Source organism: Massilia varians (genome assembly GCF_027923905.1).
Classification (GTDB): Bacteria; Pseudomonadota; Gammaproteobacteria; order Burkholderiales; family Burkholderiaceae_D; genus Telluria; species Telluria varians_B.
Genome location: NZ_AP026966.1, coordinates 734,719 through 791,771 on the forward strand (window position 1 = coordinate 734,719; position 57,053 = coordinate 791,771).

Here is a 57,053-nt window from a genome sequence, read left to right on the forward strand (position 1 = left end):
GACATCCTGGTGCTCAAGCAAGCAGGCATCCTGCCGGTGGTGGCACGCGACGTGCGCGTCATCCTGTCGGGCGAGATCACCAAAGCGGTGACCCTCAAGGGCCTGAAGGCAACGGCCGGCGCGAAAGCGGCGATCGAAGCAGCTGGCGGTTCGGTCGCTTAATTGCGGCCCTGCCTGATCGGAGCAAAAATTGGCGACTAATTCACAACTTGGTAAAAGCGCCGCTTCCGGCTTCCCCTGGGGTCGGCTGTGGTTTTTGCTTGGCGCATTGGTCGTGTACCGCATCGGTGCTCATATCCCGGTCCCCGGGATTGACCCGGTGCAGCTGGCAGCGCTGTTCAAGCAGAACGAAGGCGGCATCCTGGGCATGTTCAACATGTTCTCGGGTGGCGCCCTGTCCCGCTTTACCGTGTTCGCCCTCGGCATCATGCCTTACATTTCGGCTTCGATCATCATGCAGCTTGCATCGATCGTCTCGCCGCAACTCGAGGCGCTGAAGAAAGAGGGCGAAGCCGGCCGCCGCAAGATCACCCAGTACACCCGTTACTTCACGGTGGCACTGGCACTGTTCCAGGCGTTCGGTATCGCGGTCGCGCTCGAAGCGCAGCCTGGTCTCGTGCTCGATCCGGGCATGGGCTTCCGCTTCGTCACGGTGGTGACGCTCCTGACCGGCACCATGTTCCTCATGTGGCTGGGCGAGCAGATCACCGAGCGTGGTCTTGGCAACGGTATTTCGATCATCATTTTTGCCGGTATCGCAGCAGGTCTGCCGTCGGCCCTGGGTGGCTTGTTCACTCTGGTCTCGAACGGTTCGATCAGCAGCATCGCCGCGATCATCATCGTGATTCTGGTGGTGGCCGTGACGTATGCCGTCGTGTTCGTGGAACGCGGGCAGCGCAAGATTCTGGTCAATTACGCTAAACGCCAGGTCGGCAACAAGATCTACGGTGGCCAAACCAGCCATCTGCCCTTGAAGCTGAACATGGCAGGCGTGATCCCGCCGATCTTCGCCTCCTCGATCATCCTGTTCCCGGCGACGATCGTCGACTGGTACACGCGAGGCAAGGACGCCAGTGGCCCGTTCATCGGGTTCCTGAAAGACCTGGCCGCCTCGCTGACGACTGGTGAGCCGATCCACGCGTTGCTGTATGCGGTGGCGATTGTGTTCTTCTGCTTCTTCTATACGGCGCTGGTATTTAACAGCAAGGAAACGGCGGACAACTTGAAGAAGAGCGGCGCGTTTGTTCCGGGCATCCGTCCGGGCGAGCAGACTGCACGCTACATCGACAAGATCCTGATGCGCCTGACCCTGGCCGGTGCGGTCTATATCACCCTGGTGTGCCTGGTGCCGGAGTTCATGACCTCGCAGTGGAAAGTTCCTTTCTACTTCGGTGGCACGTCGCTCCTCATCGTTGTTGTGGTGACGATGGACTTCATGGCACAAGTGCAGAACTACGTCATGTCGCAGCAATATGATTCGCTGCTGCGCAAGGCGAATTTCAAGGGCGGAATTCCGTCGCGATAAGCGGGGAAGGCATAGAGCGTATGGCAAAAGACGACGTCATCCAAATGCAAGGGGAGATTCTGGAGAATCTCCCGAACGCAACATTTCGCGTGAAGCTGGAAAACGGGCACGTGGTACTGGGACATATCTCGGGTAAAATGCGCATGAATTACATCCGCATTCTCCCGGGTGACAAGGTAACGGTGGAGTTGACTCCGTATGACCTGTCCCGGGCCCGCATTGTGTTCCGCACCAAGTAAAAATCATTAAAGTAAACGAACCGAAGAGAGTGCAAAATGAAAGTTAACGCTTCAGTCAAGCGGATCTGCCGCAACTGCAAGATCATCAAGCGCAAGGGCGTGGTCCGTGTGATCTGCGTCGAGCCGCGTCACAAGCAGCGTCAAGGTTAATTTCGAGGAATAACGAATGGCACGTATTGCAGGGGTTAACATCCCAAATCATCAGCACACCGTGATCGGCCTGACGGCTATCTACGGTATTGGCCGCCCACGTTCGCAGAAGATCTGCGATTCGACCGGCATCGCTACCAACAAGAAGGTCAAGGACCTCGACGATAACGAACTCGAGAAGCTGCGCGACGAAGTTGCGAAGTTTGTCGTGGAAGGCGACCTGCGCCGCGAACTGTCCATGAACATCAAGCGTCTGATGGACCTGGGCTGCTACCGCGGCATGCGTCACCGCAAGGGCCTGCCAGTGCGCGGTCAGCGTACCCGCACCAATGCTCGTACCCGCAAGGGCCCGCGCAAGGCAGCTCAATCGCTCAAGAAATAATCTAGGAACCGACCATGGCCAAGCAACAGAGCAGCGCAGCCGCAGCAGCAGCCCGCGCACGCAAGAAAGTCAAGAAGAACGTTGCCGAGGGTATCGCCCACGTGCACGCGTCCTTCAACAACACCATCATCACGATCACCGACCGTCAGGGCAATGCTCTGTCGTGGGCAACCTCCGGCGGCGCCGGCTTCAAGGGTTCGCGCAAATCGACCCCGTTCGCAGCGCAGGTTGCTGCCGAAGCCGCAGGCAAGGTCGCTCAGGAATCGGGCGTGAAGAACCTGGAAGTGCGCATCAAGGGCCCAGGCCCTGGCCGTGAGTCGGCTGTGCGTGCACTGAACAACCTGGGTATCAAGATCACCGAAATCCAGGACGTGACCCCGGTTCCGCACAACGGCTGCCGTCCGCCGAAGCGTCGTCGTATCTAATACGACGCTGACTCGGCAGTGGGAGAGGGTGCAAACCCTCGCCTGCGTCGCGAAAAGCCAACAACGGGGCCTTGCGCCCCGTTGTGTTTTACCGAATTGACCGGTGTAGTAGCCCAAAAATGGGTTATACTGCCCGGCTCTTGTCGTCTGCCGTTTCTACGGCCGGCGTTTTTTCAAGCCACGTCCATCGAAACGCAGCGGTGGACTAGCGCCTGCCGCATCGCTCGCGATGCCTCCGGGGCGTGATTATTATTTTAAGGATTCAACGTGGCACGTTATATCGGACCAAAAGCAAAACTGTCGCGCCGTGAAGGCACCGACCTGTTCCTGAAGAGCGCACGCCGCTCGCTCGACTCGAAGTGCAAACTGGACGTCAAGCCAGGCCAGCACGGCGTCAAGTCGGGTGCTCGCACCTCGGACTACGGCAACCAGCTGCGTGAAAAGCAGAAGGTCAAGCGTATCTACGGCGTGCTCGAGCGCCAGTTCCGCCGCTACTTCGCTGAAGCATCGCGCCGCAAGGGCAACACCGGCGAGACCCTGCTGAAGCTGCTGGAATCGCGCCTGGACAACGTCTGCTACCGCATGGGCTTCGGCTCGACCCGCGCCGAAGCGCGCCAGCTGGTGAGCCACAAGGCCTTCACCGTCAACGGTCAAGTCGTGAACATCGCTTCGTACCAGGTCAAGACCGGCGACGTCATCGCCGTGCGCGAAAAGGCCAAGAAGCAAGTGCGTATCGCTGAAGCACTGTCGCTGGCCGAGCAAGTCGGTTTCCCGAGCTGGGTCTCGGTCGATGCCAAGAAGTTCGAAGGCACCTTCCGTTCGTTCCCGGAGCGTAACGAGATCGCTGCCGACGTCAACGAAGCGCTGATCGTCGAACTGTACTCGCGTTAATGTCGACTGGGGACGGCTTGCCGTCCCCTTGTCGTCGAACCCCGCTCGTGCGGGGGACGATGGCGGGGCAGTGCGGGTGCAGCAGGCACGGCCTGGCACCGCAGCGGATCCTCGATTCCTGTCCTTCCATCGCATTCGAATTCGTCTCACCGCCTGCTCGCCGAGCAGGCGCTTTCTATTAATGCCATCAGCCTTATCGGTGTAACGAGCCGAGGGTATTGAAAAGGACATTTCATGCAAAACAGTCTGTTGAAGCCACGTATCATCGATGTCGAAGCAATCGCTCCTGGTCACGCTAAAGTCGTGATGGAGCCGTTCGAGCGTGGCTATGGCCACACCCTGGGCAACGCGCTGCGCCGCGTGCTGCTGTCGTCGATGATCGGCTACGCGCCGACCGAAGTGACGATCGCCGGTGTCGTGCACGAATACTCGTCGCTGGACGGTGTGCAGGAAGACGTCGTCGACCTGCTGCTGAACCTGAAGGGCGTGGTCTTCAAGGTCCACAACCGTGACTCCGTCACCCTGACCCTGAAGAAGGAAGGCGAAGGCGCCGTGCTGGCGTCGGACATCGACCTGCCGCATGACGTGGAACTGATCAATCCGGATCACGTCATCGCCCACCTGACCGCCGGCGGCAAGCTGGACATGCAGATCAAGGTCGAGAAGGGCCGCGGCTATGTGCCGGGCAACGTGCGCCGCCTGTCGGAAGACACCAACAAGACCATCGGCCGCATTATCCTGGACGCATCGTTCTCGCCGGTCCGCCGCGTGTCGTACGCCGTGGAATCGGCCCGTGTCGAGCAGCGTACCGACCTGGACAAGCTGATCATCAACATCGAAACCAACGGCGTCATCACCCCGGAAGAAGCGATCCGCCAGTCGGCACGCGTGCTGGTCGACCAGCTGAACGTGTTCGCTGCCCTGGAAGGCACCGAAGCCGCCGCCGAAGCACCGTCGCGTGCTCCGCTGGTCGATCCGATCCTGCTGCGTCCGGTGGACGACCTGGAACTGACCGTCCGTTCGGCGAACTGCCTGAAGGCCGAGAACATCTACTACATCGGCGACCTGATCCAGCGTTCGGAAAACGAACTGCTGAAGACGCCGAACCTGGGCCGCAAGTCGCTCAACGAAATCAAGGAAGTGCTGGCATCCCGTGGCCTGACCCTGGGCATGAAGCTGGAAAACTGGCCACCGGCAGGTCTGGAGAAGTAATTGCTGTACCTGCCCGGACAATGTCTGTCCGGGCAGTCTTTAACCACCAAAACCGGTCCGCGGTCATGCCCTGGCGTGAACGATCGAAGAACTGGAATGTAAACACTCGAAAGGAAGTACCATGCGTCACCGTCACGGCCTCCGTAAGCTGAACCGTACCTCGTCCCACCGCCTGGCCATGCTGCGCAACATGACCGTTTCGCTGCTGCGTCATGAAGCCATCAAGACCACCCTGCCGAAAGCCAAGGAACTGCGCCGCGTCGTCGAGCCGATCCTGACCCTTGGCAAGACCGACACCCTGGCCAACAAGCGTCTGGCGTTCTCGCGCCTGCGCGACCGCGAAATGGTCCTGAAGCTGTTCGCTGAACTGGGCCCGCGCTACGCAAACCGCAACGGCGGCTACCTGCGTATCCTGAAGATGGGTTTCCGTGTTGGCGACAACGCTCCGATGGCCTACGTCGAGCTGGTCGATCGTCCGGAAGTCGGCACCGCTGAAGAAGCGCCGACCGCCGAGTAATCACGGTCGCTTCAAGAAAAACCAGGCTTTCATGCCTGGTTTTTTTTCGCGTTAAGCGTCGCCACAGGCAAGGATGCGCATACCGGTGTACCATTCCGGCGGGCACCAACACTCCTTGCTTACCATGATCCGATTTTCCGTCCGCCGCCTGTGGCTGGTCTGCACGGCGCTGCTGACCTTGTTCGTCTTCCTGCATGCGGGCGCCGCGCGCGCCCAACAGGACTTCCTTGATCCCGCGATCGCCTTCCGTTTCGAGGCGCGCATGGCCGAACCGCAGACACTGGAAGTGCGCTACCAGATCGCCGACGGCTACTACATGTACCGCGAGCGCTTCGCGTTCCGCGCCAACGGCGTCAAGCTCGGCACCCCCGAGATTCCGCCCGGGAAGGTGAAGTACGACGAGACCTTCCAGAAGGATGTCGAGACCTACAAGGGCGAGCTGGTGATCCGCATCCCGGTCGAGGGCAGCGGTCCGTTCACCCTGACGGCCGAGAGCCAGGGCTGCGCCGACGCCGGCCTGTGCTATCCGCCGCAGGAGCATGCTGCCCAGTTGTCCGCAGGTTCCGGCGGCGGCGGCGCGCCCGCGCTGCCGATCGGCGCCAATGCCCCCCAGATGTCGACCGCGCCGTTGGCGCCGGCGCCGGCCATGGACGCCGCGCCCGCCGCTCCGGTCCAGGCGCCCGCCGCGGCCGCGGCCCAGCCCTCGGACATGGCCGGCATCGCCGGCATCCTCGAGGGCGGCCGCCTGCTGGCGATCGTCCCGGCCTTCGTCCTGCTCGGCCTGGGCCTGGCCTTCACGCCCTGCGTGCTGCCGATGGTGCCGATCCTGTCCTCGATCATCGTCGGCGAAGGCCGCCAGGTCAGCCGTTCGCGCGGTTTCATCTTATCAAGCACCTATTCGCTCGGCATGGCCATCGTCTACACGGCGCTGGGCGTGGCCGCCGGCCTGGCAGGGGAGGGCCTGGCCGCCGCCCTGCAGAATCCCTGGGTGCTGGGCGCGTTCGCCCTCCTGATCGTGGCGATGGCGATGTCGATGTTCGGCTTCTACCAACTGCAGATGCCGGCCGCGCTGCAGACCCGGCTCGCGACTACCGCCGGCCGCCAGTCGGGCGGCAAGCTTGCCGGCGTGTTCGCCATGGGCGCCATCTCGGCCCTGATCGTCGGGCCCTGCGTGGCCGCGCCCCTGGCCGGGGCCCTGGTCTACATCAGCCAGACCCGCGACGTGGTGATCGGTGGGGCGGCCCTGTTCGCGATGGCGGTCGGGATGAGCATTCCGCTGCTGCTGGTCGGCGTCTCGGCCGGCTCGCTGCTGCCGCGCGCCGGGGCATGGATGGAGTCGGTCAAGCGCCTGTTCGGCGTGCTGATGCTGGCGATGGCCCTGTGGCTGGTGTCGCCGGTGCTGCCGCCGATGGCGCAGATGCTGGGCTGGGCCGCACTGCTGTTCGGCTATGGTTTTTATCTCCTGCGCAAGCACCGGCACTGGGCCTCGATGGCCGCCGGGGCCGCGTTTGCCGTGCTGGGAGCGGTGCAGCTGGTCGGCGCCGCCACCGGCGGGCGCGATGCGCTGGCCCCGCTGGCGCACCTGACGGGCGGCGCCCACCAGGGCCTGGCGTTCAAGCGCATCAAGACGGTGCAGGACCTCGACCGCGAGCTGGCCGATACTGGCGGCAAGACCGTGATGCTGGATTTTTATGCCGACTGGTGCGTGTCCTGTAAGGAGATGGAGAGGTTCACCTTCGTTGACCCGGCGGTGCAGGCGAAGCTGGCCAATACCATCCTGCTGCAGGTCGACGTGACCGCCAACGACGCCGAGGACAAGGCGATGCTGAAGCGTTTTAAGCTGTTCGGGCCGCCGGGGATCATCCTGTTCGGGCCGGACGGGCAGGAAATTCCGGATAGCCGGGTGATCGGCTACCAGGACGCAAAGAAGTTCCTGAATTCGCTGGCCAAGCTGCCTTGAGTTGAACAAAAAAGACGCCCCGAGGGCTAATGCCGTTCAGTTAAGCGTAGGGTGGCCGGGTTTCCCGGCCACGCGTTCAACTCCATTTTGCTCTGCCACAGTGCATTGGTGACTTGGACGCGCGGTCGGCGAAGCCGACCACCCTACATTTTTACGCTAACTGAACGGTATTAGCCCCGAGGGCGTCTTTTTTACATCGATGCGGACGATCAGCCGCGCATCATCTTGCCATGGCCGCCGTGGTGACGGCCGCCGCGGCGCTGCTGCTGCTCGTCGAACACCTTGCGCTGTTCCGGCGTAAGGGCCGCGTACAGGCTGTTCAGGGCCGACAGGCGCGCTTCCATGCGGGCGGTGCGCTCCTTCTGCAGGGCGATGCGGCGCTCCAGGCGCTGCGGTGCGCTCAAGGCGGCGCGTTGTTCCTTGTTCAGGCGCTGGCCGGCACGCTCGCCTTTTTGCGGCGGATTCATGCTGGCCACGAAGGCCTGCCACACCGGCTGCTGGGCCGGGGTCAGCTTCAGCGATTCGGCCAGCTTGGCCTGGCGCGCGGCTCGCATCTCGGCACGCTTGGCGCGGAACTCGGCCATTTTCGCCTGACGCTGCTCGGGAGTCAGCTGGCGGAATTCGGCGCGCTTGGCTTCGCGCTGTTCCTTGCTCATGGCGTGGCCGTGGCGGCCCTCGAGCGGCGCGGCGGTCTGCGCCTGCACGCCGAGCGAGGCGCCGGCGATGCCGAGCGCGGTCAGGACGATCACGATGTTTTTGCGGACGGTGTTCATTGTGTATTCCTTTGGTGAGAGTCAGTATGGTGTGCACTTTGCATCCGGACTGCTCGCTGCACGGTTCCCATCATCGATCCAAACTGTAACCATGGGATTTCCCCTGTCCGATACTTTGTATCAATATGTTTCGCGCCGATGAGCATATACATGCCGATACAAAACCGCTGTCCATGCTTGCTTTAGATGCGGATAATTGAGGCTATGGATAATCCCTCTACGATTTTGATTGTCGACGACGATCGCGACATCCGCACCCTGCTCGCCGACTACCTGGAATCGAACGGCTACCGCACCATGTCGGCCGCCGACGGCACCGGCATGTGGAAGGCGCTCGACGACGCCCGCCCCGACCTGATCGTGCTCGACCTGAACATGCCGGGCGACGACGGCCTGACCCTGTGCCGCAAGCTGCGCGCCACCTCCAGCCTGCCGGTCATCATGCTGACCGCCCGCAACGAACCGCTCGACCGCATCCTCGGCCTCGAGATGGGCGCCGACGACTACCTGCCGAAGCCCTTCGAGCCGCGCGAGTTGCTGGCCCGCATCCGCAGCGTGCTGCGCCGCTCGCACGCGATGCCTTCGAATGTGCCGTCCGAGAACGTGCAGCAGATGCGCTTCTCCGGCTGGACCCTGGACCTGACCGCGCGCCACCTGGTCAATCCGCAGGGCGTGGTCATCATGCTCTCGGGTGCCGAGTTCCGCCTGTTGCGCGTGTTCCTGGAACACCCGAACCGCGTGCTCAACCGCGACCAGCTGCTCAACCTGACCCAGGGGCGCGACGCCGACCCCTTCGACCGTTCGATCGACATCCAGATCTCGCGCCTGCGCCAGAAGCTGGGCGAGGACGCGCGCATGCCCCAGATCATCAAGACCGTGCGTAACGGCGGTTACGTGCTGGCCGGCCAGGTGACCGTGGAGCCGCCTGCGTGAAAGCCTTCTTCGGATCGATGACCGGACGCGTGTTCATCACGCTATTGCTCGGTATCCTGATCTCCGCAGCACTGACGCAGCTGGCCGCCGACCTCGAACGCCAGCGCGTCATCGAGCAGCAGCGCGACCAGCACCTGCTCGAGCGCGCCGAACAACTGGTGATGGCGACCGAAATCGTGCCGGCCTCGGCGCGTTCGGTCTACCTGTCGGTGGCGAACCGCCCGGGCCTGCGCCTGGAAGTCGGCAACCCCCAGCCGCTGGCGGCGGCGCAGAGCTGGTTCGCGCGCTCGCTGGCGGCGCGCCTGGGCGACGGCTACGGCATCAGCTCGGCGGCCAACCGTCCGGCCTCGTGCGACATGCCGCACCAGCAGGCCGTGCTCTACGGCCTGATCCGCACCCAATGGCACGGCGCCTGCGAAAGCCTGAACGTGCGCCTGCGCGACGGCGAGGAACTGCGCCTGTCGGTGCTGCCGCCGCGCTCGGCGTTTACCGGCCCCGAAACCGACTACCGCGTCACCATCGGCCTGTTCCTGCTCAGCATCGCCGCGCTCGCCTACGTGGTGGCGCGCATGACCACCCGTCCGCTGAAAGTGCTGGCGCGCGCCGCCCAGGACCTGGGCCACGACATCAATCGCGCGCCGCTCGCCTTGAGCGGCGCCAGCGAGATCCGTCAGGCCAGCGCCGCCTTCAATGCGATGCAGGCGCGGATCCGCCAGTACATCTTTCAGCGTACCCAGATGCTGGCGGCGATCACGCATGACCTGCAGACGCCGCTGACCCGCATGCGCCTGCGCCTTGAAAAGGTGCCGGACGTCGAGCTGCAGGAACGCCTGATCGGCGACCTGTCGGCCATGCAGGCCATGGTGCGCGAAGGCCTGGTGCTGGCGCGCAGCATGGACACCACCGAGAACATGCAGATGCTGGACCTCGATTCGCTGCTGGAAGCCGTGTGCGCCGACGCCGTCGACGCCGGCCAGCAGGTGACGCTCAAGGGGCAGGCCAGCATGGCCCTGCTGGGCCGGCCGCTGGACCTGCGCCGCTGCCTCGGCAACCTGATCGACAACGCGGTGAAGTACGGCCGCGACGTACGGGTCTGCGTCGACCGCATCAACGGCGCGGCCCGCATCCGTATCCGCGACAGCGGCCCCGGCATCCCCGCGGCAGAGCTGGGCCGGGTGTTCGATCCGTTCTACCGCGTCGAAACCTCGCGTTCGCGCGAGTCCGGCGGCACCGGCCTGGGCCTGACCATCGCCCGCAACATCGCCGAACAGCATGGCGGCAGCATCGCGCTGGCCAACCATCCGGAAGGCGGACTGGAAGTGACTCTGGTACTGCCGGAGTATTACCCGAACAAATAAGGGACAGACAAAGCGCAAGCTTGTGATCACACCATCGTGGATACACAATCTTGAAACATGGCCGCGCGAGAATGCAGCACCGCGTATTTTGCGCACGCGCGGATAACACAAGCACAAGAGAAAGAGCCGCAGGGACTGGCGGCAAGGGACGAACATGAAAAAGAAGAATGCGGGATGGATTGTCGGTGTCGTGGCGCTGGCCGTCGCCGGCGCCTGGTACCTGAACAAGGGTGACGGTGCCCACGCCGACAATGGACAAGGCGGCAAGGGGCCGGGCGGCAAGGGCGGCATGCCGCCGACCACCGTCAACGTGGTGGCGCCGCAGCGCCAGGACGTGGGCGTGGAACTGTCCGCCAACGGCACCGTGACCCCGGTCCGTACCGTCGACCTGCATCCGCAGACCACCGCCACCATCCGCCAGGTCCACATCCGCGAAGGCCAGTTCGTCAAGGAAGGCCAGGTCATGTTCTCGCTCGACGACCGCGCCGACCGCGCCAACGTCGCCCGCGCCGAAGCGCAGGTGGCGCAGAACCGCGCCACCCTGGCCGACCTCGAGCGCCAGTACAAGCGCAGCCAGGAGCTCGCGGCCCAGAATTTCCTGTCCCAGAGCGCGGTCGACTCCCTCAAGAGCCAGGTCGAGGCGGCGCGTGCGCTGGTGGCAAGCAATGCCGCGGCCGCGCGCGCCAGCCAGGTCAGCGCCAGCTACACCACCATCCGCGCCCCGATGTCGGGCCGCGTCGGCGCCATCGACATCCATCCGGGCGCCCTTGTGCAGCCGGCCACGTCCCTGACCACCATCACCCAGCTCGACCCGATCGACGTCTCCTTCAACATGCCGGAGTCAAGCCTCGGCGCACTGCTGACGGCCCAGCGTGCCGGCAAGGTGGCGGTGCAGGCCAGCACCGGACCCGAGGCCAAGCCGGTCACCGGCGAGCTGAAATTCGTGGACAACGCGGTCGACCCGGCCGCCGGCACCATCCGCGTGAAGGCCCAGTTCGCCAACCCGGACGCGATGCTGTGGCCGGGCCAGTACGTGACCACCCGCGTCACCACGCAGATCATCCGCGACGCCGTCGTGATCCCGCAGAACGCCATCATCACCAGCACCCAGGGCACCTTCGTGTACGTGGTGGGCGAGGGCAACGAGGCGAAACAGGTCAAGGTGGCGCGCCTGCACGGCTTCGGCGAGTATGCTGCCGTGACCGGCCTGACCGGCAACGAGAAGGTCATCACCGAAGGCAAGCAGAATCTGCGTCCGGGCGGCAAGGTGCGCCCGGCTGGCGCCAAGCCCCAGGATGCAGCCGCATCGAACGCAGCGATGCCGGCCGCACAGAAGGGTGACAAGGCATGAACCTGTCCGAACTGTGTATCCGCCGTCCCGTGATGGTGGTGCTGATGTCGATCAGCCTGGTGCTGGTCGGCGTCCTGGCCTACATGCACATCCCGGTCGCGGCGTTGCCGAGCTATAACACGCCGGTCATCAACGTCAACGCCAACCTGCCGGGCGCCAGCCCGGAGAACATGGCCTCGTCGGTCGCGCTGCCGCTGGAAAAGCAGTTCGCGACCATCGCCGGCATCAAGATGATCAGCTCGACGAACACGCAGGGCAACACCTCGCTGACGCTCGAGTTCGACGAATCGATCGACGTCAACGAAGCCGCCGTCGACGTGCAGGCCGCGCTGCTGCAGGTGCAGCGCCAGCTGCCGCAGGAGATGACCGACCTGCCGTCCTACCGCAAGATCAATCCGGCCGACTCCCCGATCCTGTTCATGCACATGACCTCGCCGTCAATGGACTTGTCGGAGCTGAACGACTACGCGGAAAACCTGGTCTCGCCGGCGATCTCGACCCTGCCGGGCATTGCCCAGGTGACGGTCAACGGCGGCAAGCGCTTCGCAGTGCGGGTGCGTGCCCAGCATGACCTGATGAACGCACGCAATATCTCGATGTCGGAACTGGCCACCGCGCTGCGTTCGGCCAACTCGATCACCCCGCTCGGCATCCTGGACGGCCCCAGCCAGACCCTGACCATCCAGGGCGGCGGCCAGCTGATGCGCGCCGCCGACTTCGCCGGCCTGATCGTCGCCACCCGCGACGGCCTGCCGGTGCGCCTGCGCGACATCGCCCAGGTCGAGGACAGCTACCAGTCGGTCAAGGCCACCGGCAGCCTGAACGGCGAACGCTCGATCGTGCTGATGGTGCAGCGCCAGCCGAACGCCAACACCGTGCAGGTGGTCGACTCGGTGCGCGCACTGATGCCGCGTTTCGAAACCCAGCTGCCGCAGTCGATCAAGATCCACCTGGTCAACGACCGCTCGGACTCGATCCGCGAGGCGATCCACGACGTCAACCTGACCCTGGCCGGCACCGTCGTGCTGGTCATCCTGGTGATCTTCCTGTTCCTGCACCGCCTGACCGCGACCTTCATCCCGGCCGTCACGGTGCCGATCTCGCTGCTGGGCGCGCTCTCGCTGCTGTACGCCTTCGGCTACAGCCTCGACAACATCTCGCTGCTCGGCATCACGCTGGCGGTCGGCCTGGTGGTCGACGACGCCATCGTGGTGCTGGAAAACATCGTGCGCCACATGGAAATGGGCAAGAAGCCGATGCAGGCGGCCCTGGTCGGCTCGCGCGAAATGGGCTTCACCATCATCTCGATCTCGATCTCGCTGGTGGCGGTGTTCATTCCGATCTTCTTCATGCCGGGCGTGATCGGCCTGCTGTTCCGCGAATTCGCCGTAATCGTCGGCCTGGCCGTGCTGGTCTCGGCCGTGGTGTCGCTGACCCTGGTGCCGATGCTGTGCTCGCGCCTGATCAAGCATGGCGGCCACGTCGATCCGAAAGAAATGTCCTGGGTCGGCCGCCGCTTCGAAGCGATGTTCACCAATGTGCGCGACGGCTACGGCCGCACCCTGGACATGGCGCTGCGCCACCGTTTCCTGGTGCTGATGCTGGCGCTCGGCACCTTCGTGCTGACCGCCGTGCTGTACATGACCATGCCGAAGGGCTTCTTCCCTGAAGAAGACATCGGCCAGCTGCGCGTGACCGTCGAGGCTTCGGAAGACACTTCCTCGGTGGCGCTGCAGAAGCTGCAGGCCCAGGTGGTGGATATCGTGCGCGCCAACCCGCACGTGAAGGACGTGACCTCGTTCACCGGCGGCGGCAATACCGGCCGCATGTTCCTGGTGCTGAAGCCGCGCAGCGAGCGCCCGCCGATGCCGGAAGTGGTCGACGCCCTGCGCAAGGCCACCCGCCAGGTGGCAGGCGTGCAGGTGTTCATGTCGCCGGTGCAGAACCTGCAGCTGGGCGGACGCCAGTCCAAGAGCCGCTACCAGTACACGCTGCAGAGCGTGTCGGGCGGCGAGATCGGCGGCTGGGCCGAGCAGTTCCTGGAGCGCATGCGCGCCGACCAGCGCTTCCGCGACGTCACCAGCGACTCGCAGAACAAGGCGCTGCAGGCCACCATCGACATCGACCGCGACAAGGCCGCGCTGCTGGGCGTCGAAATGGCCGACATCCGCACCGTGCTGTACGCGTCCTTCGGCGAGCGCCAGGTCTCGACCATCTACTCGACCGCGGCCAGCTACTACGTGATCCTGGAAGCGGCGGCTGCCGACCGCTACTACGACGAAGCGCTGTCGCGCGTCTCGGTGCGTTCCAAGAAAGGCGACCTGGTCAAGCTGTCCAGCTTCGCCACGGTCAAGCGCACGGTCGGCCCGCTGGCGGTCAACCACCAGGGCCAGCTGCAGGCGATCACGCTGTCCTTCAACCTGGCGCCGGGCGTGCCGCTCGGCGACGCCACCGCCGCCATCGAGCAGATGGGCCGCGACATGAAGCTGCCGGCCTCGATCATCACCAACTACGGCGGCGACGCGGCGGTGTTCAAGGACACCCAGTCGAGCCAGCTCATCCTGATCATCACCGCCATCGGCGTGATCTACGTGCTGCTGGGCGTGCTGTACGAGAGCTACATCCACCCGATCACCATCCTGGCCGGCCTGCCGTCCGCCGCGGTGGGGGCGCTGCTGACGCTGTGGATGTTCGACATGGACCTGACCCTGATCGCGATGATCGGTATCCTGATGCTGATCGGTATCGTCAAGAAGAACGCGATCATGATGATCGACTTCGCCCTCGACGCCCAGCGCAACGGGGGCATGAGTCCCCAGGACGCGATCCGCGAAGCCTGCATCCTGCGCTTCCGCCCGATCCTGATGACCACGCTGGCCGCGATGATGGGCGCGCTGCCGATCGCGCTGGGCATCGGCGCCGGCGCCGAGCTGCGCCAGCCGCTGGGCCTGGCCGTGGTCGGCGGCCTGATCTTCTCGCAGGTGATCACCCTGTACATCACTCCGGTCATCTACCTGTACCTGGACAAGTACAGCGGCACCGGTCCGATGACGGACCGCCAGCTGGCCAAGCTGGAAGCAGCGCACTGATGCGCCCGGCAGGCGGATGCGTCCGCCTGCCTGAAACATCTCGTAACATCCTCCCCGCGAAACCCGGGTAATCTGTGTTGCCCTTTAAGTACTTCCAAAGTGCGCAGGCGCCGCAAAACGGTTAGACTGCGGCTCTCGCAGTATTGATAGACGCCGATCAGGAACCCGTTCGACCTTGCGTGACCATTCCCACATCTACGACGAGCACAGCGACGTGTGCACGCACTGCGGGCAGCCGCTGCCGATGCAGGGCCGCCCCGTGCTCACGTACGGCCGCCAGGGACCGAACCGTCCGGCGCTGGTCGGCGCGATCCTGCTGCACGTGCTGCTGGTCGTGATCTGGCTGTTCCAGCCCGACAAGGACGCGAAGCAGGCCAAGCCGGCCTCGGGCGACGAGGGCAAGGTGGTCTACGTCGCACCGATGCAACAAAAAGAGGCGGAGGCGCCGCGCCAGCAGGCCCCCAAACCCTTGCCCATGCCGTCCATTCCGGTGCCCAAGCAGGAGCGCATCGAGATCGCACGCCTGCCGGACACGATCACGACCCCGCCGGAAGAGCCGGTCAAGGAAACCAAGCCGCCGCAGAAATTCGACGAGCAAAAACCCGTCGACATGCAGGACTTCATCAACGCCAAGCGCCGCCAGCGCGGCGCGGCGACCGGCAGCGAGCAGCCGTCGGCCGAGGAAAGCGATGCGGCCAAGGGCATGCGCAATGCGCTGGCCAACATCGCCGCCATCAACGGCCGCGGCCGCGAAGACCGCAACGAGAGCGGCGGCGTGTTCTCGGTGTCGAACAAGACCTTCCACAGCATGGACCTGAAGTTCCGCGGCTGGAACCCGAACTTCCAGCGCCGCTGGCTGACGCAGGTCACGGTGGAGCAGGGCAGCGAGCCCGACATCGAGATCGCCGTGGTCAAGAAGATGATCGAGCTGATCCGTCGCGAAAAGACCGGCGACTTCGAGTGGGATTCGCACCGTCTCGGACGCATCGTCAAGCTGAGCGCGCGCCCGCAGGATACCGACCAGCTGATGACCTTCCTGTTCAAGGAAATGTTCCCGGAATACAAGCCGCCACCGCAGTGGCGCTAAACCCTTGCTGAGCTTGTTCTTGCCCATACGGCCACACTGGTGGACCGTTTAGGCTGAGGTCATGCCCCTATTTAAACGGGGCACGATTTGCCTGGTATTTGGTCCAGGCATTGTTCTTCACATCAACGGAGAGCACTTATGACCGACAAGCACCACGAGGGTTTCAAGCAGTCGCGCCGCGCAGTCCTGAAGACGGCCGGCCTCGGCCTTTGCGCCGGCATGCTGCCGTTCGGCATGGCCCTGGCAGACGACAAGCAGCGTCGCTACCGCCGCTACAACGCGACCGGCAAGCATGGCAAGCGCATGCTCAAGAGCTATGCCAAGGCCGTGCGCGCCATGCTGGCGCTGCCGCCCGAGGACCCGCGCAACTGGTATCGCCAGGCCATCGTCCACACGATGGACTGCCCGCACGGCAACTGGTGGTTCCTGCCCTGGCACCGCGCCTACCTCGGCTGGTTCGAACAGATTTGCCGCGAGCTGAGCGGCGACCCGTACTTCGCCCTGCCGTACTGGGACTGGACCGTGGACCAGCAGGTGCCCGACGCCATGTTCGACGACGTGCTCGATCCCAACCACCCGGCCTACCTGGCCGGCCGCCAGGATTTCGAGCGCATGATCACGGGCGTGATCGCGGGCGCCGGCTACTGGTCGCTGCCCGGCAGCGGTTTCGATGGGCGCAGCCAGCTCGGCCAGCTGCTGTCGCGCCGCATCCGTTTCGAGCCGGACCTGCTGTTCGACATGGTGACGGATCCACGCGGCGGCATGTTCTTCGACCAGCCGGGCGCGCGCGGCATCCGGCGCGAGCAGCCGGGCTTCTCGCTGGCCACCGCGGATGCCGTCTCGCCCGCCACCATCCAGGCAGCGCTGGCGGCGCCCGACTTCATCGCCTTCGGCAGCGCCAAGACATCGAACCACCACACCAGCGCCGGCTTCGGCATCCTGGAAGCCCGCCCGCACAATTCGATCCACCGCTGCGTCGGTTCGCGCGACTGCAATTTCGTCGAAGCGCGCGGTTTCATGACCGACATGCTGTCCCCGGTCGACCCGATTTTCTTCCTGCACCACAGCAATATGGACCGCCTGTGGGACGTGTGGACGCGCAAGCAGATGCAGCTCGGCCTGCCTTTCCTGCCGGCCGGCTACGAGCTGCGCACCGACCTGCCGGACGAGCAGAAATCCGCAGCGGAACGGGCCAGCGACTACTACCGCTGGGCGCGCGATCCGCTGCTGTTCTTCGTCAATGCCAAGGGCCAGCCCGTGAGCCAGACCCGGGCCGGGGACTATGCCTGGATGACGCCGTTCGGCTACGACTACGAGCCCGGCTCGGGAGAGGATCTGATTCCCAGGTATGCCGTCGCGAGCCAGAACGGCAGGCGCGCCCGCGTCGTCGGCAGCGTGCAGCGGCGCGAGGTGTCCGAAGCCGCCCCGGCCAGCGCGGTGGCGCACCTGCCCGGCGCGACGATCGAGGCGGCGCGCACGGCCGGGCAGGTGCTGGTGGCGAACGTCACCCTGAACTTCCCGCAGATGTCGCACGACGCCTTCATGGTGATCCTGAACGGACCGGACGACCTGTCGCACGTGGATGCTTCCAGCCCCCACTACCTGGCCACCATCATGATGTTCGGCCACCGCGGCGCCCATGGCGCGCTGACCTACAGCCTGCCGCTGAGCGAAAAGCTGCGCCAGTTGCCGCCGGCGGACGGCAAGATCCGGCTGCGCGTCGTGCCGATGTGCGGGCCGGATTGCCACGAGCAGGGGCACGACCATCAGCATCACGACAAGGTCCATGGCGACGCGGTGGAACTGGTGGCGGTGAGCATCGAGGCCTACTGAGCGGGCAGAGCGCCAGGCAATAAAAAACCGCGCCCGGTTCACACTCGGCGCGGTTTCTTCGTGGCAGGGGCTTGCTCAGCCCTTCAGCTTGCGCGCCACGTCCAGCGCGAAATAGGTCAGCACGCCGTCGGCGCCGGCGCGCTTGAAGGCCATCATCGATTCCATCATGACCTTGTCATGGTCCAGCCAGCCGTTCTGGGCGGCCGCCTTCAGCATCGCGTACTCGCCGCTGACCTGGTAGGCAAAGGTCGGCACCTTGAACTCGTCCTTCACGCGGCGCACCACGTCGAGGTAGGGCATGCCCGGCTTGACCATCACCATGTCGGCGCCTTCGGCCAGGTCGAGCGCCACTTCGCGCAGCGCTTCGTCGCTGTTGCCCGGATCCATCTGGTAGGTGTTCTTGTCGGCCTTGCCCAGGTTGGCCGCCGAGCCCACCGCGTCGCGGAACGGGCCGTAGAAGCTTGATGCATACTTGGCCGAGTAGGCCATGATGCGGGTGTGGATGTGGCCGTTCTGTTCGAGCGCGCCGCGAATGGCTCCGATCCTGCCGTCCATCATGTCCGAGGGCGCCACCACGTCCACGCCGGCCTCGGCCTGCGCCAGCGACTGCCTGACCAGCATCTCGATGGTCTTTTCGTTGACGATGTAGCCGTTCTCGTCCGGCAGGCCGTCCTGGCCGTGGGTGGTGTAGGGGTCGAGGGCGACGTCGGTCATGATGCCCAGTTCCGGGAAACGGCGCTTCAGCTCGCGCACCGCGCGCGGCACCAGGCCGTCCGGATTGGTCGCCTCCACGCCGTCATAGGTCTTGAGCGAAGCATCGACCACCGGGAACAGCGCCAGCATCGGGATGCCCAGCGCCACGCATTCCTCGGCCACCTTCAGAAGCAGGTCCACCGATACCCGTTCCACGCCCGGCATCGAGGCCACCTGCTGGCGCTGGTTCTCGCCGTCGAGGATGAAGACCGGGTAGATCAGGTCCGAGGCGGTGACGACGTTTTCGCGCATCAGGGCGCGCGAGAACGGGTCGCGGCGCATGCGGCGCATGCGGGCAGCAGGATAGGTGGCGGGCGTGATGATGGTCATGTCAGTTCCAATGTTGTCCCGGCGAGTCTGGGATTATTCCGAATCCGAATCTTCGTCGGCGTCGTTCAGGGCCGCGTCGTCGCGGTCGAGCCCGAGCAGCTCGAGGATCTTGGCGTCCGCCTCCTCGATGCCGATGCGCTTGAGCGCCGAGAACAGCTGCACCGTGAAGGGGAAGCCTTCGCCGTCCTCGTCGACGTAGCTGTCGAGGATTTGCCGCGCCTGGCGCAGGGCGTTGGTCTTTTCGTTCTGGTTGAGCTTGTCGGCCTTGGTCAGGATGCAGTGGATCGGCTTGCCGGTCGGGGCGAACCATTCCAGCATCTGCACGTCGAGGTCGGTGAAGGGGCGGCGCGAATCCATGATGAGGACCAGCGCGGCCAGCTGCTCGCGGCGCTGGACGTAGTCGCCCAGCAGCTTCTGCCAGTGCAGCTTGGCCGTGCCCGACACTTCGGCATAGCCGTAGCCCGGCAGGTCGACCAGCAGCGCCTGGATCTCGTCAACGATGGTCGGGTCCTTGCGGTGCTGGCCCACGTGGGCGCCGCCGATCGAGAAATAGTTGATGTGCTGGGTGCGGCCAGGGGTCTTCGAGGCGAACGCCAGGCCCTTCTGGTTGGTGAGGATGTTGATCGCCGTGGATTTGCCCGCGTTCGAGCGCCCGGCGAAGGCGATTTCGGGAACCTGGGTGCCCGGGAGATCGCGCAACTGATTAACGGTCGTGAAGAACCGGGCCTGCCAAAGTTTGGACATAAGGGAAGGTGTAAATGACAACGAAATGGCGATGGGGAAACAAAGCTATTGTACAATAAGGGGTTCATTGATGCTCCGCTCAGGGGGCGCCAGTAAGGCCGCTGCACTGTTTCACTGTAAATTCCAAAATCTGTTTTTGACTTTTTCAGGGTGCTTGTATGAATCGTTTGACGTTTCCGCGTTTGAAGTCCTTGTTGGTTGCAAGCCTGGTCCTGTGCGGTAGTGCCTCCGCGGCGCCGCAAACCGCCGTCGCCAAGGCCGACCCGGCCAAGGGCGGAACCCTCTACGATGCGGGCGATACCGCGCGCGGCCTGCCGGCCTGCATGTCCTGCCACGGCGCCGCCGGCAACTCGACCATCGTCGCCAACCCCAAGCTGGCCGGCCAGATCGATTCCTATACTCACAAGCAACTGGTCGATTTCACTACCCCGAACCGCCAGAACCCGGTCATGACGACCTACGCCAAGATGCTGACCGAGGACGAGAAGCGCAACATCGCTGCCTACCTCGCCACCCAGAAGGCCAAGCCGGGCGCCGCCAAGAACAAGGACACCGTCGAGCTGGGGCGCAAGATCTACCGCGGCGGCATCGCCGAGAAGGGCGTCGCCGCCTGCGCCAGCTGCCACGGCGCCACCGGCAGCGGCATCCCGGCCCAGTACCCGCGCCTGTCGGGCCAGCACCAGGATTACACCTATGCCCAGCTGGACGCCTTCAAGACCGGCACCCGCAAGAACAGTGTCCAGATGACCACCCTGGCACAGCGCATGTCGCCCGAAGAAATGAAGGCGGTGTCCGACTATATCGCGGGCCTGAAATAAGCAGCGCTGCGTTCTCGTAGGGTGGGCGGCTCTGCCGACCGCGCGTTCAAATTACATTTGCATACCACGCGGCTGTTCATTGGCAGGTTGAACGCGCGGACGGCGAAGCCGTCCACCCTACAAAAAACAAAGGGGCGGCGGCGCTGAGCTGACTGCCCTTTTTGCTGTATGCTCGGCGGATTTGCTGGCGCTTTACGGAAGTAGTGGAACATGAGTACCACCGGAATTGAACTGAACACCCGCCGCCGCGGGTTCGCCGAAGCGGTCGAGCTGGTGTCGTCGATGCGCTTCGCCATCAGCCTGCTCACGATCGTCGCCATCGCCTCGGTCATCGGCACCGTCCTCAAGCAGAACGAGCCGATGCCGAACTACGTCAACCAGTTCGGTCCGTTCTGGTTCGAGGTCTTCGCCAGACTCGGCCTGTACAACGTGTACACGAGCTGGTGGTTCCTGCTGATCCTGGTCTTCCTGATCGTGTCCACCGCCCTGTGCGTGGTGCGCAATGCGCCGAAGATGGTGCGCGACATGCGCAGCTGGCGCGAGCACGTGCGCGAGGAATCGCTGCGCAACTTCCACCACAAGCTGGAGTGGACCGCGCCGGTGGCCGGCGCTGCGCTTGCCGCCCAGACCGCCGAACGCCTGCGCCACGCCGGCTACGCGGTCAGGCTGGTCGACAAGGACGGCGGCACGCTGGTGGCGGCGAAGAAGGGCGCCGGCAACAAGTTCGGCTACATCTTCGCGCACACGGCCATCATCGTGATCCTGCTGGGCGGGATGCTCGACTCCGAATTGCCGGTCAAGTTCCAGCAGTGGTTCTTCGGCAAGACGCCATTCGGCGGCAGCGGCGTGATCGCCGACATCCCGGCCCAGCACCGCCTCGGCATCTCGAACCCGACCTTCCGCGGCAATACCCTGATCGCCGAAGGCCAGACCAGCGATACGGCGCTGCTGCCGCAGGCCTCGGGCGTGCTGGTGCAGGAACTGCCGTTCTCGATCAAGCTCGAAAAATTCCACATCGACTTCTACTCGACCGGCATGCCCAAGCTGTTCGCCAGCGACGTCACCGTGCGCGACCATGAAACCGGCAAGACCTTCCCGGCCTCCATCCGGGTCAACCACCCGCTGATCTACAAGGGCATCGCCGTCTACCAGTCGAGCTTCGACGACGGCGGCAGCAAGCTCAAGCTCACCGGTTTCCCGATGAGCGGCACGGCCGACAAGGCCTTCCAGATTGAAGGCACGGTGGGCTCCAGCACCGAGCTCAAGCAAGGGGGCGAGACCTGGTCGGTGGAATGGTCTGGTTTCCGCCCCTTCAACGTCGAGAACATCGCGGCCGGCCAGGATGCGCGCGCGGTAGCCAAGAACACCTCCTTCAACGAGCAGCTCAGCGCCACCCTCGGCAAGGCCTCCGGCTCGGCGGCCAGGAGCGACCATGCCAAGGACCTGAAGAACGTCGGCCCGAGCGTGCAGTACAAGCTGCGCGACAAGACCGGCCAGGCGCGCGAGTTCATGAACTACATGCAGCCGCTCACGCTCGACGGCGCCCAGGTCTACCTGGCCGGCGTGCGCAGCAATCCTTCGGAAAACTTCAGCTTCCTGCGCATTCCGGCGGACGCCGAGTACAGCGTGCGCACCTGGATGCGCCTGCGCGCGGCGCTGGCCGATGCCTCGCTGCGGCAGGATGCGGCCCGGCGCTACGCGGCGCGCGCGCTGGCGCCGGAGCAGCAGGCGGGCCTGGGCGGCCAGCTGGAAGAGTCCGCTGCGCGCACCCTGGCCATCTTCGCCGGCGAGGGCGGGGGGCGTGGCGGCTTCGTCGGCGTCTCGCAGTTCCTCGAGAAGATCCCGCCGGCCGAGCAGGAAAAGGCCGCCGGCATCTTCATGAAGATGCTCAACGGCGCCCTGTGGGAGCTGTGGCAGGCCGCCAATGCGCGCGCCGGCCTGGCGCCGGTCGAAGCGAGCGAGGCCAACGGCCGCTTCCTGCAGCTGGCCACCAATGCGCTGTCGGACAGCGTGTTCTACGGCGCCCCGGTCTACCTGCAGCTGGAAGAGTTCAACGAAGTGAAGGCATCGGTGCTGCAGCTGACCCGTTCGCCGGGCAAGAACATCGTCTACCTCGGCTGCGTGCTGCTGGTAGCCGGCGTGTTCGCAATGTTTTATATTCGTGAACGGCGCATGTGGGTGTGGGTGCGCGATACCGATGGCGGCGCGCATGCGCTGATGGCCATGAGCACCCAGCGCAAGACGCTCGACTTCGAGCGCGAATTCGACGATTTGAAAGTAAAACTGCCGCAGCCGGCCTGATGCCCGCGGCAAGGAGACCAAGATGGAACTGTCGCAAGCCCAAACCGGCAAAACTGGGGCCTATGTCCAGCAACCGGGCTTCTTCCGCAGCCTGAACGCCTTCGACTGGCTGTACGGCGCCGCCCTCTTGGCGGGGGCGCTGTTCGCGCTGAACCGCTACGCCCACCACATGGACATCTACGAACAGGTGATCCTGGTGCTCAGCGCGCCGACCTTCGCGCTGCTGGGCTGGTACTGGAAGCCGATGCGCTGGCTGCTGCCGCTGGTGGCGGTGCTGTCGCTGTGGGCGATTTCCCTGTACGGCGGCGCCATCGATGCCGCGAACCAGAAATTCTTCCTGAAATACATGCTGTCGAGCCAGTCCGCCATCCTCTGGATGAGCGCGCTGTTCGTGTTCTCGACCGTGTTCTACTGGGTCGGCCTGGCCGGCCGCTCGGCATTCGGCGGTTCGGTCGGCAGCAAGCTGTGCTGGGCCGGCGTGGTGCTCGGTTCGGTCGGCATGATGGTGCGCTGGTACGAGTCCTACCTGATGGGCCCGGATGTCGGCCACATCCCGGTGTCGAACCTGTATGAAGTCTTCATCCTGTTCGCCATCATCACCGCGCTGTTCTACCTCTACTATGAACAACGCTATGCCACCCGCCAGCTGGGCCCCTTCGTGCTCCTGATCATCGCCGCCGCCGTGGCTTTCCTGCTGTGGTACACGGTGTCGCGCGACGCCGCCCAGATCCAGCCGCTGGTGCCGGCGCTGCAGAGCTGGTGGATGAAGATCCACGTGCCGGCCAACTTCATCGGCTACGGCACCTTCGCGCTGGCCGCCATGGTCGGCTGCGCCTACCTGCTGAAATCGCACGGCATCCTGGCCGACCGCCTGCCGAGCCTGGAAGTGCTGGACGACGTGATGTACAAGTCGATCTCGGTCGGCTTCGCCTTCTTCACCGTCGCCACCATCCTGGGCGCTCTGTGGGCGGCCGAAGCCTGGGGCGGCTACTGGTCCTGGGACCCGAAGGAAACCTGGGCCCTGATCGTCTGGCTCAACTACGCGGCCTGGCTGCACATGCGCCTCATGTCGGGCCTGCGCGGCCGCGTGGCGGCCTGGTGGTCGGTGGTGGGCCTCCTGGTGACGACCTTCGCCTTCCTGGGCGTGAACATGTTCCTGTCGGGGCTGCACTCCTACGGCGAGCTGTAAACCTCAGTTGCCCCGATAGGTCGAGTAGCCGAAGGGGCTCAGCAGCAGGGGCACGTGGTAGTGCTGGGCCGGCGCATCCACGGTGAACTCGACCGGAATCTGCGGGAAGAAGCTGGCCTGTCCCTTGCGCTTGTAGTGCTCGCCGGTCTTGAACACGATGCGGTAGTCGGCCGCCGGCATCGGTTTATTCTCCGGATACAGGGCAGGGATGCGGCCCTGCGCGTTGGTGACGCCGCGCGCCAGTTCGCGCCAGCCGCTGCCTGCGCGCTGTTCCAGCGTGACCTCGATGCCGGCGGTGGGCTGGCCGCTCTGCAGGTCGAGCACGTGCACGCTGAGCGGGTTCTGGGCGGCGCTTGCCGCGATGCTGGCAAAGCCCAGCAGGCTGGCCAGGGCGAGTCGGGGGATGGTTCGCATCATCTTCTCCTAAATTAAAACAAAAAAATCACGGCGTCGGTTGGTCGAGCTCGGGCACGGCGCCGATGGCGCGCTGCGCGCAGGCATGGTCGTTCAGCGGCCCGCCGCCGCCGGCCACGCCGATGGCGCCGACGACCTGCTTCTGCGCCAGCAGCGGCACGCCGCCGCCCAGCAGCAGCAGTTCGGGCAGGCTGGCCAGGTTGCGGGTGTCCGGCGCGGCCTGCGCGTCGCGCGCCAGCAGCAGGGTCGGCTTGCGGGTCGACAGCGCGGTATACGCCTTGCGCCGGCTGGCCTCGGTATTGTGCGGGCCGACGCCGTCGTCGCGCTGCAGGGCCACCAGGTTGCCGCCCTGGTCGACGACGGCCACGACGATCGCGCGGCCTTCGCTGCGGCAGGACTGGATGGCGCGCGCCGCCAGCCGGTTGGCCGCTTCCAGTCCGAGCGCCGGCTGCTGGCGCAGCTGGGCGCCGGCCGGGGCCGCGGCCAGCGCGGCGAGAAGCATGATGAGTTTCCGGGACATGGTCTTCCTTCGACATGGGATGGACGCCATCTTGTCATGCGCCCGCCCACGCCAGGATGACCGCCAGATGACAATCCTGTCATGTCGCGCGGGCGCGCTCCGGCATAGAATGAAACGTATGAGCATTCTGGTGATCGAAGACGAGCCGAAGACCGGCGACTACCTCCAGCGCGGCTTGGCCGAGTCGGGCTTTGCCGTGCGGCTCGCGCGCAACGGACGCGACGGCCTGGCCATCGCCCGCGAGGAAGAGATCGAGCTGGTCGTGCTGGACGTGATGCTGCCGCGCATGGATGGCTGGCAGGTGCTCGAAGCCCTGCGCGCCGACCCGGATACCGAACAGATCCCGGTGCTGTTCCTGACGGCGCGCGACGAGGTCGAGGACCGCGTGCGCGGGCTGGAACTGGGCGCCGACGACTACCTGGTCAAGCCTTTCGCGTTTGTCGAGCTGGTGGCGCGCATCCGCACCCTGCTGCGGCGCGGGCCGGTGCGCGAGGAAGAACTGATCCGGATCGCCGACCTCGAGATCGACGTGCTGCGCCGCCGCGTGCGGCGCGGCGCCGAGGCCATTGCGCTCACGGCCCAGGAGTTCGCGCTGCTGCACTTGCTGGCGCGGCGCCAGGGCCAGGTGCTGTCGCGCGCCCTGATCGCGTCCCAGGTCTGGGACATGAACTTCGACAGCGATACCAATGTCATCGACGCCGCCGTGCGCCGCCTGCGGCGCAAGATCGACGATCCCTATACCCACAAACTGATCCACACGCGGCGCGGCATGGGCTACGTCTGCGAGGCGCAGGCCCCGGCATGAAACCCTCCTGGCGCCATTCCCTGACCCTGCGCGTGACGCTCGCCTTCGTGCTGATCGTTTCCTTCAGCGCGGCGGGCCTGGGCATCTACCTGTACCGCGCCTTCGTGGCCGAGATCGCGCGCCGCGACGACCTGCAGCTGCTGGGCAAGCTGCGCCAGGTGCAGATCGTGCTTGGCCGGCCGGGCGCGGCCGAGCTGCTGCTTGCCCAACCCGACTTCTTCCGCGACACCATGAGCGGCCAGGAGAACTCGCTGGTGCGCATCGTCGGGCCGGGCGGCGCCGTGCTGGCCGATATCAACCCGCGCGGCGAGCGCTATCCGATGCCGCCGGAAGCCGGACCGGCGCCCGGCCGCGAGGCCATCGCCGGCTGGACCGCGCAGGACGGCACGCCCGGCCGGGTCGTGGCGGGCAGTGCGCGCCTGGGCAGGAATCCGGTGACGGTGGTGGTGGCGCGCGCCTATGCCGAGCGCACCGCCATGTTCGCGCGCTACCGCGCCCATATCCTGGCGGCCTGCGCGGTCGGCGCCGTGCTGGCCGCCGCGCTGGCCGCCCTGATGCTGCGCCGCGGCCTGCGTCCCCTGCGCAGCGTCGCCGAGCATGCGGCGCTCATCAAGCCCGGCACCCTGGCGCAGCGGCTCGACATCGGCGCCGCGCCGTCCGAGCTGTGGCCACTGATCGATGCCTTCAACGCCATGCTGCAACGCCTGCAGGACGGCTATGCGCGCCTGTCCGGCTTCTCGGCCGACCTGGCGCACGAGTTCAGGACGCCGGTGACCAACATGATCGGGCAAAGCCAGGTCGCGCTCGGGCAGGGCCGCAGCCGGGAAGAATACGAAGCGCTGCTGGCCTCGAACATCGAGGAACTCGAGCGCCTGGCGCGCATGATCGAGAGCATGCTGTTCCTTGCCCGCGCCGGCCAGGACGAAGTGGTGCTGGCGCGCCAGCCGCTGGTGGCGCTCGATGAGCTGGAACGGGTGGCGGATTTTTTCGAGGGCATGGCCGAGGAACGCGGCCTGCGCCTGGAATGCAGCGGGGAAGGCCGCTTCGCCGCCGACCCGGCGCTGGTACGGCGCGCACTGGCCAACCTGGTCTCGAACGCGGTGCGCCATGCGGATGCGGGCAGCACCATCAGGCTGCACGCCGCGCCGCGCCCCGGCATGCTAGAGCTCAGCGTGAGCAACGTGGGCGCCCCGATTCCGCGCGAGCACCTGGAGCACCTGTTCGACCGTTTCTACCGGGTCGACAGCGCCCGCGGCGATGCGGAAGGCTCGACGGGACTGGGCCTGTCCATCGTCAGCGCCATCATGAACCTGCACGGTGGCAAAGCGATGCTGCAGTCGGACGGTCCCGACACCCGTTTCATCCTCGCCTTTCCCACCGGGTAGGGCAGCGGGCGGGGCCTGACGCGCTTTTGTCCAGCGTGCCGGGCCTCATCCTTGCCGGACGGCAGGCGGCGCTAACGTGCGCCCGGGCCGGCTGGTGTAACCTGAAGTTCCTCTCTGTAGCGGAGTCAGTCATGCTTTTCAAACGCAGTCCGAACGGGATCGACCTCCCGTATCCGTCCGAGATCACGCCGCGCGAAGTCTACGAAGGCCGGCGCCAATTCATCGCCCGTATCGCCGCCACCGCGGCGGTCGGCTCCGGCATCTGGGAAATGGCCAACCGCGAGGCCTTTGCGCAAGGCGTGAAGCTCGCCGCCACCCGCAACGCGGCGCTGTCGACGCAGGAAGCGCCGACCTCCTTCAAGGACGCCAGCTCGTACAACAACTTCTACGAATTCGGCCTTGATAAGGGCGATCCGGTCCAGAACGCGCACACCCTGCGCACCCGGCCGTGGACGGTGACCATCGAGGGCGAGGTGAAGAAGCCGGTTACCCTCGACATCGACCGCATCCTCAAGCTGGCGCCGCTGGAAGAGCGTATCTACCGCCTGCGCTGCGTGGAAGGGTGGTCGATGGTGATTCCCTGGGTCGGCTATTCGCTGTCGAACCTGCTCAAGCAGGTCGAGCCGCTAGGTTCCGCCAAATTTGTCGAGTTCACCACCCTGGCCGACCGCAAGCAGATGCCGGGCCTGCGCAGCGGTGTGCTCGACTGGCCCTATGTGGAAGGCCTGCGCATGGACGAGGCCATGCATCCGCTCACGCTGCTCACCGTCGGCATGTACGGCCAGGTGCTGCCGAACCAGAACGGCGCGCCGGTGCGCCTGATCGTGCCCTGGAAGTACGGCTTCAAGTCGGCCAAGTCGATCGTCCGGATCCGCCTGGTGAGCCGCCAGCCGCGCACCGCCTGGCACGATTCGGCGCCGGACGAATACGGGTTTTATTCGAACGTGAATCCGAACGTGGACCACCCGCGCTGGTCGCAGGCCACCGAGCGCCGCATCGGCGAGGATGGCTTCTTCCAGCGCAAGCGCAAGACCCTGATGTTCAACGGCTACGACCAGGTCGCCTCGCTGTACAGCGGCATGGACCTGAAGAAGTTCTACTGATGGCGTTCACTCCGTCCACCAGGCAGCTCGGCACGATCAAGGCGGTGGTGTTCGTGCTGGCACTGCTGCCTTTCCTGCGCATGGCCTGGCTGGTGTTTCAGGGCGTGCCGGTCGAGCCGCTCGAATTCCTCACGCGCGGCACCGGCGACTGGACCCTGTACTTCCTGTGCATCACGCTGGCGGTGACGCCGCTGCGCCGTCTCACCGGCTGGAACTGGGTCGTGCGGCTGCGCCGCATGCTGGGGCTATACGCCTTCTTCTATGCGCTGCTGCACTTCACTTGCTTCTTCTGGTTCGACCATTTCTTCGACGTCGCGGCCATGCTCAAGGACGTCGTGAAACGGCCCTTCATCACGGTCGGCTTCATCGCCTTCGTCCTCCTGATTCCGCTGGCGGCGACCAGCACCAATGCGATGATCAGGCGGCTGGGCGGCAAGCGCTGGCAGTGGCTGCACCGCCTGATCTATGTGGTGGCGCCGCTGGGCATCCTGCATTTCTGGTGGATGAAGGCGGGCAAGAACGACTTCCAGGAGCCGATCATTTTCGGTGTGATCGTGGCGGCGCTGCTGGGGTTGCGCGTGTACTGGAGCGCGGCCCGGAAGGCTCAAAAGGCCGCGATATCGTAGGGTGGGCGGGTCTCCCGCCCACGCGTTCAGCTCCCGGATGCGCCGTGACGGCGCATGATTTTGTTGAACGCGCGGACGGCAAAGCCGTCCACCCTACTTCAGCATCGATTCCAGCGCAAACAGATCGGCCGGATTCTCGCGCTGGCGAATCACGTGCACCCGGTCGCCGTCCACGATCACCTCGGCCGCGCGGCCGCGGGTGTTGTAGTTCGAGGCCATCGTCATGCCATAGGCGCCGGCGGTCATGATTGCCAGCAGGTCGCCCGGCTCGACGGCAAGTTCGCGCTCGCGCGCCAGCCAGTCGCCCGATTCGCACACCGGACCCACCACGTCATAGGTCAGCTTGGCGCCTTCGCGCGGGCTGACCGGCTGCACGCCCATCCAGGCCTGGTACAGGGTCGGGCGCATCAGGTCGTTCATGGCCGCGTCGACGATGGCGAAATTCTTCTCCACGCCCGGCTTGAGGTATTCGATCTTCGTCAGCAGCACGCCGGTATCGGCCACGATCGAGCGGCCCGGCTCGAAGATCACCTTGACCGGCTTGCCCTCGTATTTCTCGGCGCGCCAGGCGTCGATGCGGGCGAACAGGCGGCCCAGGTAGTCGCCCACCGGAACCGGCGGCTTGTCGCCCTCGGCGCCGTAGTTCACGCCCAGGCCGCCGCCGATGTCGAGGTGGTGCACATGGATGCCCTCGAGCGCCAGGGTGTCGATCAGCTCGATCAGCTTGTCCAGCGCTTCCAAGAGAGGTGCGTCGTCCAGCAACTGCGAGCCGATGTGGCAGTCGATGCCGACCACGTCCAGGTTCGGCAGCGAGGCCGCGGTGCGGTAGGTGGCCAGCGCATCGTCGAAAGCGACGCCGAACTTGTTGGCCTTCAGGCCGGTGGCGATGTAGGGATGGGTCTTGGCGTCCACGTTCGGGTTCACGCGCAGCGACACCGGCGCGCGCTTGCCCATGCTGCCGGCCACGTCGTTGAGGCGGTGCAGTTCCGGGATCGACTCGACGTTGAAGCACAGGATGCCTTTTTCCAGTGCCAGCTGCATTTCCTCGACGGTCTTGCCGACGCCCGAGAAGATGGTCTTGCCCGGATCGCCGCCGGCGGCGATCACGCGCAGCAGTTCGCCGCCCGAGACGATGTCGAAGCCGGCGCCGGCGCGCGCCAGCAGGTCCAGGATGGCCAGGTTCGAGTTGGCCTTCATCGCGTAGCACACCAGTGCGTCGCGGCCGCGGCAGGCATCGGAGTAGGCGCTGAAATTCTCCAGCAGCGCCGACTTGGAATAGACATAGGTGGGCGTGCCGAATTGTTCGGCGATGGCGGGCAGGGCAACGCTGTCGGCGTGCAGGACGCCGTTCTGGTACTGGAAGTGCGACATGAAGAGGACTTTTTACTTGGTGGGTGCCGGGACGGAGGCGTTGTTGGACGGAACGGGTTGAGCGGGCTGCGGATTGGCCGCGGCCGTGGCGGCCGGGGCCGGTTTGGCGGGCGGGTTCGGCATGTAGAGCGGGCCCGTCTGGCCGCAGCCGGCCAGGGCGGCAAGTACGGCTGCGCCGGAAAGAAGTGCGATGGTGGACTTCACGATTAGAATGGGGGTTTAATTAGCAGACTTTGGAGTGTAGCATGACCGATTCCGAATTTTTGGCGCTGGCCGAAAGCACCCTGGACCGCATCGAGGCCTGCCTCGACAAGCTCAACGACGACGACGTGGTCGACGTCGAATGCAAGCGCAGCGGCAACGTGCTGGAAGTCGAATTCCTGGGCAATGCGTCGAAGATCATCATCAACAGCCAGGCGCCGCTGCAGGAAATGTGGGTGGCGGCGCGCTCGGGCGGCTACCACTACAAGCGCGTCGGCGACCAGTGGCGCAATACCCGCGACGATACCGAGCTGTTCGCCTCGCTGTCGCAGTATGTGACGGAGCAGGGCGGGGCGCCGGTCTCGATGGGCTGATCGTTCGGTGAATTGACCACGATTCCGTAGGGTGGACGGCTTCGCCGTCCGCGCGTTCAAATCGCGTATAAAAAGAGGCGGCGGCAATTCATGTGTTGGTTGGACGCGCGGACGGGAAACCCGTCCACCCTACAAAAAATTGGCAGCCCGCGGGCTGCCAATTTTTTTACCATTTGGTCAAAAATCAGAACAGTTCGTTCCTGACCGCGTCGCGCTGCTTCTGCTCGGCCGGCGCCGGCGGCGGGCCCACGTCCAGCGTCGTCACCCCGGTGCCCGGCGGCGTCTCGGCATAGTAGTACTCGCCGTTGGCCAGGATCAGGCCCGGCGGCACCTCGCGATCGATGTTTTCCTCGCCCTTCAGCGCCTTGCCCATGTAGTTGATCCAGATCGGCAGGGCCAGGCCGCCGCCGGTCTCGCGGTTGCCGAGGTTCTTCGGCTGGTCGTAGCCGATCCAGGCCACGCCCACCAGCTTCGGGTTGTAGCCGGCGAACCAGGCGTCGATCGAGTCGTTGGTGGTGCCGGTCTTGCCCGCGAGGTCGGTGCGCTTGAGCGCCATGGCCTTGTTCGCGGTACCGTAGCGCACCACGTCGCGCAGCATGCTGTCGACCAGGAAGGCGTTGCGGGCGTCGATCACGCGGTTGGCCTCGACGCCGGCGCGTTCCGGACGCGCTTCTGACAGCACCTTGCCGTCGCTGTCGGTCACCTTCGAGATGATGTAGGGGCTGATGCGGTAGCCGCCATTGGCGAACACGGCGTAGGCGCCGGCCATCTGCAGCGGCGTGGTCGAGCCGGCGCCCAGGGCCAGCGTCAGGTAGGCCGGGTTGCGCTCGGCGTCGAAGCCAAAGCGGGTCGCGAATTCCTGGCCGTAGCGCGCGCCGATCTTGTTCAGGATGCGGATCGAGACCATGTTCTTCGACTGCGTCAGGCCGCGCCGCATGGTGATCGGTCCTTCGTAGCGGTTGTCGTAGTTCTTCGGCTCCCAGGCCTGGCCGCCGGTCTGGCCGGCGTCAAACGAGATCGGGGCGTCGTTGATGACGGTCGCCGGCGACAGGCCGCGTTCGAGCGAGGCCGAGTAGATGAAGGGCTTGAACGAGGAGCCCGGCTGGCGCCAGGCCTGGGTGACGTGGTTGAACTTGTTGCGGTTGAAGTCGAAACCGCCCACCAGCGCACGGATCGCGCCGTCCTCGGTGCTGGCGGCAACGAAGGCCGATTCCACTTCCGGCATCTGGGTGATCACCCACTTCGATTCGTCGTTCTGCATCACGCGGATCACGGCGCCACGGCGCAGGCGGCGGTTTGGCGCCGCCTTTTCCGCCAGCCAGGCCTTGGCGAAGGACAGGCCCGGCCCGCTGATCTCGATGGTTTCGCCCGATGCGATGGTGGCGGAAACCTTCGACGGCGAGGCCTGCAGCACGATGGCGGCGACCAGGTTGTCGCTGTCCGGATGCTCGGCCAGCTCGGCCTCGATGGCTTCCTCGGCCTCGCCCTTGCTCCTGGGGATGTCGATATACGATTCCGGGCCGCGGTAGGCCTGGCGGCGCTCGTAGTCCATCACGCCGCGGCGCACCGCCAGGTAGGCCGCGTCCTGGTCGGCCTTGGTGATGGTGGTGAACACGTTCAGGCCGCGGGTATAGGTGTCTTCCTTGAACTGCTCGTAGACCAGCTGGCGCGCCATCTCGGCCACGTACTCGGCGTGCACGCCGAAGGCGGTGCTGTCGGTCTTGATCTTGAGCGGCTCGTCCTTCGCCTGCGCGTACTGGGCGTCGTTGATGTAGCCGAGCGAGTGCATGCGCTGCAGGATGTACTGCTGGCGGGTCTTGGCGCGGGTCGGGTTGACCACCGGGTTATACGCGGATGGCGCCTTCGGCAGGCCGGCCAGCATCGCGGCTTCGGCCACGCTGATGTCGCGCAGGTCCTTGCCGAAATAGATCTGGGCCGCCGACTGGAAACCGAAAGCGCGCTGGCCCAGGTAGATCTGGTTCATGTAGAGCTCGAGGATCTGGTCCTTGGAGAGGTTCTTCTCGATCTTCCAGGCCAGCAGCGCTTCGTAGGCCTTGCGCTTGAAGGTCTGCTCGGACGAGAGGAAGAAGTTGCGCGCCACCTGCTGGGTGATGGTCGAGGCGCCCTGGCGGGTGCTGGTGGTGGCGTTGCGGAACGCCGCGCGCAGGATGCCCCAGTAGTCGATGCCGCTGTGCTCGTAGAAGCGGTCGTCCTCGATCGACAGCACCGCCTTCTTCATGACGTCCGGGATGTCCTTGAAACGCACCAGGGTGCGGCGCTCCTCGCCGAATTCGCCGATCAGGACGTTATCGGCGGTGAAGATCCGCAGTGGCATCTTGGGCCGGTAGTCGGTGATGGTGTCGAGCGCCGGCAAATTCGGGTAGGCCATCGCGAGCGCGAACACGAGCACCAGCACGCCGATGGCGGCCAGGCCGGTCAGGGCGCCGAAGGCCATCAGGATCAGGCGCTTGGCGCTGTACTTCGAGGCGCCCGATGCGGGCGATTTTTTCTCTTTCATGCTGGTTTTTACTCCCTTGAACCGTCCCATTATAAGTCAGGGCTTTCGGACCTGACACACGGACTGCTGAGCCAGAACTTAAGCCTAAGCAAGCAGAACAATGGCAAGCTGGAAACGGTCGTGGCAGGGGTGATAACACTCTGCGCCAGAGTGTGGCGCGGACGCGCCGGATTGATGTGTTCCCTCATAGAAATATCTTGTCTGGGTGCATCCTTTTAAGTACGATCTAACGCGGTGCCTCATAAATATGCACCAACTCATTGTTTCAGCTGAGTGAATCAACAGGACATACCCCCCAGCGGGCGTTCAACACAAGATCCTGCGTAGGCGGGAGGGCAGCCGAGGAGTACGCTCGTGATCAATCTAGCTTCCTTGTTCGGGAAATCCAGTCCGCCGCTGGCCGGACTCGATATCAGCACGTCGGGCGTCCGCCTGGTCGAGCTGGAAGACGCCGGCAAGGGTGAACTGCGCCTGGAGCGCTATGCCGCCGAGCCGCTGCCGCGTGGCGCGGTCGTGGACGGCAACATCGAAAACATCGAGCAGGTGGCCGAGGCGGTGCGCCGCGTCTGGAAAAAGAGCGGCACCAAGGCCAAACACGTGGCGCTGGGCATGCCGCCCGCCGCGGTCATCACCAAGAAGATCATCCTGCCGGCCGGCCTGTCGGAAGACCAGCTGGAAGTGCAGGTCGAGTCCGAGGCCAGCCAGTACATCCCCTTCGCGCTGGACGAAGTGAGCCTGGACTTCGACGTGATCGGCCAGGCCCCGGCGTCGAACGAAGACATGGAAGTCATGCTGGCCGCCGCACGCCGCGAAAAGGTGGAGGACCGCGTGGCGATCGCCGAAGCGGCCGGCCTGACGGCCACCGTGATGGACATCGAATCCTATGCCGCGCGCGCCGCCCTGGCGCGCGCCGCGAATGCCAAGCCCGGCCAGATCGTAGCGCTGTTCCAGATCGGCGCCCAGGCCACCCACGTGTCGGTGCTGCAGGACGACGAGACCATCTACGAGCGCGAGCAGCCTTTCGGCGGCAATACGCTGACCCAGGACATCGTGCGCGCCTACGGCCTGTCGTTCGAGGACGCCGAAGCCCGCAAGCGCGCCGACGACCTGCCGGAGAACTACCGCGCCGAGCTGCTCCAGCCTTTCCTGGAGAGCGCCGCGCTGGAAGTCACGCGCGCGATCCAGTTCTTCTTCACGTCCACGCCCTATACCCGGATCGACCAGCTGTACCTGGCCGGCGGGTGCGCCGCGCTGCCTGGCCTCCTCGAACTGATCGGCAGCCGCACCCGCATCCCGAGCAGCATCGTGGCGCCCTTCCAGGGCATGAGCCACGGCCCGCTGGTGCGTGAACAGCAGCTGCGCCAGGAAGGTGCGGCCTACCTGGTCGCCTGCGGCCTGGCCCTGCGGAGGTTCGGCTGATGATCCGCATTAACCTGTTACCCCACCGCGAAGCCAAGCGCAAGCAGAAGCAGGCGGCCTTCGTGGCCATGCTGGCGGCGGGCGGCGTCGCCGGCGCCGCCGTGGTGCTGCTGGTCGGCGCCTGGAACGCCAGCCGCATCTCGGTCCAGAACGAACGCAACCTGGTGCTCAAGCAGGCCAGCGCGGAACTGGACAAGAAGATCGGCCAGATCAAGACCCTGAAGGAAGAGATCGAAGCACTGAAGGCGCGCCAGCAGGCGGTCGAAGACCTGCAGAGCGACCGCAACCAGCCGGTCTACGTGCTCGACGAACTGGTGCGCCAGACGCCGGAAGGCGTCTACCTGAAGTCCTTCCGCCAGGACGGGCAGCGGGTGACGCTGAACGGCTACGCGCAGTCGCAGGAACGGGTGGCCGAACTGCTGCGCAACGTATCCGGTTCCTCGCCCTGGCTGGAGCGCCCGAACCTGACCGAAGTGCGCGTGTCCACCGTGGGCCAGGGCAAGACGGCGGTGCGCCGGGTCGTCGAGTTCCAGATGGACGTGGCGATCAAGCGCCCGCGCGAGCAGGATGCGCAAGGCGACGGCAAGGCGGACGCCAGGTTGGCCAAGGCGGCGGGAACACCATGAATATCGATCTCAAAGACCTCGGCGCCCAGCTCGCCGCGCAGTTCCAGGACCTGCAGGGCCGCCAGCCCGGGCAGTGGCCGCTGGCCCCGCGCCTGCTGTGCGCGGCCGGCGTGATGGCCGCCGTCGTCGGTCTCGGCTACTTCTTCTACTGGAGCGAGCAGTTCCAGGAGCAGGAGGGGCTCGCCGCCCAGGAAGCCAACCTGCGCGACGAGTACAAGATCAAGATGGCCCAGGCCATCAACCTGGAGGCCCTGCAGGCCCAGAAGGCCCAGGTCGACCAGTACGTGGTCCGCCTCGAGAAGCAGTTGCCGAGCAAGTCGGAGATGGCGGACCTGCTGTCCGACATCAACCAGGCCGGCGTCGGCCGCGGCCTGCAGTTCGAGCTGTTCAAGCCGGGCCAGGAAGTGATCCGCGACTACTACGCCGAACTGCCGATCGACATCAAGGTGAGCGGCAAGTACAACGACGTCGGCGCCTTCGCCGCCGACATGGCCCACCTGCCGCGCATCGTCACGCTCAACAACATGATCCTGACGACACGCGACGGCGGGCTGCAGCTGGAGGCGGTGGCCAAGACCTTCCGCTACCTCGATGCCGACGAGATCGGCGCGCAGAAGAAGGCGCGCAATGACAAGAAGGCCAAGGGAGGGGCGGCGAAATGACGCACAAGGACAAGCTGAAGCAAGCCATGTGCGCAGTCGGCGCGGCGGCCCTGCTGGCCGGCTGCGGCGACGGCGACGTGCAGGAAGTGCGCGACTGGATGAAACAGGTCGAGCGCGAGACCGTGCCGAAGGTGAAACCGCTGCCGGAACCGAAAGAGTTCGTCCCTTACGCCTACAACCCGGGCGACGCGGTCGAGCCCTTCAGCGAGGCCAAGCTCTCGAACGGCATGGCGCGCATGGGGGCGGCCAGCACCAATCCGATGCAGCCGGACGAGAGCCGGCCGCGCGAGGTGCTCGAGCATTACCCGCTCGACGTCATGCGCATGGTCGGCACCCTGCAGAAGGGCGGCGCCAGCTACGCGCTGGTGCAGATCGACGCGTCGATCTTCCAGGTCAAGGCGGGCCAGCGCATCGGACAGAATCACGGGTTGGTCACGCGCATCAACGAAGGCGCGATCGACATCAGGGAAACAGTGCAGGACGCCACCGGCGACTGGGTCGAGCGCAAGGCGACGATCGAGCTGGCGGAAAGCAAGGAGACCGGGAAATGAGCCCAGGCATGAACACGCACACCATTCGCACCTTCCGCATCGCCGTGCCGGCCTGGCTGGCGCGCTGCGCAGGGCCAACCCTTGCCGTCCTGATGACGCTGGCCGCCGGCGCCGCCCAGGCACAGGCGCCTGCGAATGCCATCGAGTCGATCACGGCCAACCAGCAGGGCGCCAACGTGGTCCTGAACATCGCCATGCGCGAAGCGCCGGCCAAGGCGCCGATCGGCTTCTCGATCACCAATCCGGCACGCATCGCGCTGGACTTCGGCGCCACCAGCAATGCCACCGGCAAGACCTCGCAGGACATCAACCTCGGCGACGTGCGCAGCCTGAACGTGGTGCAGGCCGGCCAGCGCACCCGCCTGGTGCTGAACATGGCGCGCGCGCTGAATTACGCCACCGCCATCGACGGCAAGTCGGTGATCGTCACCGTCGAAGGCTCGGGCGGCCTGGCCCAGGCCGTGAACGCCTCCGGCATGCCGGTCGCTTCAAACGCGCCCGCCGTTTCGGCCGGAAAACAACTGCTGCGCGACCTCGACTTCCGCCGCGGCAGCAACGGCGAAGGCCGCGTCGTGGTCGACCTGCCGAACGGCCAGGTCGGCGTCGACGTGCGCCAGGCCGGCAACCAGGTGATCGTCGACTTCCTGCGCACCGGCCTGCCGGAGACGCTGCGCCGCCGCCTCGACGTGACCGACTTCGGCACGCCGGTCTCGCGCATCACCACCGCGGCCCAGGGCGAGAACGTGCGCATGACCATCGACGCCCAAGGAGCATGGGAACAGTCGGTATACCAGAGCGACACCCAGCTGATCGTGGACGTGCGTCCGGTCAAGGAAGATCCGAACCGACCGGGCGGCAACGCTAGCGGCTACCGCGGCGAGAAGCTGTCCTTCAACTTCCAGAACGTCGAAGTGCGCGCCGCGCTGCAGGCGATCGCCGACATCTCGGGCCTGAACATCATCACCAGCGACTCCGTCACCGGCAACCTGACCCTGCGCCTGCGCGACGTGCCATGGGACCAGGCCCTGGACGTGGTCCTGCAGACCAAGGGCCTGGACATGCGCAAGAACGGCAACGTGCTGTGGATCGCGCCGCGCGAGGAACTGCTGACCAAGGAAAAGCTCGAGCTCGAGCAGCGCGCCCAGATCGCCGACCTCGAGCCGCTGCGCTCCGAGATCTTCCAGCTGAACTACCAGAAGGTCGAATCCTTCCGCACCGTGTTTGGCCTGGATGCGGACGGCGCCGCTTCCGCCGACACCGGCAACAGGAACCGCGTGCTGTCCAAGCGCGGCAGCGCCATCATCGATCCGCGCACCAACCAGCTGTTCGTGACCGACATCGCCTCCAAGATCGAGGACATCCGCAAGCTGATCCAGAAGACCGACGTCGCCTCCAAGCAGGTGCTGATCGAGGCGCGCCTGGTGGAAGCGAACGACGGCTTCTCGCGCAACCTCGGCGCCAAGCTGGGCTTCGCCGACCTGCGCACCCTGCGCGGCGGCGATTCGGGCTGGCAGGTCAAGGGCAACGAGCGCGTCGCGATCGGCGGCAACCTGACCGGCGTGGGCCAGGTCACCGGACAGACCCCGGACGAAGGCGACGGCTATACCAACACCACCATGGTCAACTTGCCGGCCGCGGCGATCGGCGGCGTGCCGGCCTCGTCGCTGGCCTTCAGCCTGTTCTCCTCGGCGGCCAACCGCTTCCTGAACCTGGAGCTGTCGGCCCTGGAAGCCGACGGCAAGGGCAAGATCATCTCGAGCCCGCGCGTGGTCACCGAAGACAAGCAGGTTGCCGTGATCGAGCAGGGCGTCGAGCTGCCGTTCCAGGTCGCCACCAGCAGCGGCGCGACCTCGATCACCTTCAAGAAGGCCAACCTGCGCCTGGAAGTGACGCCGCAGATCACCCCGGACGGCAACGTCGTGCTCGACGTCGACGTCAACAAGGATTCCAAGGGCGAGGAAACCCGCGCCGGCCCGGCGATCAACACCCAGCACGTCAAGACCAAGGTCATGGTCGAAAACGGCGGCACGGTGGTGCTGGGCGGTATCTACCAGCAGACCGAACGCAACAACGAAAGCAAGGTTCCGCTGCTGGGCGACGTGCCGGTACTCGGCTACCTGTTCAAGACGACCGGCCGCGAAAGCACCAAGACCGAACTGCTGGTGTTCATCACGCCGAAGATCGTGACGGACGCGGCTGCAGGACGCTGAACCGCAAACCCCCCTCAATAATCAAAACAACGAGCGTCACATGAAAGAGAAAAACAACTATGTACGCGGCAGCCTGGCGCTGTTGCTGGCGGCAGCGCTGTCGGCCTGCGGCGGCGGTGGCGGAAATCCCGGCGTCACGAGCGGCGGTGGCAGCGGTTCCGGCGGCACCGGTGGAACACCGGGGACGCCGGCAGTACCGGCCGCGCCGACGGTGGCGGTCAGCTTCGTCAACGCGAGCGGCCAGGCCAGCAATTCGCTGAGCGGCGCCACCCCGCTGACCGTGCGCGCGCTGGTGCGCGACCAGGCCGGCAAGCCAGTGCCGAATGCGCTTGTCTCCTTCGCTACCGATCCCCAACTGGCGGTATTCTCGCCGACGGCCGGCACCAGCCTGACCGATGCCAACGGCGTCGCGACGGTGACCCTGCGTGCCGCCAGCCTGTCGGCGGGCGGCGCTGGGAAGGTAACGGCGACGACAGCCATCGCCGGCACGACGATCACCAGTGAAGGCAATTATTCGGTCGGTGCCACTGCGCTCACCTTCAGTACGCTACGTCTGTCGCAGTCGAGCATTTCCGCGTATGGTTCGACCGAAGTGTCGGTCGATGTGCTGGCGAATGGCGCGCCCTACACCGCACAGTCGGTTAACGTGCGTTTCAGCTCCGCCTGTGCTACCGCCGGCAAGGCGACGCTGGCTGCCACCACGCCGACCAATCAGGGCAAGGCCATGGTGGTCTACCGTGACCAAGGCTGCGGAAACGACGATACCATCACTGCGTCGGCCGACGGTGTCACTACTTCCGTGAGTGAAACGCTCAAGATTGCGGCCCCAGCTGCGGCTTCGGTCCAGTTCGTTTCGGCCGCGCCAATGGAAAAATCGATCGTAATTCGCGGCCAGGGCGGTATTAGCCGAACCGAGACCGCTACCTTGCGTTATCGGGTGTTTGACATCTTCGATCGGCCGCTGGTGGGGCAGCGCGTCGACTTCTCGGTAGTGCCCAACGGCGTGGTCACTCTCAACAAGACCAGCGATACGACCGACCAGAACGGCGAAGTCATCACAACGGTCAACTCGCTCGATATGGCGACCACGTTCCGCATCCAGGCCACGTTGCCCCAAACAGCCACGGCCACGCGCCCCAACATTTCCACCTTGTCGGACTCGATCGTTGTCACGACCGGCCTTCCGGTACAGCGCTCGCTATCCTTGAGCACCTCGGTATCCAACGTGGAAGGCTGGCGTGATAGCGGCACTAACACGCCGGCAAGCGTGGTGAGTATCCTTCTGGCCGACCAGTCAGGCAACCCGGTCGCTGATGGCACGCCCATCGTGTTCCAGACCAACCTGGGCGCAATCGGTTCTTCGAATAAAGGCGGTTGTACGACCGTTAACGGTGGATGCTCGGTGGATTTCCGCGTCCAGGAGCCGCGCGTCGCACAGCCAAATACGCCTGCCACCCCGTGCAATACGCTTCCAGGGGGTAGCTCTGACAGTCTGCGTCCAGGCTTGGCAACGATTTGTGCCAGTACGACTGACGGCACGAATACGCAGTTCGGAAAAACGAGCATCTTTTTTAGCAGCGGCTACGCTGAGAACATTTTCATGAACGGTTCAGCCACCGCATTGCCGAACCGGACGGTGGAAATCGGCCCGGTCCCGTCAGCGAATCCCTTGGTATTTACACTGCAGCTGAATGACCTGAACCTGAACCCCTTACCGGCCGGATCGACCGTCCAGGTGACCGCCGCCCTCAATGCCACCGCGGTCGGTGTAGTTCCAGCGATCGTGCCCGACATGCTGCCGCACAATGCAGCAGGCGTGGACGACCACACGGGCAGCACGGTCAGCGGGCCCCAAGGCTCGACCCATCGATTCACCATCAGCAGCACAGCACCGACGCCATGTGTTGCTTCCAGCGTGGCCAGCTTCGATGTGACTGTCACCACGCCGAAAGGCCGCACCACCTCGATTCCGTTCAGGGTGACGTTCAGCTGCCCGTAAGCGTTTGACGCGACGGTTTGACGCAAAAAGAGACGGCCAGTCTATACTGGCCGTCTTTTTTCATTTCTGCGGACCTGGCAGTGCCTCATCCCAAGAACAACAACATTTTCCTGGTCGGCCTGATGGGGGCGGGGAAGACCACCATCGGACGCCAGCTGGCGCGCAAGCTCGGCATGCGTTTCGTCGATTCCGACCACGAGATCGAAGCGCGCACCGGCGCCTCGATCCCCTGGATCTTCGAGATCGAGGGCGAGGACAGTTTTCGCCGCCGCGAAGCGGACATGATCCGCGAGCTGAGCGCCCAGGACGGCCTGGTGCTGGCCACCGGCGGCGGCGCCGTGCTCAATCCCGCCAGCCGCGCGCTGCTGGCCGAGCGCGGCACCGTGGTCTACCTGCGCGCCTCGATCGGCAGCATCCTGCAGCGCACCGCGCACGACAAGAACCGACCGCTGCTGCAAACCGCCGATCCGCGCGCCAAACTCGAGGAATTGCTGGCCCAGCGCGACCCGCTGTACCGCGAGATCGCGGACCTCGTCATCGATACCGGCCGACCTAACGTACAATCGATGGTACAGATCATTTTGGATCAGCTCGCCGCGCAGGAAGCCGCCTATGCGTCCGCCCGTGCGCGCCGGCTGGCAAGCGACCCGATGAACGCAATGAACCAAGCCGCACCCACCATCCTCAACGTCGACCTGGGCGAACGCAGCTACCCGATCACGATTGGCCCCACTCTGCTGGACGACGGCGTGCTGCTGGCGCGCCACATCGACGGCAGCAAGGCCGCGATCGTCACCAACACCACCGTGGCGCCGCTCTACCTGGCGCGCGTGGCCGGCGCCCTGCGCGCCGCCGGGCGCGACGTGGTCGAGATCATCCTGCCGGACGGCGAGGAGCACAAGAACTGGGCTTCGCTCAATCTGGTGTTCGACGCGCTGCTCGAACACAAGTGCGACCGCAAGACCACCATCGTGGCGCTGGGCGGCGGCGTGATCGGCGACCTGGCCGGCTTCGCAGCAAGCAGCTACATGCGCGGCGTGCCCTTCGTGCAGGTGCCGACCACGCTGCTGTCCCAGGTCGATTCCTCGGTGGGCGGCAAGACCGGCATCAACCACCCGCTCGGCAAGAACATGATCGGCGCCTTCTACCAGCCGCGCGCCGTCATCGCCGATACCGCCACCCTCGACACCCTGCCGTCGCGCGAACTGGCGGCCGGCCTGGCCGAGGTGATCAAGCACGGCGCTATCCTGGATGCCGCCTACTTCGAGTGGATCGAGGCCAACATCGCCAAGCTGGTGGCGCGCGAGCCGGAGGCGATGGCCTACGCGATCGCGCGCTCCTGCGAAATCAAGGCCGAGGTCGTGCGCAAGGACGAGCGCGAAGGCGGCCTGCGCGCGGTGCTCAATTTCGGCCACACCTTCGGCCACGCGATCGAGGCCGGCCTGGGCTTCGGCACCTGGCTGCACGGCGAAGCCGTCGGCTGCGGCATGGTGATGGCGGCCGACCTGTCGGCGCGCCTCGGCCTGATCGACGCGGCCACCGTGGAGCGCGTGCGCGCCCTGGTGCAGGCGGCCGGCCTGCCGACCGTGGCGCCGGACCTCGGCCACGATCGCTGGATCGAGCTGATGGCGGTGGACAAGAAGAACGAGGGCGGGGCGATCAAGTTCATCCTGCTCAAGCCGCTGGGCAGCCCGTCGATCACGACGGCGCCGCCGGAGGTCCTGCGGGCGACCCTCGACGCCTGCGTCGCCAAGGAGTAGACATGATGGACTTCGACGCACGCCTCGCCCCGTATGCAGCCCATTCGTCGAAGTCGCGCGGCCGCACCCACATCGAGCCGCCGGCTGGGTCGCGCAGCGAGTTCCAGCGCGACCGCGACCGCATCATCCACTCGACCGCCTTCCGCCGGCTCGAGTACAAGACCCAGGTTTTCCTGAACCACGAGGGCGACCTGTTCCGCACCCGGCTCACGCACTCGATCGAGGTGGCCCAGATCGGCCGCACGCTGGCGCGCAGCCTGGCGCTGAACGAAGACCTGGTCGAAGCCACTGCGCTGGCGCACGACCTCGGCCACACGCCCTTCGGCCACGTGGGCCAGGACGTGCTCAACGAGTGCATGAAGGATTACGGCGGCTTCGAGCACAACCTGCAGAGCCTGCGCGTGGTGGACGAGCTGGAAGAGCACTACGGCGCCTTCGACGGCCTCAACCTCACCTTCGAGACGCGCGAAGGCATCCTCAAGCACTGTTCGCTGGCGAACGCCCGCCAACTGGGCGAGCTCGGGCACCGTTTCATGGAGCGCAGCCAGCCCAGCCTGGAAGCCCAGCTGACCAACCTGGCCGACGAGATCGCCTATAACAACCACGACATCGACGATGGCCTGCGTTCCGGCCTGCTCACGATGGCGCAGATGGAAGAGGTGGAGCTGTTCGCGCGCCACCGGCATACGGTGGAAACCCAGTATCCGGGCCTGCCGGGACGGCGCGCGCTGTACGAGACGATCCGCCTGATGATCACGGCGATGACGGCCGACCTGGTCGAGACCTCGAGGGCACTGTTGCAGGAAGCGGCGCCGAAGGACATCGACGCCGTGCGCGCCGCGCCGCCCCTGATCCGCTTCTCGCCGCAGATGCGCGCGGAGACCACGGCCCTGAAACGCTTCCTGTACGCGAACCTGTACCGGCACTTCCAGGTGAACCGCATGCGCGTGAAGGCCAGCCGCATCGTGCGCGAGCTGTTCGAGGCCTTCCTGCTTGACCCGGTGCTGCTGCCGAACGACTACCAGGTGGAAGGCGACCCGATGCGTCAGGCGCGCAAGATCGCGGATTACATCGCGGGGATGACCGACCGGTATGCGATCCGGGAGCATCGGCGCATCTTCTCGCTCGATCACTTCTGAGTCAAAGTCGTCGATTATTCGTAGGGTGGGCGGCTCTACCCGATGAACATGTCGGGCCGCTCCGTATGCGCCGCCCACGCGTTCAAACCACGTCAATGCGGCCCGCGCGTCTGTTCTTCCACTTGCTGAATGCGTGGGCGGCCTGATCGTTCGTGCTGATCGTATCGTCGGGTGGAGTCCATAGATACGAACACCGGCTTGCGCCGCGGAGTTACCCGAACAGGCCCGGCGTCCCCAGCTCCTGCAGCAGCTTCTTGACCGGCGCCGGCAGCGGCGCCTCGCCGATCGCATGCAGGTCCCACCACAGGTGCCTGCCGGTCGCGCTTCCCCGTGCAGCCAGCGTCACCTGCCACGGCGCGATGTGCAGCTTGTAGTGGGTGAACACGTGCACCAGCGGCCTGAGCGCCTGCACCTCGTCCACCGTCCCGAACTGCGCCGCGGCCGTGGCGACTTCAAGCGATGACACGGCATCCACGTCCACCGCCAGGTGCCCGTCGACCTCCGGCAGCGACATCAGCCCGCCCCAGATCCCGGTGCCGGGGCGCTGCTCCAGCAGCACCTGCCCGCGGTCGATCAGCACCAAGAGCGCGGCGCGCTTTTCCGGCGTGGCCTTCTTCGGCTTGCGGATCGGCAGTTCCGCCGTGCGCCCGGTTGCATAAGCGACGCAGCGTGCCTGCAGCGGGCAGCGCCCGCAATCGGGGCGGCTGCGCGTGCACAGCGTCGCACCGAGGTCCATCAATCCCTGCGTGTACGACTCGATGCCCTGTTCCGGCAGCAGCGCGTCGGCGCGGCGCCACAGCGCATCCTCGACCCGCTTCTCGCTCGGATACTGGTCGATGCCGAACACCCGCGCGAACACGCGCTTGACGTTCCCGTCCAGGATCGCGGCGCGCGCGCCGGAAGAAAACGCGGCGATCGCCGCCGCGGTCGAGCGGCCGATGCCGGGCAGCTCGGCCAGCAGGGCCGGGTCGCTCGGGAACACGCCGCCGTAGTCCTGCGCCACGCGCTTGGCGCAGGCATGCAGGTTGCGCGCCCGGGTGTAGTAACCCAGGCCGCTCCAGTGCGCCATCACGTCCTCGCTCGGCGCCTCGGCCAGGGCCTGCACGGTAGGGAAGCGCTCCAGGAAGCGCGCGTAGTAGCCGAGCACCGCCGCCACCTGGGTCTGCTGCAGCATGATCTCGGACAGCCAGATGCGGTAGGCGTCGGTGGTGTTCTGCCAGGGCAGGGTATGGCGGCCGTGGCTGCGCTGCCAGTCGATCACCGCTTGTGAGAAAGTCGGGTCGGCCAGCTGGTCGAATTCGGTAAGGCGTTTCACGTTGCTTCTTTCTCCAGATCTGCGGCGAGCTGCTCCGCCATGCCCGCCAGCCGCGCGCGGGTGCCGTCCCAGTCCTGGCGGGTGCCTTCGAAGGCGGCAATCTTCTGTTCCAGGCTGTCGGTGGCGTCGTGGATGCGCTGGATCGAGGCCTGGCGGTGGCGCAGCTGGTCGCGGTGCTGGCGGATCGCCGTCTCGAGCGGGGCCATGATCACCTTCAGCCAGGCTTCGGCCTCCAGGTTGGCGGCGCGGAAAACGTGGCGCACGCGCGAGGCGATCGAGTCGAAGAAGCGCTCGAGCAGGGTGGCGCGGCTGGTCATGAGCAGGGTCGCGGTGCCGAACTGCTTGAGGAACAGCGCTTCCACCTCATCGAGCTCGTGCCGGTAGCGATCGAGCGACAGCGACATCGGGCTGCTCAGGGACAGGCCGTGCTCGCTTGAAAACTTGCGGACCATGCTGTCCATCATGGCGCCGATCTCGCCGACCTTGCCCGATGACGCGTCCAGGTTGGCCCGCATCGCCTCGAAATAGCTGCGCACCGGGGCCCGCATGCCGGTGGCGAAGCGCGCCGCCTGCATGGCCGCGCGTACGGCAATGGTGTGTTCCTGCACGGCGTCCATGCCCAGCGTCGAGTACAGCTCGGTGGACAGGCGCGCGAACACCGCGCGCGTGCCCTGCAGCTTGAGCAGGCTGGCGTCGAATTCCTTCTTTTCCAGCTCGACGCGGCGCACCATGTGGGCGATCACGCCCTGGTTCTTGCCGCGCAGGCTTTTCAGTTCCTGCAGCTGCTCGACCAGGTCGCGCATGCGCGCCGCGCCCAGAGCCTGCCGGCCGGCGGACAAGACCTCGAGGTCCTCGCGCAGCTGGCGCGCGACGATGGCGCGGCGTGCCGGAACCAGGTCGTGGAACAGCGCGGCCTCCAGCAGGCCCAGGCGGCTTTTCTCGAACAGGGCCATGTCGCCGTTGATCTTGCCGACCAGGGCCTTCTGCGCCGACACCGGGTACACGCGTGCGGCGTCCAGGCCGAGCAGCTGGGCGGCATCGTGCTGCTGGCGTGCGATTTCGGCCTCGTTCTCCTGCGGCGAGCGCAGTTCGTCCCACATGGCGTCGATCTTGTTCAGTACCGCCAGCCGTCCGGGGCCGGCGCCGATGTGCGTGCGCCAGACGTCGATGTCGCTCCGGGTGACGCCGGTGTCTGCAGCCAGCACGAACAGCACCGCGTGCGCATTCGGGATCAGCTTGAGGGTCAGCTCCGGCTCGGTGCCGATCGCGTTCAGGCCCGGCGTGTCGAGGATTACCAGGCCCTGTTTCAACAGCGGATGCGGCAGGTTGATGATGGCATGGCGCCAGCGCGGGATCTCGACCGTGCCGTCCGCGCCCAGGCTGGACGCCAGGTCCGGGTCTTCCGGATCCCACAGCCCGTATTCCTGCGCTTCGGCCGATGACACGCGGCGCGTCTGGCTCACCTGGCGGAAGGCTTCGCTCATGCGCTCCGGAGCGTCGAGCTCGAGCGGCAGCACGGTCCAGGCAGCGGCGTCCTCACGGAAATCGCTGGTGGACAGGTGCCCGCGCCGGGTCTCGATCGGCAGCAGGCGGATGCAGGGCGGCAGCGCCGCGTCGTACAGCAGCTCGGTCGGGCACATGGTGGTGCGCCCGGCGCTGGACGGCAGGATGCGCTGGCCGTAGTCGGCGAAGAAGATCGCGTTGATCAGCTCGGTCTTCCCGCGCGAGAACTCGGCAACAAAAGCCACCGACAGGCGGTCGTCGCGCAGGCGCGCCAGGGCCCGCTCGAGCTGCTGCTCGCCGGCGCCGTCGATCAGCGCGGCCTCGCGCAGCGCGGCGCCGTAGCCTTCCAGCTGCTCTACGACGGCGGCGCGCCAGGCGCCATACTGTTGAAAATCCTGCATCGTTGTCTAGTCGTTACGTTCAGCGCTGGCACTGCACGCAGTAGAAGGTCGAACGCTGGCCCTGCTTGATCTGGCGGACCGGCGACCCACAGTTGCGGCAGGGAACTCCTGCACGATCATAGACGAAATATGTCTGCTGGAAATACCCAGATTGCCCGTTTACCGCAATAAAGTCGCGCAGCGTGCTGCCGCCCTGCACGATGGCGGCCGCCAGGATGTCCTTGATGGCCTCGGCCAGCCGGTCATAGCGGGCGCGGCTGATGCGCGCGGCCGGCGTCTTCGGGTTGATCCCGGCGCGAAACAGGCTTTCGCAGGCGTAGATGTTGCCGACCCCGACCACGATGTCGCCCGCCAGCAGCACCTGCTTGATCGGCGCATTGCGCTTGCGCGTCGCGCGCCACAGGAGTTCGCCCGTAAAACCCTCGCCCAGCGGCTCCACGCCCAGGCCGCGCAGCAGCAGGTGCTCCTCCAGTTCGCCCTCGTCCTTGCCATGCCAGAGCACGGCGCCGAAGCGGCGCGGGTCGTGCAGGCGCAATACCTGCCGGCCCTCCGGGCCGGTCACGACGAGATCGAAGTGGTCATGCTTGCGCGGCTCGATCCCCGGCGGCAGCACGCGCAGGTGGCCGGACATCCCGAGGTGGACGATCAGGGTGCCGTGCTCGAATTCGATCAGCAGGTACTTGCCGCGGCGGCCGGTAGCAATGATGCGGCGGCCCGCCAGCAATTCGGACAAACCGGGCGGGAAGGGCCAGCGCAGGCCTTCGCGGCGCAAGACCGCCTGCTCGACGATGCGGCCTTCGATATGGGGCGCGACACCGCGCCGGGTGACTTCTACTTCTGGCAGTTCAGGCATTGGGGGTAGGGGAGTGGTGTAAATTCTTAGGCAGCCATTAAGCAAAACGCGCTGCAGTGCACGCGGGCGCATGCTTGAGCGTAGAATCAGAGACAACATCTCAGAATGGACTTGCCTTGAAAAACGCTTTCGTCATTGTAACCCTCTCCAGCATCCTGGCGGCATGCGCTGTCGCGCCGGGGCAGCAAACCGCACGGCAGGCCGCGCCCGGGGCCGCGAGCGTCACCTCGGACACCCCGCTGGCCGACGCCGAAGCGCAGTCCGGTGACGCCGACACCGCGCAGGCGGACGAGGAGGAGCTCGAGGCGAAAGCCCGGGCCGAGGTGGAAGCGCGGCTGCCGAAGGTGGAGCTGACCAGCAGCATGCTGAACCAGTTACTTAAGGCCGAGTTTGCATTCCGCAAGGGTGACTGGCAGGGCCCGTATCTCACCATGCTGTCGCTGGCCCAGCAGACGCGCGACCCGCGCCTGGCGCGCCGCGCGGCCGAGATGGCGGTGGCCGCGCGCCAGGCCGACGACACCTTGGCCGCGGTGCGCCTGTGGCGCGAGCTCGACCCGAAGTCGGACGAGGCAACCCAGTACTTCGTCGGCATGGTGGTCACCTCGGACAATATTGCCGACGTCGAACCGATCTTCGTGGAGCGCCTGAAGGAAGCGCCGCCGGACAAGCGCGGCGTGTTGCTGTTCCAGATCCAGCAGCTGCTCGGCCGCGCCAAGGACAAGGACGCGGCCAATGCCATGCTCGAGCGCGTCATCGCCCCCTACAACAACACCTTTGAAGCGCATATCGTGCGCGCCCAGGCGGCATTGGGGCGCGGCGACAAGGCTGCGGCCCTGGAAGCGGCCAAGGCCGCCCTGGCCGCCAAGCCGGACTCCGAAATCGCGGTGCTGATGATGGCCCAGGTCATCGAGGACGACGCAAAAATCGCCCCGATGCTGGAAGCCTTCCTGAAAACCCATCCGCAGGCGCGCGAAGTGCGCGCCGCGCACGCCCGGGTCCTGGTCAACCAGAAGCAGTATCCCGAGGCGCGCGCCCAGTTCGAGACCCTGCTCAAGGGACGTCCGGACGATGCCGGCAACCTGTACGCGCTGGGCGTGCTGGCCACCCAGATGAACGACGCCAAGGCTGCCGAAGGCTATTTCACCCGCTTCGTCGAGGTGCTCGGCCGCAATCCGGAAGACGAGCGCGACCCGACCCGGGCGCTCTTGATCCTGGCCCAGATCGCGGACGAGCGCGGCGATGTCCCGGGCGCACTGGCCTGGCTCGACAAGGTGCCGGCCGGCACCGACCCTGAGCTGCTGTTCAGCGCCCAGCTGCGCCGCGCCCAATTGATGGCCAAGCAGGGCGACCTGGCGGGCGGGCGCAAGCTGCTGGCCCGCCTGAAGCCGGCCGAGCCGGCGCAGCAGGCCCAGGTGGCGGTGACCGAAGTGCAGCTGCTGCGCGACGCCGGCCGTCTGCTGGAAGCCTATACGCTGATGGAGACCGCCGCCAAGCGCTTCCCGAAGAACCCGGACCTGCTGTACGACTACGCCCTGCTGGCCGAAAAGATCGGCCGTGTCGAGGTGATGGAAAAGCTGCTGCGCGAGGTGATGGCGCTGGCGCCGGACAATCACCATGCCTACAACGCCCTCGGCTATTCGCTGGCCGAACGCAATGTCCGTCTGCAGGAAGCCTACACCCTGATCGCCAGGGCGCTCGAGATGGCGCCGGGCGACCCCTTCATCATGGACAGCATGGGCTGGGTCCAGTACCGGCTGGGCAAGCTGGACGAGGCCGAAAAATACCTGCGCAATGCCTATGCGCTGCGGCGCGACCCGGAAATCGCCGTGCACCTGGGCGAGGTGCTGTTCCAGAAGGGGCAGCAGGCGGCCGCGCAGGAGTTGTGGCGCGAGGCGCGCGCCAAGGACCCGCAGAACGACACCCTGCGCAGCACGCTGGCGCGCCTGCGCCAGAGCTTGTGAAATAATCCAGGTTTTCGATCCTGCCCCATTTGCCGATGCCGATTACCCGACGCCTGTTCCTGTTCGCCTGCGCTGCCATCCTTGCCGGCTGTGCCACTACCAGCTCCAACGTCGCCACCGTGGGCGCCTACCGCGACAGCATCGACCTGAGCGGCCGCTTGTCGGTGAACTACCAGAAGGAGGGCAGGCAGGAATCCCTGACCGGCAATTACGACTGGACACAGCGTCCGGGCCGCGTCGACGTCACGCTGGCCAACCCGCTGGGCCAGACCATTGCCACCATTGAAGTCACGCCGAAATCCGCAACGCTGACCCAGTCGGGCCGCGCGCCGGTGAGCGAAGCCGATATCGACACGCTGACCCAGCGCACCCTGGGCTGGCCGCTGCCGGTGGCCGGGCTGCGCGACTGGCTGCAGGGCTATGCCGTGGACGGCCAGGGCCAGCGCTTCGTCGCCTCGCCAGCGCGCAACGAGGTCCTTACCAGGGATGGCTGGCGCTTGCGCTTCGTCGAGTGGCAAGACCCGAACGCTGCCCAGCCAGCGCCGCGCGTGATCCATGCCGAGCGCGCCGCGGCGGGAGACATCCAGGACCTGCAGATCCGTATCGTCGTCAATCCGGCAGGGCAGGGATAAGATTCATGCGTTCGCTTCACCATTGCCTGGCTCCGGCCAAGCTCAACCTGTTCCTGCACGTCACCGGCCGCCGCGCCGACGGCTACCACCTGCTGCAAAGCGTGTTCCAGCTGATCGACCACGGCGACACCCTGCATTTCGATCTGCGCGACGATGAACGCATCGTGCGCAAGACCGAGGTGCCGGGCGTGCCGCCGGACCAGGACCTGATCGTGCGCGCGCTGCGCCTGCTGCAGAAGGAATATGCGCGCCGCCATGGCCGCCTGCCGCCGGGCATCGAGGTCGCGATCGAGAAGGTCCTGCCGATGGGCGGCGGGCTGGGCGGTGGCTCCTCGGATGCCGCGACCGCGCTGATGGCGGCCAACCACCTGTGGCGGGCCGGGTTGACGCAACAGGAACTGATGGACCTGGGGTTGCCGCTCGGCGCCGACATTCCCTTCTTCCTGTTCGGCGAGACCGCGTTTGTGGAAGGGGTGGGCGAAGCCCTGCGCGCGGTACCCGGCCCGGACTGCTGGTACGTGGTGCTGGAGCCGGGCGTTACGGTGCCTACCCCGGCAATTTTTTCCGCGCACGATTTGACGCGGGATACGAAGCCCGTTACAATAGCGGACTTTTCCAGCAGCCTCGCTGTTTCAGGCAAGCAGATTGGCTTCGGGAAAAATGATTTGCAGGACGTGGCTGAGCGCCTGTTCCCGCCGGTAGCAGAGGCGGTGAAATGGTTGAGCGGTTACGGCGATGCCAGGATGACTGGCTCGGGGGCATGTGTGTTTTGTGCCTTCTCCGGCGAGCGCGAAGCGGACCAGGTTCTGGCACAAGTGCCGGCACGGTGGAAAGCATGGAAAGCGCATTCGCTGACGAGCCACCCGATGAAATCGCTCTTGCAAATCAACGAGTTGTAGAATAAAATTTTGCCTGTCGCGACGTTAGACGTTAAAATACGTAGAATGTAACGGCAAGCAGTTCAGTCGTGTAGGGGAATCGCCAAGTTGGTTAAGGCACCGGATTTTGATTCCGGCATTCCAAGGTTCGAATCCTTGTTCCCCTGCCAAAGTTTTCCCGGCTGTCGAGGCATGATCCTCCAGCGGGATAGACAGCGGTGCAGCGTTCGGCCTGCATCCATAAGCTAATCAGCCGGTTCATCCGGCTGATTGTTTTTCCAGTATCAACAACGCATATCTTGGGACTCCCTCCATGGCTTACGAAAACCTGATGGTTTTTACCGGCAACGCTAATCCGGCACTAGCAGAGGGGGTCGCCAAAAACCTCGGCATTCCACTCGGCAAAGCAGTCGTTTCGAAGTTCTCGGACGGCGAAGTCATGGTCGAAATCAACGAGAACGTGCGCGGCAAGGATGTCTTCGTCCTGCAGTCGACCTGCGCACCGACCAACGACAACCTGATGGAAATCATCCTGATGGTCGACGCGCTCAAGCGCGCATCGGCAGGCCGCATCACCGCCGCCATCCCTTACTTCGGCTACGCCCGCCAGGACCGCCGCCCGCGCTCGGCGCGCGTGGCGATCTCGGCCAAGGTCGTCGCTAACATGCTGGAAGAAGCCGGCGTCGAGCGCGTCCTGATCATGGACCTGCACGCCGACCAGATCCAGGGTTTCTTCGACATCCCGGTCGACAACATCTACGCATCGCCGATCCTGCTGGGTGACCTGCAGAAGCGCAACTACGACGACCTGCTGGTCGTGTCGCCGGACGTCGGCGGCGTGGTGCGCGCCCGTGCACTGGCCAAGCGCCTCGGCTGCGACCTGGCGATCATCGACAAGCGCCGCCCGAAGGCGAACGTGTCGGAAGTCATGAACATCATCGGTGAAGTCGAAGGCCGCAACTGCGTGATCATGGACGACATGGTCGACACCGCCGGCACGCTGTGCAAGGCCGCCGAAGTGCTGAAAGAGCGCGGCGCGAAGAAAGTCGTTGCTTACTGCACGCACCCGGTCCTGTCGGGTCCGGCAATTGAACGCATCCAGAATTCCCCGCTCGACGAGCTGGTCGTCACCGACACCATCCCGCTGAGCGAAGCCGGCGCCGCTTGCACCAAGATCCGCCAGCTGACCTGCGCACCGCTGCTGGCCGAGACCTTCAAGCGGATCGTCAAGGGCGACTCGGTCATCTCGCTGTTCGTCGATTAAGCAACACTGCACCGTTTTTCGCGGCGCGCCTGGCTGACACGGCCGGCGCGCCGTTGTAACATCTTGGGTTTGGTCGTTCGGACGCCGCATGGCGTCCGCCCACAAGTATCTTGAGCGCGCAGCATGGCGCTTGTTCACGACTGCCCTGGTCGCGGGGTGGTCACCACTGGGTTACCGGGTCGGGAATTCCCGGCATTCGGACCCGTTTATTTTGGAGTTTCACATGAAAGTAGTCGCATTCAACCGCACTCAGCAGGGGACCGGAGCGAGCCGCCGCCTGCGCAACGCTGGCCAGACCCCGGGCATCATCTACGGTGGCGCCGAAGCCCCGCAACTGATCGCTCTGGATGGCAACGCGCTGTTCCACGCGCTCAAGAAAGAAGCTTTCCACGGTTCGGTCTTGGACCTCGACATCGAAGGCAAGACCCAGCAAGTCCTGCTGCGCGACTTCCAGATGCACGCATACAAGCAACTGGTCCTGCACGCTGACTTCCAGCGCGTCGACGCATCGAAGCCGATCCACACCAAGGTCTCCCTGCACTTCGTCAACGCCGACATCTCGCCGGCCGTCAAGCTGAGCAGCGCTGTGATCTCGCACGTCGCCAACGAACTGGAAGTGGCTTGCCTGCCGGGCAAACTGCCGGAGTTCATCGAAGTCGACCTGAGCAAGCTGGAAGCCGGCCAGTCGGTCCACGTGAACGACCTGACCCTGCCGGAAGGCGTGACCGCGCTGACCCACGGCCAGAACCTGACCCTGGTGACCACCTCGATCCCGCGTGGCGCAGCATCGGCTGAAGCCGCTGCCGAGTAATACCTTTCCTTGCCAGCCGCTACGCGGCTTGCTGGAATCGAAAACCCGCCGTGGCGTGCCCGGCGGGTTTTTTGTTTTACTTTTCCCCAGCCAGCGCTCGCACCGCTTTCTCCAGGGCCCGGACTTTCTCGCGCATGCTGGACAGCTTGCGCACGAGCACGGCGATGCGTTCCCAGTCGGCGTTCCTGGCGACGGGAAAATAGCCCGTGTACCGGCCAGGTTCGGTAATGGAGTTCGGCACCATCGTGGCGGCCGTGATATGCACGTTGTCGACGATCTCGATGTGCCCGTTGATCATGGCCGCGCCGCCGAAGGTGCAATGCCGGCCGATCCTGGCGCTGCCGGCGACGCCGACGCAGCCGGCCATGGCCGTGTGGGCGCCGATGTGGCAGTTGTGGCCAATCTGGATCTGGTTGTCGAGCTTGACCCCGTCCTCGATCACGGTATCGTCGAGCGCACCGCGGTCGACCGTCGTATTCGAACCGATGTCGACGTCGTCGCCGATGACGACGCGGCCGGTCTGCGGAATCTTGATGTATACGCCGTCTTCTACGGCGAAGCCGAAACCGTCACCGCCGATGACTGCTCCCGAATGGATGATGCCGCGCGCGCCGATAACGCAGCGCGCATGGAAGCTCACGTTGGCGAACAGATGGGTGCCTTCGCCGATGACCGCCTCGCGCCCGATGTAGCAGCCGGCATCGACGGCCGCGCCGGCCTTGATGACGGCACCTGCCTCGACCGTCACGTGCGGGCCGATATGGGCCGTGGGATCGACCTGCGCAGTGGCGTGTACCGCCGCCGTCGGATGAATGCCCGGTTCGGCTGACGGCAAGTGTGCAGAATCGAAGTACTGCGCCGTCCGGGCGAAGTAGGCATAGGGATTGGCGGTGACGATGCGCGCGCCCGAGAAGGCGGCGGCCACCTCGGGTTCGTCCGCGGGCGAGAGGATCAGCGCCGCGGCGTGGCTGTGCGCGGCCAGCGCGCGCAGCTTGCTGTTGCTGAGAAAACTGATGTCCGAGGCGCCGGCACGGTCCAGCGGGGTGATCGCCGTGACTTCGATGTCGGCATCGCCCTCCAGTCGTCCGCCGAAACGTTCAACCAGCTCGCCTAATCGGGTTCCCATGTTGTCCCCTCACGTCGGTCTTGTCGGTGGAACTGTTCAGGTGCCAGACTTGGACAAGTCTTCCGGATGGGCGGTTCCCGGCCGTGCGAACGCCCGTCCCCGCACCGGGTCACGGCGCTTGCCTCGGCGTTTTTCAGCGATAATCCTGTTTTTCCTAGAATCAAAGTAGACAGCGCATGTCCATCCGTCTGATCGTCGGCCTCGGCAACCCGGGCCCGGAATACGAACAAACCCGCCACAACGCCGGCTTCTGGCTGGTCGACAACCTCGCCAATTCGCTGCCGGGCTGCCGCCTGCAGCGCGAATCGCGCTTCAACGCGATGGTGGCGAAGACCCGGATCGCGGGCAATGAAGTCTGGCTGCTGGAACCGCTGACCTACATGAACCGCTCCGGCCAGTCGGTCGGCGCGCTGGCGCGCTTTTATAAAATCAATCCGGACGAAGTGCTGGTCGTGCACGACGAGCTCGACCTGCTGCCGGGCGTGGCCAAGCTGAAAAAGGGCGGCTCTTCCGGCGGGCACAATGGCCTGAAGGACATCACGTCAAGCCTCGGCACCCAGGAATACTGGCGCCTGCGCCTTGGCATCGGTCACCCGCGCAGCCTGAACCTGCAGCAGGGCGTGGCCGACTTCGTGCTGCACCGTCCGCGCCGCGAAGAGCAGACCCTGATCGAGGAATCGATCGACAAGGCCCTGCGCGTCATTCCGCTGTGCTGCGAAGGCAAGATGGACGTGGCGACGATGCAGCTGCATACCGCCTGAGCATGCACCCGGCAGGCGTTCCGCGCTAGCGTCCCTGCACCACGACCTGCCCGCGCAGGTCGCCCATCATGCGCTCGAGCGCCGGCCGCATCTGCCGGTAGTCTTCCGGCGTGCAGGTGGCCGCCGTGTGGCGGAACTGCAGGCGGCGCTTTACCACCACCTCATTGCCCTGCCGCGCATACTGCGAGCGGTAGAAGAACCTGCCGTCATCCACCGTCACCCCTTTGGGTAGCGCCAGCACCCGGGTGCGCGGCGGCAGCGCATAGCGCAGCTCGTCCTCGGCATCGATGGCGGGGCAGACGAATTCCTGACGCCGCTCCGGCTCGCGTCGCAGGTCGAATACCGCGTCGCCCAGTCCGCCCCAGAAATTGTAGGTGGTGGCCAGCGCGGCCGGACCCGGCAGCCGGACGAAGCCGTCCGTCGCACCGGAAAAGCCCAGCGTGTAGTCGTCCCGCGGCGAGGCCTTGCCGGCGCTGTCGGTCTCGCCCGGCTCGAACAGGCCATCCCCCGTCTGCCCCAGCCCTGCCAACATGCGCCGCACGAAGCGCTCGCGCTCGGACTGGGGCGTGCCGCGCACCGCCTGGCGGTAGGGTTCCGCGATGGCGCCGCCGCTGGTGCGCCGGACATGGAAGCGGCTGCTGCCGTCGCGCGCGATATCGAAGCGCGTCATGGTGCGGCTGCGCGCCGGCTGGTACACCGGCGTGACCGCAAAACTGCCGGAGTCGGCCAGCAGCACCGGCTTGCCGAGCAGGGCGGGCGGCAAAAAACCGCCCGCGACCGTGTCGGCGGTCGGGTCGAGGAAGAGCTGCAACTGCGGCACATAGACGATCACGTGGTTCAGCACGCCTAGCGTGGGCACCGCGGGCAGGCGGTAGGCATCGTCGCCGTTGACCAGCGCGGCGCTCGACGAAATGCCGCTTGCTGCCAGCAGGGCCTGCAGCAGCACCGCGTGATCCTTGCAGTCGCCATAACGATTCGCCAGCACGGAAGAAGCCGCATGCGGCACCACGCCGCCCGGACCCAGGTAGACCGCGACGTAGCGGATATTGCGCCGTACCCAGTCCGACAGCGCGATCGCGCGCGCCCGCGTGTCGTCGAGCCCTTGCGTGAGCTGGCTTGCCAGCGCCGCGATCGCCGCATCCGGCCTGGCGGCCGCCATGGCGCGCGCATGGTAGGCCTGCGCGAAGGCCGGGTAGTCGGGGAAGGTGGAGACCGCCAGCCGACGGCCATAGTCGAGGTAGCTTACCGAGCCTTGCTCGATGCGCCCGTTGTCGCCGTCCACGTAGCGGAAGGCATGGCGGCGGCGGCCCGGGGCACCCTCAAGGGCCACCGGTACGAAGCCGACGGCGTCGGCCTGCAGCGTCATCGAGGCCGGTAGATCGTAGGTGAGCCGGAAGTCCTTGTGGCGGTAGGGGCGGGCCACCGTGAAATCTTCGAACTGGCCGGGAAATAGCGGCGTATGGCGCCGCAGCCGATAGCGCAGGGTGAGCGTGTCGCCGGCCTGCACGCCGGGGAAGATGACCACTTTCAGGCGCGTGTCCTGGAACATGGGAGCGTCGAGCGATGCCGCTTCGTGCTGGTCGCGGATCTGCTGCGGCCCGACCGCCACGCGGCGCCCGTCGGGCTTGATGGTCCATGCTTCGATGGATTCCACCCTGTCGAGCGAGCCATTGAAGCTGACGAACTGCTCGGCATGCTGTTCGACGGCGGACGGCGCAATGATGGTTTTGACCAGCTCGACATCGAGGGTGTAGGCGCCGTCGGCGTCGACCGTGAAGTGCTGAGTGTGCCGCTCGATCATCACCGAAGGGTCGGTGCCGCCGTCGGCTGCCGCCATGCGAACGCAGGCAAACAGCAACACCAGGAACAAGACGAGTCGAAAGGGCATGGCGGGCTCCGCAAAAGCGACCGATCCATGTTACGCAGCGCCTCGGAGCCACCCTTGAGTCTGCGCAAGTAGCTTCTTCCTGCCATAATTTCGGCCCATGAAGGCACTCACATTCCA

General features: G+C 65.6%; 52 protein-coding genes and 1 tRNA gene (2 of these 53 only partly in view). 40 read left to right on the forward strand and 13 right to left on the reverse strand.

All coding sequences use genetic code 11. From position 1 onward, the window contains the following. The 10 genes from rplO to dsbD form a co-directional block, all read left to right on the forward strand. Positions 1–162: the final stretch of a 50S ribosomal protein L15 gene (gene rplO / locus MasN3_RS03390; RefSeq protein ID WP_258826430.1), read on the forward strand. 270 nt of this gene lie to the left of the window's left edge; 162 of the gene's 432 nt are visible here — the last part of the coding sequence; the start codon falls outside the window, past its left edge; the stop codon is at positions 160–162. A 28-nt stretch (positions 163–190) separates the two neighbouring features. Next, positions 191–1,525 (forward strand): preprotein translocase subunit SecY, encoded by a 1,335-nt coding sequence (secY, locus tag MasN3_RS03395; RefSeq protein ID WP_281912301.1) that lies wholly within the window; start codon positions 191–193, stop codon positions 1,523–1,525. Between the two features lie 20 nt (positions 1,526–1,545). Further along, a complete protein-coding gene (infA, locus tag MasN3_RS03400; RefSeq protein ID WP_005663428.1) occupies positions 1,546–1,764 on the forward strand; it encodes a translation initiation factor IF-1 in 219 nt (72 codons plus the stop codon). 36 nt (positions 1,765–1,800) lie between these two features. Further along, entirely contained in the window at positions 1,801–1,914 is a 114-nt protein-coding gene (rpmJ, locus tag MasN3_RS03405; protein WP_005663407.1) for a 50S ribosomal protein L36, read from the forward strand. Between the two features lie 16 nt (positions 1,915–1,930). Next, positions 1,931–2,296 (forward strand): 30S ribosomal protein S13, encoded by a 366-nt coding sequence (gene rpsM / locus MasN3_RS03410; RefSeq protein ID WP_027867244.1) that lies wholly within the window; start codon positions 1,931–1,933, stop codon positions 2,294–2,296. A 14-nt stretch (positions 2,297–2,310) separates the two neighbouring features. Then, the gene (rpsK, locus tag MasN3_RS03415; RefSeq protein WP_027867243.1) at positions 2,311–2,721 is read left to right on the forward strand and encodes a 30S ribosomal protein S11; all 411 of its coding nucleotides are present in this window, start codon (positions 2,311–2,313) and stop codon (positions 2,719–2,721) included. Positions 2,722–2,988: 267 nt separating this feature from the next. Further along, positions 2,989–3,612, forward strand: a complete 624-nt coding sequence (gene rpsD, locus MasN3_RS03420; protein WP_281912314.1) for a 30S ribosomal protein S4 — start codon at positions 2,989–2,991, stop codon at positions 3,610–3,612. A 234-nt stretch (positions 3,613–3,846) separates the two neighbouring features. Next, positions 3,847–4,824: a DNA-directed RNA polymerase subunit alpha gene (locus MasN3_RS03425; protein ID WP_027867241.1), complete on the forward strand. Its 978-nt coding sequence runs from the start codon at positions 3,847–3,849 to the stop codon at positions 4,822–4,824. Between the two features lie 121 nt (positions 4,825–4,945). Beyond that, positions 4,946–5,341, forward strand: a complete 396-nt coding sequence (gene rplQ, locus MasN3_RS03430; protein WP_281912317.1) for a 50S ribosomal protein L17 — start codon at positions 4,946–4,948, stop codon at positions 5,339–5,341. A 124-nt stretch (positions 5,342–5,465) separates the two neighbouring features. Then, complete coding sequence (gene dsbD, locus MasN3_RS03435; RefSeq protein ID WP_281912320.1) at positions 5,466–7,301, forward strand: protein-disulfide reductase DsbD; 1,836 nt, start codon at positions 5,466–5,468, stop codon at positions 7,299–7,301. A gap of 209 nt (positions 7,302–7,510) precedes the next feature. Here the strand turns inward: dsbD and MasN3_RS03440 are convergent, their stop codons facing one another. Continuing rightward, entirely contained in the window at positions 7,511–8,074 is a 564-nt protein-coding gene (locus MasN3_RS03440) for a Spy/CpxP family protein refolding chaperone (protein ID WP_281912322.1), read from the reverse strand. A gap of 204 nt (positions 8,075–8,278) precedes the next feature. On the opposite strand from MasN3_RS03440, the gene MasN3_RS03445 reads away from it, so the two are divergent. The 6 genes from MasN3_RS03445 (at position 8,279) to MasN3_RS03470 (ending at position 17,725) form a co-directional block, all read left to right on the forward strand. Beyond that, positions 8,279–9,007 (forward strand): response regulator, encoded by a 729-nt coding sequence (locus tag MasN3_RS03445; RefSeq protein ID WP_281912325.1) that lies wholly within the window; start codon positions 8,279–8,281, stop codon positions 9,005–9,007. Then, positions 9,004–10,365: an ATP-binding protein gene (locus MasN3_RS03450; RefSeq protein WP_281912327.1), complete on the forward strand. Its 1,362-nt coding sequence runs from the start codon at positions 9,004–9,006 to the stop codon at positions 10,363–10,365. Before MasN3_RS03445 ends, MasN3_RS03450 begins: the two co-directional genes overlap by 4 nt. Before the next feature lie 154 nt (positions 10,366–10,519). Further along, positions 10,520–11,716 (forward strand): efflux RND transporter periplasmic adaptor subunit, encoded by a 1,197-nt coding sequence (locus MasN3_RS03455; protein ID WP_281912329.1) that lies wholly within the window; start codon positions 10,520–10,522, stop codon positions 11,714–11,716. Continuing rightward, positions 11,713–14,805, forward strand: coding sequence for an efflux RND transporter permease subunit (locus MasN3_RS03460; protein WP_281912331.1), 3,093 nt, complete (start codon positions 11,713–11,715; stop codon positions 14,803–14,805). The genes MasN3_RS03455 and MasN3_RS03460 overlap by 4 nt, the downstream gene beginning before the upstream one ends. 175 nt (positions 14,806–14,980) lie before the next feature. Next, positions 14,981–15,892, forward strand: a complete 912-nt coding sequence (locus MasN3_RS03465) for a hypothetical protein (protein WP_281912333.1) — start codon at positions 14,981–14,983, stop codon at positions 15,890–15,892. Between the two features lie 138 nt (positions 15,893–16,030). Next, a complete protein-coding gene (locus MasN3_RS03470; RefSeq protein ID WP_281912336.1) occupies positions 16,031–17,725 on the forward strand; it encodes a tyrosinase family protein in 1,695 nt (564 codons plus the stop codon). 75 nt (positions 17,726–17,800) lie between these two features. Here MasN3_RS03470 and hemB read toward each other — a convergent pair whose 3' ends face one another. Together hemB and yihA are read right to left on the reverse strand one after the other, a co-directional pair. Further along, positions 17,801–18,808 carry a porphobilinogen synthase gene (gene hemB / locus MasN3_RS03475; RefSeq protein ID WP_281912338.1) on the reverse strand — a complete coding sequence of 336 codons (1,008 nt, stop codon included), beginning with the start codon at positions 18,806–18,808 and terminating at the stop codon, positions 17,801–17,803. Positions 18,809–18,841: 33 nt separating this feature from the next. Next, positions 18,842–19,552: a ribosome biogenesis GTP-binding protein YihA/YsxC gene (gene yihA / locus MasN3_RS03480; RefSeq protein ID WP_281912340.1), complete on the reverse strand. Its 711-nt coding sequence runs from the start codon at positions 19,550–19,552 to the stop codon at positions 18,842–18,844. Positions 19,553–19,710: 158 nt separating this feature from the next. On the opposite strand from yihA, the gene MasN3_RS03485 reads away from it, so the two are divergent. The 3 genes from MasN3_RS03485 to ccsB all read left to right on the forward strand — a co-directional run bounded on the left by MasN3_RS03485 (position 19,711) and on the right by ccsB (position 23,860). Continuing rightward, positions 19,711–20,370, forward strand: coding sequence for a c-type cytochrome (locus tag MasN3_RS03485; RefSeq protein ID WP_281912343.1), 660 nt, complete (start codon positions 19,711–19,713; stop codon positions 20,368–20,370). A 210-nt stretch (positions 20,371–20,580) separates the two neighbouring features. Further along, complete coding sequence (locus MasN3_RS03490; protein ID WP_281912346.1) at positions 20,581–22,671, forward strand: cytochrome c biogenesis protein ResB; 2,091 nt, start codon at positions 20,581–20,583, stop codon at positions 22,669–22,671. Positions 22,672–22,693: 22 nt separating this feature from the next. Further along, positions 22,694–23,860: a c-type cytochrome biogenesis protein CcsB gene (gene ccsB / locus MasN3_RS03495; RefSeq protein WP_281912348.1), complete on the forward strand. Its 1,167-nt coding sequence runs from the start codon at positions 22,694–22,696 to the stop codon at positions 23,858–23,860. Positions 23,861–23,863: 3 nt separating this feature from the next. Here ccsB and uraH read toward each other — a convergent pair whose 3' ends face one another. After that, positions 23,864–24,274 (reverse strand): hydroxyisourate hydrolase, encoded by a 411-nt coding sequence (gene uraH / locus MasN3_RS03500; RefSeq protein WP_281912350.1) that lies wholly within the window; start codon positions 24,272–24,274, stop codon positions 23,864–23,866. A 28-nt stretch (positions 24,275–24,302) separates the two neighbouring features. Next, complete coding sequence (locus MasN3_RS03505) at positions 24,303–24,794, reverse strand: GlcG/HbpS family heme-binding protein (RefSeq protein ID WP_281912353.1); 492 nt, start codon at positions 24,792–24,794, stop codon at positions 24,303–24,305. Positions 24,795–24,912: 118 nt separating this feature from the next. Here MasN3_RS03505 and MasN3_RS03510 point away from each other — a divergent pair, with 118 nt between their 5' ends. The 4 genes from MasN3_RS03510 to MasN3_RS03525 all read left to right on the forward strand — a co-directional run bounded on the left by MasN3_RS03510 (position 24,913) and on the right by MasN3_RS03525 (position 28,713). Next, positions 24,913–25,599 (forward strand): heavy metal response regulator transcription factor, encoded by a 687-nt coding sequence (locus tag MasN3_RS03510; protein WP_281912355.1) that lies wholly within the window; start codon positions 24,913–24,915, stop codon positions 25,597–25,599. Beyond that, positions 25,596–26,984, forward strand: coding sequence for a heavy metal sensor histidine kinase (locus MasN3_RS03515; RefSeq protein ID WP_281912358.1), 1,389 nt, complete (start codon positions 25,596–25,598; stop codon positions 26,982–26,984). Before MasN3_RS03510 ends, MasN3_RS03515 begins: the two co-directional genes overlap by 4 nt. Before the next feature lie 131 nt (positions 26,985–27,115). Next, the gene (gene msrP, locus MasN3_RS03520; RefSeq protein WP_281912360.1) at positions 27,116–28,087 is read left to right on the forward strand and encodes a protein-methionine-sulfoxide reductase catalytic subunit MsrP; all 972 of its coding nucleotides are present in this window, start codon (positions 27,116–27,118) and stop codon (positions 28,085–28,087) included. Further along, positions 28,087–28,713 (forward strand): sulfite oxidase heme-binding subunit YedZ, encoded by a 627-nt coding sequence (locus MasN3_RS03525; protein ID WP_281912362.1) that lies wholly within the window; start codon positions 28,087–28,089, stop codon positions 28,711–28,713. The genes msrP and MasN3_RS03525 overlap by 1 nt, the downstream gene beginning before the upstream one ends. Positions 28,714–28,806: 93 nt before the next feature. Here MasN3_RS03525 and lysA read toward each other — a convergent pair whose 3' ends face one another. Continuing rightward, positions 28,807–30,084, reverse strand: a complete 1,278-nt coding sequence (lysA, locus tag MasN3_RS03530) for a diaminopimelate decarboxylase (RefSeq protein ID WP_281912364.1) — start codon at positions 30,082–30,084, stop codon at positions 28,807–28,809. A 12-nt stretch (positions 30,085–30,096) separates the two neighbouring features. After that, on the reverse strand, positions 30,097–30,288 hold the full coding sequence (gene lptM, locus MasN3_RS25260) for an LPS translocon maturation chaperone LptM (RefSeq protein WP_370662327.1): 192 nt from the start codon (positions 30,286–30,288) through the stop codon (positions 30,097–30,099). A 41-nt stretch (positions 30,289–30,329) separates the two neighbouring features. On the opposite strand from lptM, the gene cyaY reads away from it, so the two are divergent. Further along, positions 30,330–30,659, forward strand: coding sequence for an iron donor protein CyaY (cyaY, locus tag MasN3_RS03535; RefSeq protein WP_281912366.1), 330 nt, complete (start codon positions 30,330–30,332; stop codon positions 30,657–30,659). A 184-nt stretch (positions 30,660–30,843) separates the two neighbouring features. Here cyaY and MasN3_RS03540 read toward each other — a convergent pair whose 3' ends face one another. Beyond that, on the reverse strand, positions 30,844–33,177 hold the full coding sequence (locus tag MasN3_RS03540) for a penicillin-binding protein 1A (RefSeq protein WP_281912369.1): 2,334 nt from the start codon (positions 33,175–33,177) through the stop codon (positions 30,844–30,846). 354 nt (positions 33,178–33,531) lie between these two features. On the opposite strand from MasN3_RS03540, the gene MasN3_RS03545 reads away from it, so the two are divergent. The 8 genes from MasN3_RS03545 to MasN3_RS03580 all read left to right on the forward strand — a co-directional run bounded on the left by MasN3_RS03545 (position 33,532) and on the right by MasN3_RS03580 (position 43,543). Further along, positions 33,532–34,596, forward strand: a complete 1,065-nt coding sequence (locus tag MasN3_RS03545; protein WP_281912371.1) for a pilus assembly protein PilM — start codon at positions 33,532–33,534, stop codon at positions 34,594–34,596. Further along, the gene (locus MasN3_RS03550; protein ID WP_281912374.1) at positions 34,596–35,222 is read left to right on the forward strand and encodes a PilN domain-containing protein; all 627 of its coding nucleotides are present in this window, start codon (positions 34,596–34,598) and stop codon (positions 35,220–35,222) included. Before MasN3_RS03545 ends, MasN3_RS03550 begins: the two co-directional genes overlap by 1 nt. Next, positions 35,219–35,884, forward strand: a complete 666-nt coding sequence (locus MasN3_RS03555) for a type 4a pilus biogenesis protein PilO (RefSeq protein WP_281912376.1) — start codon at positions 35,219–35,221, stop codon at positions 35,882–35,884. The genes MasN3_RS03550 and MasN3_RS03555 overlap by 4 nt, the downstream gene beginning before the upstream one ends. After that, complete coding sequence (locus MasN3_RS03560) at positions 35,881–36,435, forward strand: pilus assembly protein PilP (protein ID WP_281912378.1); 555 nt, start codon at positions 35,881–35,883, stop codon at positions 36,433–36,435. The genes MasN3_RS03555 and MasN3_RS03560 overlap by 4 nt, the downstream gene beginning before the upstream one ends. 8 nt (positions 36,436–36,443) lie before the next feature. Next, positions 36,444–38,645, forward strand: a complete 2,202-nt coding sequence (pilQ, locus tag MasN3_RS03565; protein ID WP_370662328.1) for a type IV pilus secretin PilQ — start codon at positions 36,444–36,446, stop codon at positions 38,643–38,645. A 40-nt stretch (positions 38,646–38,685) separates the two neighbouring features. Beyond that, on the forward strand, positions 38,686–40,644 hold the full coding sequence (locus MasN3_RS03570; protein WP_281912380.1) for an Ig-like domain-containing protein: 1,959 nt from the start codon (positions 38,686–38,688) through the stop codon (positions 40,642–40,644). A 122-nt stretch (positions 40,645–40,766) separates the two neighbouring features. Further along, entirely contained in the window at positions 40,767–42,404 is a 1,638-nt protein-coding gene (gene aroKB, locus MasN3_RS03575) for a bifunctional shikimate kinase/3-dehydroquinate synthase AroKB (protein WP_370662382.1), read from the forward strand. A 5-nt stretch (positions 42,405–42,409) separates the two neighbouring features. Continuing rightward, on the forward strand, positions 42,410–43,543 hold the full coding sequence (locus MasN3_RS03580) for a deoxyguanosinetriphosphate triphosphohydrolase (RefSeq protein WP_281914623.1): 1,134 nt from the start codon (positions 42,410–42,412) through the stop codon (positions 43,541–43,543). Between the two features lie 211 nt (positions 43,544–43,754). On the opposite strand, the gene mutY is transcribed toward MasN3_RS03580, so the two are convergent. Genes mutY through mutM form a run of 3 tightly spaced genes read right to left on the reverse strand, consistent with a single transcriptional unit; the run spans position 43,755 to position 47,615 of the window. Further along, positions 43,755–44,858, reverse strand: coding sequence for an A/G-specific adenine glycosylase (gene mutY, locus MasN3_RS03585; RefSeq protein WP_281912384.1), 1,104 nt, complete (start codon positions 44,856–44,858; stop codon positions 43,755–43,757). Then, positions 44,855–46,762: a dynamin family protein gene (locus tag MasN3_RS03590; RefSeq protein WP_281912386.1), complete on the reverse strand. Its 1,908-nt coding sequence runs from the start codon at positions 46,760–46,762 to the stop codon at positions 44,855–44,857. Before MasN3_RS03590 ends, mutY begins: the two co-directional genes overlap by 4 nt. A 19-nt stretch (positions 46,763–46,781) precedes the next feature. After that, on the reverse strand, positions 46,782–47,615 hold the full coding sequence (gene mutM, locus MasN3_RS03595; RefSeq protein WP_281912388.1) for a bifunctional DNA-formamidopyrimidine glycosylase/DNA-(apurinic or apyrimidinic site) lyase: 834 nt from the start codon (positions 47,613–47,615) through the stop codon (positions 46,782–46,784). A gap of 116 nt (positions 47,616–47,731) precedes the next feature. On the opposite strand from mutM, the gene MasN3_RS03600 reads away from it, so the two are divergent. The 6 genes from MasN3_RS03600 (at position 47,732) to MasN3_RS03625 (ending at position 53,161) form a co-directional block, all read left to right on the forward strand. Next, a complete protein-coding gene (locus tag MasN3_RS03600) occupies positions 47,732–49,576 on the forward strand; it encodes a tetratricopeptide repeat protein (protein WP_281912390.1) in 1,845 nt (614 codons plus the stop codon). Between the two features lie 35 nt (positions 49,577–49,611). After that, the gene (locus tag MasN3_RS03605; protein ID WP_281912392.1) at positions 49,612–50,208 is read left to right on the forward strand and encodes an outer membrane lipoprotein LolB; all 597 of its coding nucleotides are present in this window, start codon (positions 49,612–49,614) and stop codon (positions 50,206–50,208) included. Between the two features lie 5 nt (positions 50,209–50,213). Then, on the forward strand, positions 50,214–51,107 hold the full coding sequence (gene ispE / locus MasN3_RS03610; RefSeq protein WP_281912393.1) for a 4-(cytidine 5'-diphospho)-2-C-methyl-D-erythritol kinase: 894 nt from the start codon (positions 50,214–50,216) through the stop codon (positions 51,105–51,107). 72 nt (positions 51,108–51,179) lie between these two features. Next, positions 51,180–51,256 (forward strand) — tRNA-Gln (locus tag MasN3_RS03615). Between the two features lie 143 nt (positions 51,257–51,399). After that, positions 51,400–52,350 carry a ribose-phosphate pyrophosphokinase gene (locus MasN3_RS03620; RefSeq protein WP_281912394.1) on the forward strand — a complete coding sequence of 317 codons (951 nt, stop codon included), beginning with the start codon at positions 51,400–51,402 and terminating at the stop codon, positions 52,348–52,350. Between the two features lie 223 nt (positions 52,351–52,573). Then, the gene (locus MasN3_RS03625; RefSeq protein WP_281912396.1) at positions 52,574–53,161 is read left to right on the forward strand and encodes a 50S ribosomal protein L25/general stress protein Ctc; all 588 of its coding nucleotides are present in this window, start codon (positions 52,574–52,576) and stop codon (positions 53,159–53,161) included. A gap of 76 nt (positions 53,162–53,237) precedes the next feature. Here the strand turns inward: MasN3_RS03625 and lpxD are convergent, their stop codons facing one another. Next, complete coding sequence (gene lpxD, locus MasN3_RS03630; protein ID WP_281912398.1) at positions 53,238–54,287, reverse strand: UDP-3-O-(3-hydroxymyristoyl)glucosamine N-acyltransferase; 1,050 nt, start codon at positions 54,285–54,287, stop codon at positions 53,238–53,240. Between the two features lie 176 nt (positions 54,288–54,463). On the opposite strand from lpxD, the gene pth reads away from it, so the two are divergent. After that, a complete protein-coding gene (pth, locus tag MasN3_RS03635) occupies positions 54,464–55,048 on the forward strand; it encodes an aminoacyl-tRNA hydrolase (RefSeq protein WP_281912400.1) in 585 nt (194 codons plus the stop codon). Positions 55,049–55,073: 25 nt separating this feature from the next. Here the strand turns inward: pth and MasN3_RS03640 are convergent, their stop codons facing one another. Next, positions 55,074–56,936, reverse strand: coding sequence for a DUF3857 and transglutaminase domain-containing protein (locus MasN3_RS03640; RefSeq protein ID WP_281912402.1), 1,863 nt, complete (start codon positions 56,934–56,936; stop codon positions 55,074–55,076). Positions 56,937–57,033: 97 nt separating this feature from the next. Between MasN3_RS03640 and MasN3_RS03645 the strand changes: the two genes are divergently transcribed. After that, on the forward strand, positions 57,034–57,053 hold the 5' portion of the coding sequence (locus MasN3_RS03645; RefSeq protein WP_281912404.1) for a patatin-like phospholipase family protein. 1,075 nt of this gene lie beyond the right edge of the window; 20 of the gene's 1,095 nt are visible here — the first part of the coding sequence; its start codon is at positions 57,034–57,036; its stop codon lies beyond the right edge, outside the window.

Bases quoted from the DNA above. Each gene is read 5' to 3' on its own strand.
- infA (WP_005663428.1), top strand. From the start codon at position 1,546: ATGGCAAAAGACGACGTCATCCAAATGCAAGGGGAGATTCTGGAGAAT.
- rpmJ (WP_005663407.1), top strand. From the start codon at position 1,801: ATGAAAGTTAACGCTTCAGTCAAGCGGATCTGCCGCAACTGCAAGATC.
- rpsM (WP_027867244.1), top strand. From the start codon at position 1,931: ATGGCACGTATTGCAGGGGTTAACATCCCAAATCATCAGCACACCGTG.
- rpsK (WP_027867243.1), top strand. From the start codon at position 2,311: ATGGCCAAGCAACAGAGCAGCGCAGCCGCAGCAGCAGCCCGCGCACGC.
- MasN3_RS03425 (WP_027867241.1), top strand. From the start codon at position 3,847: ATGCAAAACAGTCTGTTGAAGCCACGTATCATCGATGTCGAAGCAATC.
- rplQ (WP_281912317.1), top strand. From the start codon at position 4,946: ATGCGTCACCGTCACGGCCTCCGTAAGCTGAACCGTACCTCGTCCCAC.
- dsbD (WP_281912320.1), top strand. From the start codon at position 5,466: ATGATCCGATTTTCCGTCCGCCGCCTGTGGCTGGTCTGCACGGCGCTG.
- MasN3_RS03440 (WP_281912322.1), bottom strand. From the start codon at position 8,074: ATGAACACCGTCCGCAAAAACATCGTGATCGTCCTGACCGCGCTCGGC.
- MasN3_RS03445 (WP_281912325.1), top strand. From the start codon at position 8,279: ATGGATAATCCCTCTACGATTTTGATTGTCGACGACGATCGCGACATC.
- MasN3_RS03455 (WP_281912329.1), top strand. From the start codon at position 10,520: ATGAAAAAGAAGAATGCGGGATGGATTGTCGGTGTCGTGGCGCTGGCC.
- MasN3_RS03460 (WP_281912331.1), top strand. From the start codon at position 11,713: ATGAACCTGTCCGAACTGTGTATCCGCCGTCCCGTGATGGTGGTGCTG.
- MasN3_RS03470 (WP_281912336.1), top strand. From the start codon at position 16,031: ATGACCGACAAGCACCACGAGGGTTTCAAGCAGTCGCGCCGCGCAGTC.
- hemB (WP_281912338.1), bottom strand. From the start codon at position 18,808: ATGACCATCATCACGCCCGCCACCTATCCTGCTGCCCGCATGCGCCGC.
- yihA (WP_281912340.1), bottom strand. From the start codon at position 19,552: ATGTCCAAACTTTGGCAGGCCCGGTTCTTCACGACCGTTAATCAGTTG.
- MasN3_RS03485 (WP_281912343.1), top strand. From the start codon at position 19,711: ATGAATCGTTTGACGTTTCCGCGTTTGAAGTCCTTGTTGGTTGCAAGC.
- MasN3_RS03490 (WP_281912346.1), top strand. From the start codon at position 20,581: ATGAGTACCACCGGAATTGAACTGAACACCCGCCGCCGCGGGTTCGCC.
- ccsB (WP_281912348.1), top strand. From the start codon at position 22,694: ATGGAACTGTCGCAAGCCCAAACCGGCAAAACTGGGGCCTATGTCCAG.
- uraH (WP_281912350.1), bottom strand. From the start codon at position 24,274: ATGCGAACCATCCCCCGACTCGCCCTGGCCAGCCTGCTGGGCTTTGCC.
- MasN3_RS03505 (WP_281912353.1), bottom strand. From the start codon at position 24,794: ATGTCCCGGAAACTCATCATGCTTCTCGCCGCGCTGGCCGCGGCCCCG.
- MasN3_RS03510 (WP_281912355.1), top strand. From the start codon at position 24,913: ATGAGCATTCTGGTGATCGAAGACGAGCCGAAGACCGGCGACTACCTC.
- MasN3_RS03515 (WP_281912358.1), top strand. From the start codon at position 25,596: ATGAAACCCTCCTGGCGCCATTCCCTGACCCTGCGCGTGACGCTCGCC.
- msrP (WP_281912360.1), top strand. From the start codon at position 27,116: ATGCTTTTCAAACGCAGTCCGAACGGGATCGACCTCCCGTATCCGTCC.
- MasN3_RS03525 (WP_281912362.1), top strand. From the start codon at position 28,087: ATGGCGTTCACTCCGTCCACCAGGCAGCTCGGCACGATCAAGGCGGTG.
- lysA (WP_281912364.1), bottom strand. From the start codon at position 30,084: ATGTCGCACTTCCAGTACCAGAACGGCGTCCTGCACGCCGACAGCGTT.
- cyaY (WP_281912366.1), top strand. From the start codon at position 30,330: ATGACCGATTCCGAATTTTTGGCGCTGGCCGAAAGCACCCTGGACCGC.
- MasN3_RS03540 (WP_281912369.1), bottom strand. From the start codon at position 33,177: ATGAAAGAGAAAAAATCGCCCGCATCGGGCGCCTCGAAGTACAGCGCC.
- MasN3_RS03550 (WP_281912374.1), top strand. From the start codon at position 34,596: ATGATCCGCATTAACCTGTTACCCCACCGCGAAGCCAAGCGCAAGCAG.
- MasN3_RS03555 (WP_281912376.1), top strand. From the start codon at position 35,219: ATGAATATCGATCTCAAAGACCTCGGCGCCCAGCTCGCCGCGCAGTTC.
- MasN3_RS03560 (WP_281912378.1), top strand. From the start codon at position 35,881: ATGACGCACAAGGACAAGCTGAAGCAAGCCATGTGCGCAGTCGGCGCG.
- pilQ (WP_370662328.1), top strand. From the start codon at position 36,444: ATGAACACGCACACCATTCGCACCTTCCGCATCGCCGTGCCGGCCTGG.
- MasN3_RS03570 (WP_281912380.1), top strand. From the start codon at position 38,686: ATGAAAGAGAAAAACAACTATGTACGCGGCAGCCTGGCGCTGTTGCTG.
- aroKB (WP_370662382.1), top strand. From the start codon at position 40,767: ATGGGGGCGGGGAAGACCACCATCGGACGCCAGCTGGCGCGCAAGCTC.
- MasN3_RS03580 (WP_281914623.1), top strand. From the start codon at position 42,410: ATGGACTTCGACGCACGCCTCGCCCCGTATGCAGCCCATTCGTCGAAG.
- MasN3_RS03590 (WP_281912386.1), bottom strand. From the start codon at position 46,762: ATGCAGGATTTTCAACAGTATGGCGCCTGGCGCGCCGCCGTCGTAGAG.
- mutM (WP_281912388.1), bottom strand. From the start codon at position 47,615: ATGCCTGAACTGCCAGAAGTAGAAGTCACCCGGCGCGGTGTCGCGCCC.
- MasN3_RS03605 (WP_281912392.1), top strand. From the start codon at position 49,612: ATGCCGATTACCCGACGCCTGTTCCTGTTCGCCTGCGCTGCCATCCTT.
- ispE (WP_281912393.1), top strand. From the start codon at position 50,214: ATGCGTTCGCTTCACCATTGCCTGGCTCCGGCCAAGCTCAACCTGTTC.
- MasN3_RS03620 (WP_281912394.1), top strand. From the start codon at position 51,400: ATGGCTTACGAAAACCTGATGGTTTTTACCGGCAACGCTAATCCGGCA.
- MasN3_RS03625 (WP_281912396.1), top strand. From the start codon at position 52,574: ATGAAAGTAGTCGCATTCAACCGCACTCAGCAGGGGACCGGAGCGAGC.
- lpxD (WP_281912398.1), bottom strand. From the start codon at position 54,287: ATGGGAACCCGATTAGGCGAGCTGGTTGAACGTTTCGGCGGACGACTG.
- pth (WP_281912400.1), top strand. From the start codon at position 54,464: ATGTCCATCCGTCTGATCGTCGGCCTCGGCAACCCGGGCCCGGAATAC.
- MasN3_RS03640 (WP_281912402.1), bottom strand. From the start codon at position 56,936: ATGCCCTTTCGACTCGTCTTGTTCCTGGTGTTGCTGTTTGCCTGCGTT.